This window comes from Arcicella rosea (assembly GCF_040543805.1).
Lineage (GTDB): Bacteria > Bacteroidota > Bacteroidia > Cytophagales > Spirosomataceae > Arcicella > Arcicella rosea.
This window is the reverse complement of sequence record NZ_JBEUMS010000023.1, coordinates 1-57,671: the sequence shown is the minus strand read 5'-3', so window position 1 is coordinate 57,671 and position 57,671 is coordinate 1. Positions and strand designations below refer to the sequence as shown.

Here is a 57,671-nt window from a genome sequence, read left to right as displayed (position 1 = left end):
CGATTCAGTGTTAATTGATGATGCTCGTACTCCTTTAATCATCAGTGGACCAATGGCTCGTGGTGATGAACAAGAATTTGATGCTTTCAATCCTTTGGTGGCTCGCATGGTTGAGCAACAAAAGAAATTGGTGCAAGACTTTTTGGTAGAAGCTAAAAAATTGATTGCGGCTGGTAACAAAAAAGATGGTGGGTTAGCGCTTTTCCGTGCATTCAGAGGTTTACCAAAAGCAAGACCAGTAATTAAATACTTGTCGGAAACAGGTATCAAACAGATTTTACAAGAAACGGAAAATATCTATTTGGCTGATAATCAAAAATTAATGCCAGAAGCTGATGCACCGTTGATGTTTACGATTGAAGAAAAAAACAACCAAGTAGAGATGACAGAAAAAGGTCTGAACTTTATGACTCGCATGGTTGAAAATCCAGATTTCTTCGTTATTCCTGACCTTTCTGTTGATTTGAATCAAATCGAACAAGCAGTTGGCATCACAGAACAAGAACGTTTAATCAAGAAAGAAGCTTTAATTCGTGATTATTCTGCCAAAACACAACGCATTCATACGGTTAGCCAATTGTTGAAAGCTTTTACTTTATTTGAGAAAAACGTTGAGTATATCGTTGACGAAACAGATGGTAAAGTAAAAATCGTTGATGAATCAACAGGTCGTATCATGGAAGGTCGTCGTTATTCTGACGGTTTGCACCAAGCGATTGAAGCAAAAGAAGGCGTAAATATCGAAGATGCTACGCAAACTTATGCAACGATTACTTTGCAAAACTTCTTTAGAATGTATCACAAACTTTGTGGTATGACAGGAACAGCTGAAACTGAAGCAGGTGAATTCTGGACGATTTATAAATTAGATGTTGTTACGATTCCGACAAACCGTAAAATTTCTCGTTTTGACCACGAAGATAAAGTTTACAAAACAGTTCGTGAAAAGTACAATGCCGTAGCCGACGAAATTCAAGAATTAGTTAATGCAGGTCGCCCAGTATTGGTGGGTACTACTTCGGTTGATAACTCTGAATTATTAAGCCGTATGCTTACGATTCGTAAAATTCAACACAATGTATTGAATGCCAAACAACACGCTCGTGAAGCTGACATCGTTGCAGAAGCTGGTCAAGCAGGAAAAGTAACAATTGCTACTAACATGGCGGGTCGTGGTACAGATATTAAATTATCGCCAGAAGCTCGTTCATCAGGCGGTTTAGCAATTGTTGGTACAGAAAGACACGAATCACGAAGAGTTGACAGACAGTTGAGAGGTCGTGCGGGTCGTCAAGGTGATGTTGGTTCTTCTCAATTCTTCCTTTCATTAGAAGATGACTTAATGCGTAAATTCGGTTCAGACCGTATCGCTAAAGTAATGGACAGAATGGGTATGGAAGAAGGCGAAGTAATTCAACATTCTATGATTACTTCTTCGGTAGAAAGAGCTCAGAAAAAAGTAGAAGAAAATAACTTTGGTATTCGTAAACGTCTTTTGGAATACGATGACGTAATGAACTATCAACGTAATGCTATTTATAAGCGTCGTCAGAATGCCCTTTTCGGAGAACGTTTGGCTTTAGATATTGCTAATAATACATATGATGTTTGTTCTGAAATCATCCAAAATAACGTAAGTTATGATGAGTTAGAATTACGTTGTATTGAAATTTTAGGCATCGAACCTCCGTTTACTCGTGAAGAAATTGGCAAATTAAATACACAACAACGCACTACTCGTTTATATGATGCTGCCGAAAAGCAATATCATATCAAAAACAAAGGCTTGGCTGAAAAAGTAGTTGCTTTTGCAAAAGAAGCCATTACTCACGGATATGCGGGTATGCAAGTGCCATTAGTAAGTGGAACAATGGTATCTCAATTATTTGCTGATGCACAAGAAACTCTTGATACTAACGGACGTAAATTGATTCAGGAAATGGAAAAATCAATCGCTTTGAGTTTGATTGACCAAGAATGGAAAGAACATTTACGTGATATGGACGACTTGAAACAATCGGTTCAAAACGCAAGTTACGAGCAGAAAGACCCATTGTTAGTCTATAAATTTGAAGCTGTAAAATTATTTGAACGTTTCTTGAGCAGAATCAATTTAGATACAGTAAGTTTCTTGATGAAAGCTGATATGCCAGAAATTCAAGAAGCATCTACTCCTGTGGCTCCGACACGCCAAGCACAACAGCCAAAACTGCAAGTACAAAAAGATGAAGCGATTTCATCATTATTGGGCGGTTTGGCTGGCGGCAGAGGTGACGAAAATGACTATCATGACCCGAGTGCTCAAGTAGTTGAAAAAATTGCTCCACGACAAGCAATCAAAATTGCCGACCGTAATCAAAGAGTAACTGTTCAATATCGTGATGGTTCTATCAAAGAAAACATCAAGTATAAAACAGTTGAACAAGATGTAGAAAAAGGTATTGCAGTAGTAATTGCCTAAATAAATATTTATTCTGAACATCCGTTTAATTCATGATTAATTATCTGAATTGAACGGATGTTTTTTTGTTTAAATGTAATATTCCAAAAAGTGCATAAAAAAAGCCTCAAATCCTGAAAGATTGAGGCTTTTTTTATGTAAAGAATATCTTAATGAATCCAACTAAATTTATATTCTAGTTCAGGAACTTTGATTCTGTCTGTTAAACGAGTTAAACGTTCTGGTAAACGCATTAAATAATCTTGTGCTTTTGCCGCTGGTCCACTCAAACCTGTCATTGTTGAGATATTCCAATCTTTCAATAACAAATCTGTAATTTCGATATAATCTTTCCCTGTATAAACGCCAAGTCTTTGTGCTGCATCAGAAAAATGCCCATATACACCGCTTTTCTCGCCATTCATTTCACGTAAAAAGTGAGCAGGCATTACAATTTTTTGTTTCATCATGTCTGCAAAAGCAATCATCATTTCCGAAGGGTCAATTTCAAAAATACTAGTGATAAAACTTTTATAAGCTTTATGATGACGCATTTCATCAGCCGCAATCATTGCACACATTTTTGACAATGAATTATTACCATGTTTTTTAGCCAATGAAGCAGTACGACGATGCGAAATATTGGTTGCTAATTCTTGAAATGAAGTATATACAAAAGTTTTGTATGGGTCGTCATCTGTTTTAATATCAAAACCATCAGCAATTAAGTATTGCGTTGAGATTTCAACAGCTTTCATATTAACACGACCAGAAAGATATACATACTTATTTAATAAGTCTCCATGACGATTTTCTTCAGCCGTCCAAGCACGAGTCCATCTAGCCCAACCTTGTGGTTCATTAATCATATCTACACCTTCAACCACCATGATAGAAGATTCATAAGTAGGTAAAGCTTCCTCAGTAATCATATCACCAATAAGAACCGCCCAATAATCATAAGGTAGTTCACGAGCAGCTTGTTGAAGTTCTTTTACTTCATCAAAAAATGTTTCCTTACTAGCATCTGGTAAAAAATCAGAAGGTTGCCAGTTAGTATCTATCGGAATGAGGTATTTGTTCACGATGTCGTCCATATTAACGGCAAGGTGATTCATTACTTCAATTCTTTCATTTCGCTTTTCCATTTAATTGTTGTGGTTTGGGGGACAAAGAGTATCGGTCAAAAGTTTATTATCATCACAAAAACTATCCTATTTTCGCTACCGAATTTTACAAAGGTACTGAATATTATATAAATGGTAGAATGATAATTATCATTATTACGACATAGAATTAAATATTATTCAGATTAGTCAATAAATCTTTTCGTAATTGGATGATAACTATCCACTCGGCGGTCTCTGAGATATGGCCAAGTAGAACGATAATACTCAGTTTTAGCTAAATCTACTTCCTGAACATGCACTTCTTCTTGTTCGTGCGAACCCAAATAAAGTAATGTACCAAAAGGATTTGCTACAAAACTTCCACCCCAAAATTGTTGGTCAGCCTCACGTCCTACTCTATTCACAGAAACCACATGAACCCCATTTGCTACTGCATGCGAGCGTTGAATGGTTTGCCAAGCATTATATTGTTCACGGTTGATATTCGGATCAGTTTCGTTAGTGTCCCAACCAATAGCGGTTGGATAAAACAATACTTCTGCTCCCATCAAAGCTGTAATTCTTGATGCTTCTGGATACCATTGATCCCAACAAATCAGCACGCCAATTTTAGCAAATTTCGTCTGAAATACTTTATAACCTGAATCTTCTGGCGAAGCATCACCAGGAGTAAAATAAAATTTCTCGTAATAACCTGGATCGTCGGGAATGTGCATTTTTCTGTACTTTCCTAAATACGAACCATCTGCATCCAAAACTGCCGTAGTGTTGTGATATAAACCTGCGGCACGTTTTTCAAACAAAGAAGCAATAATCACCACACCCAACTCTTTGGCAACTACCGAAAGTGTATCAGTAGATGGGCCAGGAATGGCTTCTGCTAAATTGAAATTAGCGTGATCTTCTACATCACAAAAGTATAACGAAGTAAATAATTCTTGTAAACAAACAATATTTGCGCCTTTTTGAGCCGCTTCACGAATTCCTTGAATCGCTTTTTGCATATTTTCTTGTACGTTTTCTGTACAAGACATTTGGACAAGTCCGATGTTAATTTTTTTTGACATTTACTTATTCTCGTAGTTTGTGGACAAATCTTGAATTTCTCCAATAATTTCCACCATGTTTGGATTATCAATTCGCATAATCAGTGAAGTAAAATATTTTTCAAAATTTGTCCCAAAAACAAAATCAATTTTCATTAAACTCAACTTATTATACTGCTCAAACCATTGGCTAAATTTTCTGTTGCGAGCAGTAGCTTTGCTATCTGAATTATCACAGATATATACAACAATTGTTTCTTTTAAAGTGAAAAAATCTTGGAAGATTAAAGCTATAGTTAGTGGAATTCTTGAATCAAGTGAAGGCTTTTTATGAGTTAAATTCTCTGCTACTTCAATTACAAACTCATAAGTATATTGATTATAACTTGAATTCTCTGCAAAAATATAGTTACTCTGCTTGAATTTAACTTCATAAACAATACCCTGCTCTGTTACAAAAGCATATGTATTGTTTTCATCTTTGAAAGCAATATATTCATAAGCCTCTTTCCTATTAGTTTGCATTACGTTTTTTTAGCTCTTCAATAGCGTTTTTTATTAATGGATTTTTCAAATCCTCACGAATTTCTTTTTGTAAAGCTTTCTTATTTGCCAGCATCTTCTGAGCAATAGAGACCATTCTTTCTTGAATGGCTTGATGTTTTGCAAATTCCTCTTGTGTCGTCATAGCTTTTGTTTTTAACAATACAAATTTACTCAAATTTGATTTCATTCATGCACTTAAAATGTCCCAACGGACATTTGTCATAACCAATTTTAGAACATGGGCGACAAGCTAAGTGCTTCACTTCGAGGGCTACAAAATTAGTTTGATATGGGTACATTCCAAACTCAGGCACTGTATTTCCCCAAATAGAAATTACTTTTTTCTTGAAAGCTGCCGCTACGTGCATCATGCCTGTATCATGTGTATAAACAATCATCGCTTCTTTAATCAACGAGGCAGACTGGTTTAAAGTGCATTTTCCACAGGTATTTAAAATGTATTTCTCTGTTTCATTTTTAAATGCTGAAATTAGGTTTTCAGCTTGCTCTGCATCTTCCTTTCCTCCTACCAAAACAAGTGGTAATTGAATAGTTTTACAAAATTCAATCATTTTGTTTAAGGGTAATTTCTTGGTTTCGTGTTGTCCGCCAATGGCATAAACTGCATAAGTATTTCTGAAATTTTCGGGTAACCAATCAGCAGTTAGTTCGTCTTTTTCAGGAATAAAATAATCTAAACCTTGATTATCATTTTTTATTCCTAAATGCTCAAGCGTTTTTAAATTCCTATCTACAATATGTACTTGTGGCATAATGTTCTTTTTGAACTTTACCAAAAGCCATTTCTGAAAATTCAACTTATCAAAACTATACGATTTTACGCCCAATCTAAACTTAATAATTCTTGTTCTGAGATTATTATGCAAATCTATCACATAGTCGTACTGTTCTACTTTTAGTTGTTTTATCAAATCATTAAGACTGTCCTCCAACAAAAAGTACTTATCAATGTACGGATTATTTTCTACTAAAGTTTTATAAGATTTCTTCGTTACAAAATGTACTTCTGCATCAGGATACTGTTTTTTCAAACAACGAACTACTGGCGTAGTAAGGATAATATCCCCAATCGAAGAAAAACGAAGAATTAAGAATTTGGTCATGTAAATTGGGTAATTTTCAGAGAAGAATGTTCAGCGATTAAGTCGAAATCAGAATCTTGATGACAAATTTCAACCTTAAAATGAATGGCATAAGCCGCAATCAAACAATCATTGGCTTTACGAATAGTAACGCCTTTTTGACGTAGTGAACGATATAAATTGGCTGATTCGATGGCAGTTTCAATAGGATTCAACACTAAACATTTAAAACTTAGTAAGGACGTTTTTAACCTTTCAAATTCTTGAAGACTTTTTGTTCCTTGAAGAATTTCTTGCAAAATTGTTGGTGTCAGCCACAAGGGTTGATTTTCAGCAATGTACTCTCGTAGTAACAAAGCTTGTGGTGTTGATTTATGTTGAATAAGCTGAATCCAAACCGAAGTATCAAAAATAATAGCTGGTTTCATTGGCTTCTCCATTGCTCTAAATCACCTTCCCATTCAATTCCTTGGTCTATTAATGCTAATAAATCCACTCGTTTTAAATACATCAAGTACTCCTTCAAAGCGATATTTACAATTTCTTTTTTAGAAGAAGCTGGTTTTAATAGATTTATCTCTCTTAAGATTTCATCATTTATTTCAATATTCGTTCTCATAATCATCTGAGTTTTATACACAAAAATAACAAATTTTATACACATAGATTTCATTTTGAGAGAATTTGAATATTTATGACAAGCAAGTTGATGAATTATTCCAAAATTCCCCCAGAAAAGCAATAACTTTGTATGATTGCGAAACAGAAGTAATTTTACCTTTCTGAAGAGTAATGTTTGATTAAGAAAATTAAAATCATGGCTGAACAAAAACAACAAGATACTGCTTCCACGCTAAAAGAAATCATTTCGCACGCCAAAGAATATGGCTTTGTGTTTCCTTCTTCTGAAATTTATGATGGTCTTCAAGCCGTTTATGATTATGGTCAAAACGGAGTTGAGTTGAAAAACAATCTTAAAACTTTGTGGTGGAAAGCCATGACGATGTTGAACGACAACGTTGTTGGGATTGATGCTTCAATCTTTATGCACCCGCTTACTTGGAAAGCTTCTGGTCATGTTGATTCGTTCAATGACCCAATGATTGATAACAAAGATTCTAAAAAGCGTTATCGTGCCGACCAATTATTGGAAGCGAAAGCCGAACAATACGAAGCAGAAGGCAATCCTGAAAAAGGAAAAGCTTTGTTGCAAGAAATGGCAAGATTATTAGATGCTGGTGAATTGGATGGCGTTCGTCAATTGATTATTGATGAAAATATCAAATGCCCAATTTCAGGTACTGGCAACTGGACAGAAGTACGTCAGTTCAATTTGATGTTCTCTACCCAAGTTGGTGCGGTTTCTGAAGATGCTTCTTTGATTTACTTACGTCCAGAAACAGCACAAGGTATTTTTGTAAATTTCTTGAACGTTCAGAAGTCTGGCCGTATGAAAATTCCTTTTGGAATTGCTCAAATCGGTAAAGCTTTCCGTAACGAAATTGTAGCTCGTAACTTCATTTTCCGTATGCGTGAATTTGAACAAATGGAAATGCAATTTTTCTGCCGCCCCGGTACTGAAATGGAATGGTATAATGCTTGGAAAGAAACTCGTTTGAAATTCCATAAAGCCATTGGTTTACCTGCTGAAAAATTAAAATTCCACGACCACGAAAAATTGGCTCACTATGCCAATGCAGCGGTGGATATTGAATACCAATTCCCATTCGGTTTCAAAGAAATGGAAGGTATTCACTCAAGAACTGCTTTCGATTTAACTGCGCACCAAACGCTTTCAAAGAAAAAACAACAATATTTTGATGCCGACCTTGACGAAAATGGTAAACCTTATGGAAACTACATTCCTTATGTAGTTGAAACTTCAGTAGGTGCTGACCGTCTGTTCTTAGCAGTACTTTGCAACGCTTATACCGAAGAAACTGTTGGTGAAGGCGAATCTGAAAAACAACGTACTTATTTGAAATTCCATCCATCGGTTGCTCCTATCAAAGCTGCCGTTTTACCTTTGGTTAAAAAAGATGGTTTAGCCGAAAAAGCACAAGATATTTTCCATTCATTGAAACGCTCGTTCAATACAACTTATGATGACGGCGGAGCAATCGGAAAACGCTATACTCGTCAGGATTTAATTGGTACTCCTTACTGTATTGTAGTTGATTATCAAACGATGGAAGATGAAACAGTAACAATTCGTCACCGTGATACAATGGAACAAGAAAGAGTAAAAATCTCTGAATTGCGTGAAAAAATCGGCTATGCAATCAGCATGGAAAGAGTATTTGAACAATTATAAATTGACATAATTTATTCTAAATAAAAGGCTTCTGAGAAATCGGAAGCCTTTTATTTTGTTTAAGCACAATAAAACATACCTCTATACGTTATACCTGTACATTTCTATTGAAAAACTGGTTAAAGCTCTCCTTGCTTCAATTCCTGAATTCATTTCTTGTAGTTCCTTTTGGCACTAAACATCCAAATTACATTAGTAATAATTGATGTCAAGTAGTTTGATTTATTAGTTTTTTTGTATTTTCATAAGCACAATAAGCTCATTAAACCCCTAATATTATGACAAAACACATTCTACAAAATTCTTCGCAACAAAGTAATTTAGTACTTCAATATGGCAAAGATGCTTTATTGGTTATCGTTGGTGTACTTTCTGCAAGCTTCGGGCTTAAGGGTTTCTTACTTCCAAATGACTTTTTAGATGGAGGCGTTACTGGTATTTCACTGTTGATTAATATATTAACAGACATCAATTTACCTGTATTAATTATCATTGTAAACCTACCTTTCATTTGGTTGGCATACACTCAAGTATCAAAAGTTTTCGCAATAAAAACATTAATAGCAATTGGACTTTTGGCACTGAGCTTGACATTTATTTCTTTCCCAATTGTTACTACGGATAAACTACTAATTGCTGTTTTTGGAGGTTTCTTTCTTGGTGCAGGAATCGGACTTTCCATTCGTGGTGGCTGTGTGCTAGACGGAACAGAAGTACTTGCCCTATTTATTAGCCGTAAAACAGTATTGAGTGTTGGTGACGTTATCATTGTTATCAACGTAATTATATTCTCGGCTGCAGCAATTTTAATAAACATCGAAACGGCAATGTATGCGATGCTTACTTATTTGGGAGCGTCTAAAACCATCGACTTTTTAATTCATGGTCTTGAAGAATTTACGGGAGTAACAATCATCACAGAACATAGCGAAGCTGTCAGAAAAGTAATTATTGAAAAATTAGGACGTGGAGTAACCATTTTCAATGGAAAAAGAGGCTTTGGAAAAAGAGGACAGCTCAATGAAGATTTAGAAATAATCTATACCGTAGTTACTCGTCTGGAAATTCAGAAACTCACAGATGAAATAGAAAACATTGATAAATCAGCTTTCATTATACAACAAAGTATTAATGATGTAAAAGGTGGAATGATTAAAAAATTACCTTTACATTAAAATTATTTTACTCAAAACGGGCTGATTTCATTAAGAAACCAGCCCGTTTTTCTTTGAAATCATCATAAATAAAGAACTTCCGAAAAAGCCTTTTTTAAGTATCTTTTCCTCAATTTTTACTAAGTGATAGAAAAATGAGTTAATGAAATTGGAAGGTACTTCAACATCTGAAACTACATTTTTTGTATCAATTAATTTTAATGCAATTCCCAATCGTTGGCTTAATCTTACAGCTAAGACTAAAGGAGATAAAAACCATGTCCAATAAGAGTAATAATCAATCGTCAGCAATTCTTTTGGTAATAAAGTCTCAATGTCATGAAATGTAAATCTTTGTTTTCCACCAACAGCAATATCGTGTGTTCCCCAAAAAATATTAAAAGCATTATTATTAGAAATAAAAATGGCATCATCTTTTAGCAAACCATGTATCGCATGAAAAATATTGACAATTTGGGCATTCTCTAAACAGTAAAAAACATCATTACAGATAATCACATCAAACTTATTTGAGTTTGTAAATTCATCCAAGAAGTTAATATCAAATCTTCGAACATTCAAATTTCGTTCCTTACAAAAAGAAATAGCTGCTTCAGAATAATCTATTCCTTGAATATTTTGAAATCCTTTTTTGATTAAAAAGCTCATCAATCCACCCGTTCCACAACCTATATCTAAGATATTTAATTGATAATTTTCAGGATACTTTTGAGTAATTTCTGCCAAAACTTTTTCGTGTAAAATACGATACCACCAAAGCTTTTCTTCAGCCTCAAACATCACTTTGTATTCCTCAATATTACTATTCAGCATGACTCAAAACTTTATATTTCACAGAATATTGTGGGTAATTATTTTGGGTTAAGAACATCCTTCCCATGTATTCACCAATAATACCAAGTGACATTAACTGTACTCCACCAAAAAACATAAAAACTGTAATTGAGTATTGAGACATTACTCCCCAAATATCTAAGCCAAAAAGTAATAAAGAAAGTAAAATCAAGAAAAAGCCAGAAAGTAAAATAAACCTTGCAGGAAGAATAGAATAGCCAAAAATAATTGTGAGAAAAAGTACTGACAATTTACTAAAAGTATAATTTGAGCGTCCTTCTTCTCTTTCTGAATGTTCCACATGAACGCTTCCAACATTAGATACCACACTAAAAATTATTCCATCAATATATGGAAATGGTCCTTTATAGTGACAAATTTCGTTGACAATATCTTTGCTAATCAGCTTAAAACTAGACAAATAAAGTCCTTTTGGCTTATTTAGCAACCTTGTAGCAAGTTGATTGACCAACCAACTGCCAAAATTCCTAAAAATACTATGTTTTTTATCTGAGTAATAAGTATAAATTACTTCATGTCCAGTTTTCTCAGCTTCTTCTAACAATTTAATAATTTCAGATGGAGGGTTTTGGAAGTCATCGTCAATCATTACTGCATAATCACCACGAACATGATTTAATCCACACATTACAGCATTAAATTCACCAAAGTTTTTTCGTAATGAAACAAAGGTAATATTTTTGTATTTTTTTGATAATGCTAAACAAACTTGTTCTGAATCATCTGGGCTTCCGTCATTAACCAATACAATTTCAAAACTATACTGATTCAGTTCTTCGTGAAGTTTCTCAACCAGTTTCCCAATAGTTTTTGCACCTCTATAAACTGGAATGACAACTGATAATAACATAAAATAAAATGGTTTAGTATGAATTTATCGTTTCTACGATATAATTAATTTCGTTTTCAGTCAAAGCTGTATTTAGTGGGATACTAACTACTTCATTATGGATTTTTTCTGTAATGGGTAATGATTTATCATTCCACTCTTCAAAGGCTTTTTGTTTGTGAGGAGGGATTGGATAGTGAATATCAGTGCCAATTCCTTTTGAATTCAAAAATTTTATCAAATTATCTCTATACTCAGTTCTTAATATAAATAAATGCCAAACATCGTCATTAATTGTATCAATATTAGGCAAAATAACTTTATCATTTTTAATCTGATTTAGATAAGTACAAGCAATCTCTCGCCTATATTGATTATCCAAATTAAGTTGCTGAAGCTTAAGATTCAGTATTGCTGCTTGGATTTCATCCAATCTACTATTTAAGCCTTGATAATCAAATACATACTTTTTACTTGAACCATAATTCCTTAAAGCTAAGATTTTTTCAGCCAATTCATCATTATTAGTCGTAATTGCCCCAGCATCACCTAATGCTCCTAAATTTTTAGAAGGGTAAAAACTAAAGCCCGCTGCATCAGACAAATTTCCCGCTATTTTTCCTTCATATCTGGCACCATGAGCCTGAGCAGCATCTTCAAAAACATGAAGATTGTATTTTTGGGCAATATGAGAAATACTATTCATATCACAACATTTGCCATAGAGATGGGTAACTAAAATTGCTTTAGTCTTTGAATTGATTACTTTTTCAATGTTATCAGAATCAATTAAGTATGTTTCTAAAGAAGGTTCAACCAAAACTGGAATATACCCAGCTTGTTTAATTGCTAGAATCGTAGCAATATAAGTATTCGCTGCTACAATAATCTCAGAGGATGGAGGGAAATTACATGCTTTTAAAATGATAATTAAAGCATCTAAACCATTAGCAACACCAAAACAGTGTTTAACGCCACAAAATTTTGCAAAGTTCTGTTCAAATTCTTTACCTTTCTCACCAAGGATATACCATCCTTTTTCAACAACTTCTTTTACAATATTTTGAATTTCTACTTCAAACGGCTTATTTATTAATTTTAAACTAAGAAATGGTATCTGCATTTTTCATTGTTTTTAATTCATAAGGTTCATCAATATAATCACTAGGATCATATAATTCATTTGCTAATACTAAAAGAATGCAGGATTTTGAGAAAGAGTCCATAATATGCCAATCTTCTGGCTGAAGAATAATACATTGATTAGGTGAAAACAAGAAGTATTCTTGTTCATGTTGTCCGTTATTTATATAAATTCTACAACTACCCGTCAAACAAGTAATTGCTTGCCACGTTTTTTTATGACGATGTCCACCCCTCACCTTTCCTTCTTCACAATGAATATAAAAAACTCTTTTTATACTTCCCGGAAGGTGTTTTTCAAAGACTGTTAGAGAACCTGATTCAGAATCAAAACATTGTAATTCAAGAAATTTACTCATTGAAAATTTTGTTTTTTCCATACGAAAGCTATGAAGCTTAAGTAGAATTAAGCTAAATAACATTGATGGTTTAATTAATAATACTCTGAATTGGATAAAAACGGAATGCTCATGAGCATCGTTTATTTAGATAAAGTAAACAGCTAAATCTGTCTAATTACTAAATAGTTTTTTAAGATTGTGCAAAGCTTAAATACTTTACACTTAAAAGTAGCTATTTCAAAGATAGGCTACATAATTCTATTTTCCAAAAGGTTTAGAAATTGGTATTTGATTTTACTCAAACCTAACACCTTTTAAACAAATAAGGCAGTAACTATTTTTAATAGATTACTGCCTAGCAATTGTAAGAGATAGATTTAGAGATTAATATTCATTCGAGGGTATTTCCCAACAATTTTACGAATTGACGAGACTCTTATCATACTTTTTTTTCTTCTTGCAACAGGTGCAAATAAATTATTTTCAAGTACTATTTTACTTTCTTTACTAACATAATCCAGTACATATTTAGGATTTATAATGTAAGATTTGTGTACACGCAAAAAACCGTATTTTGCCAACTCTTCGTCAAAAGCATTAATACACCTTGCATACAAGCAACTATTTCCATCTTTTGTATGGATTAAAGTGTAATTACTTTCTGCTTCTAACATGATTATTTGTTCTATTATTAATGCTAAACTTTTTTTTGAATCTACAATTAATTCAAAATTGGAACGAACTATCAATGATGACATATACTCAGTTTTTGTGGTTAGTGGTAATGCTAAAGTTTCTGAAGTATTAGTCGTAAATACGAAACGGGAGGGAAACAAAACTTTATCTTTTTTTTATTCTCAATACAGTTTTGCTTCAACCTTCGTTTAAAATGAATTAATCAAAAGATAAATACTAATTTTGTATACCTGTGTAAAACATAAACACCTTTTGAGATTCTAATCACAATTGAAGTCAAGAGAAGGAAAATTCTTTAGAAATTAAATGAAAAATAAAAGCGTTCAGTTTATCATCATTTTTGTAGCAATACTGGGAGTAAATCTCTTGGCTAGTCGTTTATTTTTTAGACTAGATTTAACCCAAGAAAAGCGTTATACTATTTCAGAAGCAAGTAAAAATTTATTACAAAATCTAGATGACGAAGTATATGTAAAAGTATATCTCACAGGAAAAGGTATTCCTGCTGGTTTCAAACGTTTAGAAAATGCTGTAAAGGAAACTCTTGATGAATTTCAAATCTACGGTGGAACAAATATTAAATATACTTTTATCGACCTGAACTCTGAATATAAAGATGAAAAAACAAGAAATGAGAAAATAGCTGCTATCGCCAAAAAAGGTATTACTCCAACTAATGTTTACAATAATGAAGATGGTAAAAGAACACAAAGTCTAATTTTACCGGGTGCCGTTATTACTTATAAAGACAAAGAAATTGCTACTTTACTATTAAAAGGCAATAAGCTATCGTCTCCTCAAGAAATACTGAATCAATCTTACGAAGGAGTAGAATACCAATTGGCTTCTGCCATTAAAAGAGTAACGGCTACAGAAAAAAAGAAGATTGGCTTTTTTATCAATTATACCAATTTGCCTGCTGTGAATCAATTGGATTTAATTGGAGCTTTAAAACCCAATTACGAACTTTATCCAGTTGATTTAAGAAATTCACCTACCTTAGACGGTTTAGATGCCATTTTCGTTTTGAAACCTGAACAAGTTTTTAATGATGAGGATAAATACAAAATAGATCAATTTATCATGAATGGTGGCAAAGCAATTTTCTTTGTCGATGCTGTAAAAGTAGATTCTGTAGCTCGTGAAGGAAACATGGCGCAAGTTCAAAGTGTTGGGCTAGAAGATTTATTATTCAAATATGGTGTTCGCTTAAACCCAAATCTTATCAAGGATGCACAGATGAGTGCTGCGATTCCTTTAGACGTCGGAAATTTTGGAGATCGTTCTAATATTCAACTTACACAATGGCAATATTTCCCTTTGATAAATACTTTTGGGAAATCGCCAATTGTTAGAAATTTAGATGCTATTTATACAAAATATGTCGGTACTCTTGACACTGTACGTGCAAATGGAATCTCGAAAACTCCACTATTGATGACGTCTCAATATACGCAGCTACTAAAGGCTCCAGCAATTATGAGCTACAATTTTGCCAGTAAAGATTTAAACGCAAGCCAATATAATGCAGGAGTACAAACTGTAGGGCTGTTATTAGAAGGAAAATTTGAGTCTTTATACAAAAATAGAATTCTGCCAAGTGATTCACGTTTTAATACTTTTAAAGCTGATGGAAAGGCTTCCAAAATAATTGTTTGTTCAGACGGAGACATTCCTGCGAATGATTTTGACAAAAAAAACAATACTCCTCTCCCACTTGGTTTTGATAAATATTCAGGCAATACATTTGCCAACAAGGATTTTGTACTGAACGCAATTGACTATTTATTGGATGATAACGGGGTAATTGTAGCCAGAAATAAAGAAATCAAATTAAGACCTTTAGATAAAGCAGCTCTGCAAGATGATAGAACCTATTGGCAATCAATCAATTTAATTATTCCTGTAATTATTTTAGCGGTTTTGGGAGTAATTAGAAATTTCTGGAGACAAAGAAAATATACTCGCTGAGTATTTAATTCATTTTCTCATAATCGTTGAGTGAATAAAATTAAGTTTCAAAAAAACTTTTTCTTGCTGGCGAAATTTGCCTAAAAACAATTAAAAGTCAGGGCTTATTTGTACTTTTGTTGAACTTTTTAAAATACAGTGCTTTATATCAAAACTTAAATCGTTTTGGTAATTTAATAGTCATTCCCAACTAAAAATATTCTTTCAAGATAATGAAATTCGTCGTATCCTCATCAGTTTTATTGAAACAACTCTCGACAGTTAATGGCGTTATTGCCAACAACCCGATTGTACCTATTTTGGAAAATTTCTTGTTCCAAATTGATCAAACTCAACTGACAGTTACTGCCTCTGATTTACAGACTGTAATGATTACGACATTGGCAATAGAATCTTCAGACTCTGGAGCAATCGCTATTCCTGCTCGTTTATTATTGGATACTCTTAGAGGCTTGCCAGACCAACCAATTACTTTTAAAGTTGACAGAGATACTTTTGGGACTGAAATAATCACTGAAAATGGTCGTTATAAGCTTTCAGGTGAAAACCCAATTGATTTCCCTAAAGTACCACAAGTAACAAAAAGTTTATCAGTACAAATTTCTGCTGATATATTAGGGGCAGCAATTGCTAATACAATTTTTGCTGTTTCAAATGACGATTTGCGTCCTGCGATGACAGGTGTTTATGTTCAATTGTCTCCTGAATATACCAATTTTGTCGCTACTGACGGACATAGATTGATTCGCTATAAAAGAAGTGATGTAAAATCAGAATATGATTCTACGATGATTATTCCTCGTAAAGCATTGAATTTATTGAAATCTTCATTGCCATCTGATGATACAACTGTTACTTCTGATTTCAGTTCTTCAAATGCGTTTTTCAGTTTCAATAACATCAGAATGATTTGCCGATTAATCGACGAACGTTTCCCTGATTACGAAAATGCTATTCCTCAAAACAATCCAAATGTTCTAACAATTAATCGTTCAGAATTTTTAGGTTCTTTGAAACGCATTTCTATTTATTCAAATAAAACGACTCATCAAATTCGTTTAAAATTATTGAAAAACGATTTAGTGATTTCAGCAGAAGATTTAGATTATTCTAACGAAGCGAATGAAAGATTAATGTGCGACTATGATGGAGATGAAATGGAAATTGGTTTCAATGCTAAATTCATGATTGAAATGTTGAGTAATCTTACATCAAACATGATTTCTTTAGAAATGTCTCAACCTAATCGTGCTGGTCTAATTATTCCAGCTGATAAAAAAGCTGACGAAGATATTTTAATGCTTGTAATGCCAGTAATGCTAAATACTTATGCGTAATTGACATTTAACATATCTATATTGGGGCGTAAGAGTATTTATTCTTACGCCTTTTTAATTTAAAGTGTTAATGATTGTTAATCTAAAACTTTAGTATTAGTTTAATCGTTTAAAATTTACTCGTCAATTAAACGTTTTGTATCAAACTTAATCAATCTTAGAAAATGTTAAAAACTAGAATTTTATCTGCTTTATTAATCCTTTTTACTATCAGTGTAAATGCTAAAACTGAACCTGCCAAAAATACAAACGCAACAGGCATTCAGTTTTTTAAAGGTACTTTTCAACAAGCTTTAGCAAAAGCTAAAAAAGAAAACAAAATGATAATGATGGATTGTTACACTACTTGGTGTGGTCCATGCAAAATCTTGAAAAATCAAGTATTCACAGATAAAGCCTTGGGAGATTACATGAACCAAAAATACGTTTGTGTAGCAATGGATTATGAAAACGGTGAAGGTCCTGCGGTAGCTCAAAAATATCCAGTAGATGCTTATCCATCTATTTACTTTATGGATAACAATGGTAAAGTAAAAACGATTATGGTTGGTGTTCCAAACCCTATTCCAAATGCGGCTAATGTTATTTTAGCACAAGCGAAAAAGTTTGTAAAGTAATTTTATTTTATTCCTTAAAAAAAGCCGTGAATTTGTGTTGAACAAGTTCACGGCTTTTTTACTTTCTATCAAACAAAAGCGAGTGATTAAATCGCCTACTTCATAAATACTACTTAGCACTCTCTTGTTTAGTTCTCATTTTAATATTAAGTACTTCAACTAATAAAGAGAAGGCAATCGCAAAATATAAATAGCCTTTTGGTACTTCACCCACACCAGAACCAAAAAGAGAAACATGTGCGTCGTGTGCAGATTGTGCAATAAGCATAAAACCAATCATAATCAAGAATGCCATTCCTAGCATTTGAATAGAAGGGTGACGATTTACAAAATCGCCAACTGGTCCTGAAAAACCCATCATAATCACAATCGACAATACAACTGAAATAATCATAATCGGTAAATTATGTGTTAAGCCAATCGCAGTAAGAATAGAATCAATCGAGAATACAATATTAATCAACGCAATTTGAAGCACCACAGCCGTTAATTTATCAGCCGCTGAACCTTTAGGGACAGTAACTTCATGTTCGCCTCCAACCTCTAGCTTTTCATGAATCTCAGAAGTAGCTTTATACAATAAGAATAAACCTCCGATAAATAAGATTAAACTTTGTCCAGAAATTCCCGCATTAAGCCATCCTAAATTAATATGAGTAAAAGGTTCTTGTAAAGAGATGATAAATGAAATACCAAACAGTAAAGTAATTCTGAAAACCATTGCTAATAGCAATCCTATGTTCCTTGCTTTTGCTTGATCTTTCTTGGCTAATTTATTGGCAGCAATTGAAATAAAAATGATGTTATCTATTCCAAGAACAATTTCTAAAAAGGTAAGAGTAAGTAAACTTATAATACCACCAGCTGTAAATAATTCTGACATTTTAATTTTGGTTTAAATATTTTGATTTCACAAATTTATCCAGTTTAACCAATAATCAAAACTTCAATTGTTATGAAAGGTTAAAAACATCTACAGTCATTCCAAAAATAGCATGAACGTTTTTGAAGTATTTTATCTTGAAATGCACGTTTCTTTTCATTCTTAATAATTATCAATACACCGTGATAGATAGAATAAAAAACATCAAAAATTTATCACATTTTAACTTATTGATAATAAAACACTTATAATTTTATTTAAAAAAGATTCATTTTTTTCTTTGTTGATGTTTGGAGTGTAAGCAAATAAAGCGTAATTTTGCACCACCTTAAAAGAAAGGGATTTGGTTTCATAGCTCAGCTGGTTCAGAGCACCTGCCTTACAAGCAGGGGGTCCTAGGTTCGAATCCTAGTGGGACCACCAAATTACAATAACAATCTCGGTTTCATAGCTCAGCTGGTTCAGAGCACCTGCCTTACAAGCAGGGGGTCCTAGGTTCGAATCCTAGTGGGACCACCACCAAAGCCTTAACATTTCAAAATGTTAAGGCTTTTTTATTGGCTTTATATTCATATTAAATAAAAAGGGTTAACAAGATAAAATCTTCTTAACCCTTTTCTATTACTAAAGCTCAAAGCAGAGTGCTATTTACGCATCATATTTGCCATATTAGGCATTTTCATTTTACCGTCTTGAACATTGTTCATCATACGCATCATTTTACGCATTCCGTCGAACTGTTTCAAGAGATTATTGATTTCTGTAACAGAAGTTCCCGAACCAGTTGCAATACGTTTCTTACGAGACATATCCAACAATTCTGGTTTTTGGCGTTCTTTCGGAGTCATCGACTGGATGATTGCTTCAATTGATTTGAAAGCATCGTCTGGAATATCCACATCTTTCACTGCTTGCGACATTCCCGGCACCATTCCCATCAAATCCTTCAAATTACCCATTTTCTTGATTTGCTGTAACTGCGAGTAGAAATCTTCAAAACTGAACTGGTTTTGGCGGATTTTCTTATTGATACGCTCCGATTCTTCTTCATCAAAAGCACTTTGTGCTCTTTCTACCAAAGAAAGTACGTCACCCATACCCAAAATACGGCTTGCCATACGGTCGGGATAGAATTGGTCGAGGGCATCCATTTTTTCGCCTGTTGAGATAAACTTAATTGGTTTATCTACAATATGACGAATAGAAAGTGCCGCACCACCACGAGCATCACCATCTAATTTGGTTAATACAACGCCATCAAAATTCAAACGTTCGTTGAAAGTTTTAGCAGTATTTACAGCATCTTGTCCTGTCATCGAATCCACTACAAAAAGGATTTCTGAAGGTTTAATGGCATTTTTAACCGCTGCAATTTCATTCATCATCGCCTCATCTACTGCCAAACGACCAGCAGTATCGACAATGATTACTCTTTTACCCATTTTACGTCCGTAAGAAATAGCATTTTGAGCAATCTCAACAGCGTTTTTGTTTTCAGGTTCAGCATAAACATCTACGCCTACTTGTTCACCTAAAACTTTCAATTGGTCGATAGCCGCAGGACGATAAATATCACAGGCAACCAACAACACATTTCTACCACTTTTTTTGAGGTATTGAGCTAATTTTCCAGAAAAAGTAGTTTTACCAGAACCTTGCAAACCTGCAATCAAGATAATCGCTGGGTCTGGTTTAAGGTTGATAGCTTGTACCGACGAACCCATCAATTTAACGAGCTCTTCATGGACAATCTTCACCAACATTTGACCAGGGTCAACCGCAATAAGGATTTTTTGTCCCATTGCTTCTTCCTTGATACGGTCAGTGATTTCTTTGGCAACTTTATAGTTAACATCGGCATCCATCAAAGCCTTACGGATTTCCTTGACAGTACTTGCTACATTGACATCCGTGATACGTCCCTTACCTTTCAGGGTACGCATTGCGGTGGTTATTTTACTGCTTAAATTCTCAAACATTTTTATCTATTGCTTCTAATTTTTCTTGTATAATTTTTAATATTTCTGGACGATACTCAAATGAAATAAATTCATTACTTATCCACGTAAACCTATTTGGACTAAACTGCTCTTTCTTAGAAAGAAAAAGCTTTTTTTTCACTTCTCCTGCATAAACCAATGAACCAATCTGACTTTTATACTTAATATTAGCTTTCAAAGACTGAATGGAAATAACTTCAAAATACTGTCTTTTAATTCTGACAATTCCACCCAAAGTATTTACCTCACTCCATTTTATGATTATCTCTTGAACCCAAGATTTATATTCAATACCTTCGTGAGTCAATTTTATTTCAGCAAAAACTAAATTTAATTGCCAAAACAGTATTACCAACAAAGGAATTACCACGAACCAATGAATATGAAAAATAAAAAATACCGATACAAACCAGAGTAAAATAAATACGAATCCAACAACTAACTCCCAATCTTTTATGATATTAACTTTAAAAGTAATGGGAAAATTTGTTTCCATCTCTTCGGTTTTATTGGCAAAAACAATATTTAAAAAGCTATTCTCTCGAACAAATTTCTATAATTCAAAGCTTAACGCACAAAGGTACAAAATTCTTAATAAAACAGGAGATAATGATTTGAGGAAGCACTCTTTCTATTTAATTTTGGTTTTTACTTTTCTAAACCTCAACATAAAATGGTTACTGCACTTATCACTCTGTCACTCATTGCATTCGGTCTAATCATAATCGTTTATACTGCCTCAAAAGAATATTCTGATTTACATGGATTACAATCTATGCTGAAAGTACCTCGAAGCTATAAAATCAGATATGATATTTTCTCCTGTGTTTTTGCTCTTTTTTTTATAATTATGGGTTTCATAATGCTTTTCACAATTTTGAAATTGAAACATCAGGAGTTTATCCCTATCATCTTAATAATAATTTTAGGTTTACTACTAATTACATTAGGAGTAATAATCAGCTCTCTAGAAATACAAGTTTTCAAAATAAATGGAAAAAGAACTTATACTTTTAATCCTCTTGAAAAGAAAGTAAGTATTTCAGGCATAGAAAATACTTCATTCTATTTGAGCGAAATTCAAGAAATTATAAGATTTCAGCCTAACAACCATAAAATTGCATTCCCATACTATAAAATCATTTTGAAAGACCAAAGCTCAATTATTCTTACTTCACGGCTGCCTTGTTATTATAATTTCGACGATTTCTTCAAAAATATTCCAATAACTATAGTATATAAAGGTATTTGGAAGATTGAATAAAATAATAAACGCCACAAGCATCTTAAATCCTTGTGGCGTTTGCGTTGGGAATCTATCCAAATTATTTTCTAATCACTGCTCCGATTTCTTTTTCAAAAGCTGCCATTAGTTTTTCCATTGTTTTGTCGATTACTTTGTCCGTCAAGGTTTGTTCGTAATCTTGAAGAATGAAACTTACTGAATAAGATTTTTTATCTGCTCCTAAGTTTTCACCTTGATACACATCAAAAACATTGATTTGACGCAACAAGTTTTTCTCATAATTACGTGCCAATTTCTGGATTTGGTCGAAAGTAACGGTTTTGTCAATCACCAAAGAAAGGTCACGACGTACTTCTGGGAATTTCGGTAATTCTACAAAAACAGCTTTGTCATTATATTGTTTGAACAAGTAATCCCAATCAAAATCAGCAAAGAAAACGTGCTGTTTTACTTCTGCTTTTTTCGCTACGCTTGGTTTCACTAAACCTACTTTTGCTACTTCTTTTTTGTTCAATACATAACTTATGCCGTATTCAAAAGTTGCCGTTCCTTCTAAAGGTTTGGTATCTAAATTCTTGAAACCTAAACTTCCCAGTACTTTATTTACAGCACTTGCCAACGCATGGAAAGCTACTTTTTGTGATTTCAATTGCCATGTTTCATTTTCAGTATTTCCCGTCACATACAAAGCTAAATGGCGTTTTTCAACGTATTTGTCATTGATTTTGTGATATGTTTTACCGAAATCAAACATTTTCAAATCTTTCTGACGACGGTTGATATTGTGTGCCAATACTTCTAAACCAGAAAATACCATTGACTGACGCATTACGCCTAAATCTTCTGATAATTTATTTAAAATCTCAACGTCGTCGTTCGGTAAATCTGCTTTAATCAAAGCGGAATAAGCTGGTTTTGTTAAAGAATTGGTAATAATTTCGTTGAAACCATTCGCCGCCAATACTTGTGAAATTTTTAATTGTAATTGTTCTCTGTCTTTCTGTGGGAAACCAGATAAAAATTCTGTTCCAAGGTTTTCAGACAATTCTACGTTTTCAAAGCCGTAAATTCTAAGCACTTCTTCGATTACGTCGGCTTCACGAGTAACGTCCACACGGTAAGGCGGCACGATTGCCGTAAAACCGTTTTCATCTTCGTTCTGAATCGTAATGTCTAAAGATTCAAGAATTGATTTTACTAAAGCTTTATCCAAGGTTTTACCAATCAAACGATTTACGTTTTTGTATAAAACTGGAATACTGAAATCTGCTATCGGATTCGGATAAAAATCTGATACTTCCGAAGCAATTACGCCGCCCGCCAATTCTTGAATCAACAGAGCTGCATATTTCAAAGCGTATAATTTGGCGTTTGGATCTGTTCCACGCTCAAAACGGAATGAAGCATCCGTTTTTAAACCATGACGTTGAGCCGTTTTTCTTACAGAAGCAGGGTCGAAATAGGCTACTTCTAAATAGACACGAGTCGTTTCTGGCTTGATTCCTGATTTAGTTCCACCAAAAACCCCAGCAATTCCCATCGGTTCATCGCCGTTACAAATCATTAAATCTGTTTCGCCTAAAGTACGTTCTATTTCATCAAGTGTTGTAAATTTTGTGCCTGCTGGAAGCGTTTTTACAATTACTTTTTGCCCAGCAATGGCATTCCAGTCATACGCATGCATTGGCTGGCCAAGTCCATGACAGATATAATTGGTAATATCTACAATATTGTTAATTGAACGTAAGCCAATTGTTTCTAATGATTTACGCAACCATTCTGGAGATTCCTGCACTTTTACACCATCGATAGTTACACCACAAAAACGTGGACAAGCAACGGCATCTTCAACAATAAGTTCTATCGGAAAATTATTATTATCAACTTTGAAAGCTTCAACCGAAGGCAAAGTAATAGAACGACTCGTTTTTGCTTTAATATCACGAGCAACTCCCCAATGCGAAGCAGCGTCTGCACGGTTGGGTGTTAATCCGATTTCGATTAATAAATCTGCTTCTAAATTAAAGTACTGAGCCGCAGGCGTTCCGTTTGGTAAATCAGTATCCAACACCAAAATACCAGCGTGTGAAGTACCAAGACCGATTTCGTCTTCGGCACAAATCATTCCTTCCGAAAGATGTCCGTAAGTTTTTTTACTGGTGATTTTAAAAATCTCAACACCTTTTGAATGGTCGTAAAGCGTAGTTCCGATAGTAGCAACAATTACTTTTTGTCCAGCTTCAACGTTGGCAGCACCACAAACAATTTGTGAAGGCGTTTCTCCGCCCACATCAACAGTAGTTAAGCTCAACTGTTTTTCTTTGATCATAAATCGTTCACAAGTAAGTACTTCACCTACTACAAAACCTTGTAAACCGCCCAAAATTGCTTCGTGACGCTCGATGGATTCTACTTCTAAGCCCGTTCCAGTTAAGAGACTATCTAATTCTTGAGCCGACTCTGTTATTTCTACAAATTGTTTAAGCCAATTAAGGGAGATTTTCATTCTAAATGCAATGTAAGATTTCGTGATTGAGAAATTAATTTCTTTTAAAATTTCTCGGAAAGACAAAGTTAATCAAAAAATAGAAGACAAAAATAAACCCCACAAGATTGCTTGCATCTTGTAGGGTAAAGAATTTTATTCTGATAGCTTAAAACAACCTTATAATCTTACTTTTTAGGTAAATCATAAACTGTTAATTTTAATCGCTCTTTGGTTATTTTAGTATTCAATTGCTCTATTTCAGCACTTATTCTAGCTGTTTGAGTTGTTGATTGTAGGATGCCCGTTCTATAATATTCTAAGGCAGATTTCAGACAAGCTTCATTCTCATCTCCTAAATCTTTGGTAAAATCATCCGTCTGAACTTTATCCACAGAAAACCCTTCATAAAAATCACCTGTTCCTGCTGAATTAACATTTCTGAAAGCTACAGGAAAAGCATAGTAATCCATTGTTGGTATGGCATAATAACCTACTGGTTTACCATGAGTAGTACTTCCTATCAATTTTACGGTCATCACGGGTTTTAAAGCATTTATTAATTCTTCACTTGCCGATGCTGTTCCTTTGTTTACAATGATTACGATTTTGCTTAATTTCAATCCATTAGTGGCTGTGGCAAAATAATCAGTGCTGTTGTATTTAGTATAAACAGTATTGTGTTCTGTCTTTGCAAATATTTTCCCAATAGCAGCTGTTGGAGCAATTAAATTGCCTAAATAATTAGCAACTAAGCCATAACCTCCACCATTATAACGTAAATCAAGGATTAACTCTGTTACATTTTTTGATTTGAAATCAGCAAATGTTTGATCTAATACATTTAGCGTTGTCTGAGCAGTTTTGCCATTAATAGCATCTCCTAAAAATGAATCAAAATTAAAATAACCTACATTTACTCCATTTACAGAAAATACTTTAGGGTTGATTACATAGTCAGCTTTATATGCCCCAGCAGTAAGAGTAAGTGTTTGTTGCGTACCATCGGGTTTAACAAACACAATAGTCTGAGACGTTTTCCCTAATTCTATATTTAATTGGCTGATATTAGCATTAGTGGCATCAATTCCATTGATTTTTAGTACTTGCCAACCACGTTTTACACCCAACAAACCCGCTGGAGATTGTGAATAAACTAATTTCACCCTTAAATCTATAGCACTTACAAAGCCATATTGTACTCCCGCATCGGAACTATTTCCACTTACATAATTATCCCAGACAGATTTTTCAATGGCAAAACTCCACCTATCCTGATATTTCCCATTTACAAAAGGGCTATAAGTTCTTACTTTTTTCATCACCGAGTCTGCTGTTGGATAACCTGTCGGTTTAAATAAAGTAGCCGTTGGTAAACTCGTATTCCAGAGATATAAGGATTGCGAAATAGCATAAACACTATCTCTTACGTCTTTTGTTGCATTACTGACAACATCATCCTCTGTTTTCTTGCAAGATGAAAACCAAGTAAGTGTAAAAAGCAATCCAACAATTGCCATGTATTTAGTTTTGTGAAGCATAATCATTTGTTTTGATTTGGAATAAATACTTAACGTTCACAAACTAAAATTATTGAGCGTCCGTAATTTGACATAAATTCCCAAAAACTCTCCCTCTTAAAGCTTCAAAACCACTTGTGTTCTATCTGCTTTGCTTACTTTTTTGTAATATTCTATGAGTTCTGCATAGCTTTCTGGTGGAAATTTGCCTTGATTTCTCACTAATTTTCTGATATACAATAAACTTCCATCTTTTATTTGGAATTCTGATTGATAAGTTCCGAAGCGGTTTTCAAACTTAATTCCTTCTGGCTTGAACTCTAAGGTAGCATTTTTAGGTAATTGATAAGTAACTGAATCCGTTTCTGTTAAAGCCATTTTTAACACTACTTCTGTTTGACGAGGCTTATCCAACGCTGGCGGAACAGTATTAATAGCCGACATTAAATTGGGCGTTAAAAACAGCCTCGTTCCACTTTTTGATGCGCATTTCCTTACATTCAAATCTAATTTTACGGTAGCAGTCGGAATCCTTTTCTTTTCATCTTGAATAGAAAAATTACTTACTTCAAAACTGGGAATATTGATTCTTTTGTAAAGATGTTTTTGCTGCTCCTCTCTACTCGACAAGTTTTTAATATCAGAATAATCGTCCGATAAAAGTCCTGTATATTCCGTTACAGCAACTACTGTGGCATTTCCATCTTCTGCTAAAGCTACTTTAATATTCCTATTTTGCTGATTGTCTTTGGCTTTGTAAACTGGCGTGCGGACTAACTTCCCTCCTTCTGGAGTTGATAAAAGTGCGTAACGGTCGCTTGTAAAATCAGACAAATAACCAAAGGCATTATCTTGCGAAGTACATTCCAACCAAATGGTATCACTTTTCATCGGCACGCACACAATTACGTGATTAAATTGTTGAGAAGGGAAATCTGGATGAATATCTCGTTCATTACTTCCTCCTCTAATCGAAGCATAAAATGATTCAATTCCAACACTCTTCAACAAAGCTTTTGTGTAATTCGACAATGCTTTACAATCGCCATAACCTTTTTCAGCCACATAACTGGCTTCAAAAGGTTGCCAACCACCAATGCCTAATTGAATAGAAATATAACGGGTTTTAGATTGTAAGTACTCATAGATTTTCTTTACTTTCAGGCTTGGATCTGAAATATTAGCCACCAATTGTTTTACTTCTTGTTGTACATTTTCGGGTAAAACGTCTCTTCCTTTTCCTAAAATATTATCAAATTCCCCCAAATCTTTCCACGTTTTCATGCTTCCTTTGAAGCCTTCTACTTCAAACTCATTCGGAGCAGTCAATACTCCTTTTCCGTAGCGTGTCCATTTCGGTGAATAAAGTTCGTTTTCATACACCTGTAAATTCTTTACTTGCCAAGTATAACTTTTAGATTCTGCGATGTTTTCCAAGGTAGGTTCTGCTAATCCGTTAATTGATTTATAACGAAGTGGCAAATTAGCTGGCATTTGTATTTTTAAAGATGATTGTTCTACAGCTACGTTTTCTTCGTCTTCTTGTGGAAACCACATCGGATAAAAAAGTAAATTCTTATTCGTTGTTTCTGTCGTGAACTCTACGGTAAAAGGAAAAATCGCATATTTGAATTCCGCATATTTGTAACGGTTATCGCCAAAAAGTGTTCCGTTTCCAACGGCACTTCCATCGTGAATATCGTCTTTTTTTACCTTTTTTACTTTCTCACCATTACTGTCATACAATACACCTTCAAAATTATTTACTTTTTCAAGCTTACTATAGAAAAGCGTCATAGAGGCATATTGTAAACCTTGTTCATCCAAAATAGTGATTACTCTATGATTCTTTTCAGTAGCTTCTCCTAAGTTTTTAACCGTAAAAATGGTTTCGCTTTTACGAATTACGGCATGAGCTTTTTCCTTTAATTCTGCTGGAATGCTAGCCACATTCCAAGTATTCTGAGCAAAGGAATTACTCAAAATACTTGTCAATAGTAGTGAACTGATGATAAATGCTTTCATTATTTATTGGGCTTTCTTTAAAACTATTTGTTCTGCGTGTTTTTGAATAATTTGGTCGTAAAACCTTTTTAACAATTCATACTCTTCGGCAAAATACATGGTTTTTTTCAACATAATTTTGCTAGAAATAGTAATTAAATCTTCTGATTTTGCCACCATAAAAGCAAATCTACCAGCATCTTCAGGCAAATTCACTCGCATACTTTTAGGTATTTCTTCAACCACATAACCTTTGGGAATGGTATAAGTAGCGATAAAACTTTCTTCAATCAAAGTACCGAAATCAACGGGGTATTTTCTTTCTAATGTTGTGAAAGGGTTTTTACTTTCACCTTCACCAATCATCGGATTAAAATAAATTCTATCTCCAGCTACTCCTACTCCTTCATTGATATTCAAATCTAGTTTTACTTGTAGTGGTCTTTCAATTTCGTTTTCATCTTCAAATTCAACTTTTCTTACTTCCCAGTTATTATGCGATTTTTTAAGATTATCAATGTATTTTGCTTTGGTATCTTTCTTGATTTGCATGCGTTCGTCGTGTGCTGCATAACTGATATGATTGATACTTAATTGTCCTTTTATTTGTCCTTCTGGAACAATTTCAAAGTTAGCAATCAATGTTTTCGCTAGTTTTTCATTGGTTTTCAGTTCAACCCAATCGCCTGATTCTCCATGAATCCATCTTCCTTTTCCATTCAAACAACGAATTGGCAAAGTACCTAAGGGCATCGACGGTTCAGTAGCATCTATCAATAACCATTGCCCTTTTACATCTACCGCCGCAATTACATAATTGAATTTTCGTTCAAGTACATAATAATCCAATACTCGTCCATTATCTCTGGTACTCAACACAACTGGGTCGGCTTCAATATCCAATTCTCTGAGCAAAGCAATCAACATTAAATTCAAATCTGCCGAATTTCCCGTTTTTGCTTCAAAAGCTTTCTTTAAATTTCCACTCGCCAAGAAACTCCTTTGCTGATTCCAAGTCATATTCTTAGAAACATAATTATAGGCTGCTTGAATTTTAGACAAACTATCTTTGGCAGTTGCTTTGATAGTGGCGGCTACTTCTTTCAGAAAACCACCTTTGTTGAGTAACCTTCCGAAATTATCATAATTGGTCAAGGATTTTGAAAAATCATTCCAAGTAGAAGAAAAATGTTTTGGAATACCACCTGTTGGCACATAAGCAGAAATTTCAAACTCAACTTGCGAACGATAGTCTTCAATCGTAGTAATGTATGGTTCTACTTTTAAAGCAGGTACATCTTTCTGAACAAATCTGTAATAAGTAGCAGCAATGTTTTCAAACCCAGCCCCTAAATTCAGTGCTTCTTTGGTAATGCTAGAAACCACAAAAGGCTCGTATCCTTGTGTAATTAATTGGAATTGATAAAATTCAGGCACTTTTACTTGATATTCACTCCAAAGTGTTGGAATACTTCTTTGGAATTCCCAAGAACGAACTTCGGTATCAAAGTCTGATTCAATTCTGTATGAATATTCTATGACTGAGCCTTCTTGTACATTGGGCAATGTAATTTTTTGAATCATCAGATTCTCACTTTTCTTTTCTAGAAAGATTGAGCTTTTTTCTAATTTGGTCGTTACGATTTTTCCATCTACCAAATTATAAGTAGCTCCCTTGATATTAGAAGCATATTCTTTAGCTGTTCCTGTTCTGGAATTACTCAATCCAAAAGAATAAGTAGCCCATTCATAGCCAGATTTCTTAAGGATTTTGATTCTTCTGTGTCTTTCGTAAGCAACTTTTAAACCCTGTCCATCACGATAGGTGTAATTGTGAGTTCCGAAGTCGCAAAGTACTATTGCTTCGGCAGCAGTATCTTTGTCATAGGCTTTCATTTGTAAATCAGCCATGTCCACTTTACCATACTTGATAGGACTGTTTTGGGCATTGATTGAAAATGTTACTAGGAGTAATAAAAAGCAACTAAGGCTACTTTTTAAAAAGGCATTTTTTTTCATTTATATGTGTATTATTAATGTATGTAGTGAGTTTATAAGTATTAAATCAAACCTATAAGGATTTTATATTTAACTAATAATAAGAGCTTTAATCTCAAATCCTTATAGGTTTATATTCTCAATTAATTTATTTTCAGGAAGTGAACAGACTCCACTACAAAGCAAGATTTCTTAGTTGCAAAGCTTGCTACTTCTTCTTCAAAATAATCTGCTCTGCATGTTTTACAACAATTCTGTTAAACAGTTCTCGTAATGCACCATACTCTTCACTGCTATAAAGTGCTTTCTTTAAACTTACTTTGCTGTCGATTTTAACTTCTCCATCTAATAATGTTACTCTGAAATCAAAACGTCCACCATTACTGGGTAAAGTAACACTTTCTCCTTTAGGCATTTCTTCTACTACATAGTCAGCAGGAATTTTGAAAACAGCACTAAAAGTTTCCTCTTGCGGTACACCAAATTCAACGGGGTAGTTTCTAATTGGCGATTTGAATGGATTGGTTTCTTCTCCCAAATCTAGCATTGGTGTAAAATAGATGCGATCGCCTGCGATGGTATAGGCTTCATTATAAACAGTTTGTATTTTCATCTCTGGCATTTGCCCCAAGGAATCAACTGCTAATAAATCTATTTTGCTGATGTTTTGGTTAGGTTTGTTTTTCTTGAAATTACTGATATAATCCTCTTTCCCTTTACTTAATACCGCTGATCTAAAAAAGACAGCATCATGCCCAACATAAGAAATATTTACGTTTCCTTTCATCTGTTGGTCAGGCAAAATATCCATGTTAATCAGACTTACTTTTCTACTGACTGGGCGAGCAGGAATCGGTATCCAACGACTATTTTTTCTGACAATCAATCTCCCTTTTTCATTCAAACAATGTAGCGGAAGCATATCTACTTGGGCATATTTGCTTGTTGCATCTAGTAAAATATCTTTGCCATTCAAGGAAACATGGGCAATGGTAAAATCAAATCTATCCAACAAAACCAAATCAGTAGGCAAACCATTTTCACGAGTACTCAATATCATCGGGTTGGCATCAAAACCACATTCACGAAGTAAACGCACCAACATCAAATTGATTTCTGCTGAATTACCTAAACCTTTTTCTGCTACTTTATTCAAATTAGCACTTGAGGTAAATACTTCGTTTTCGCCATCCCATTGCATATTATTTTGAATATACTGATAGGCTGCCGTCAGTAAAACCAATGAATCTTTGGTTTGTGTTTTTAGGAGCTTGGCAATGTTTTGAGCTTCATCATATTTCTTGATTTGCTTTCCGAAATAATCACTCATCAATAAAGTTTCATTGAGTGCCTCCCAAGTTTGAGAATAATCTATTTTACCTTGATTCGGCAAATATGTTACCGCTAATTCAAAACTAAGTTTAGAACGATAATTTTCAAGCGTTGTCAAAAAAGGTTCTTCTTTCAATGCTGGAATATCTTCAATGGCAAATCTATAAGCAAGATATGGGTCACGAATATTGCTACGCATAAAATTCTGACTGCCTTGTTTTGTTTCCTGAACCTTCAAAGGCAAAAGACTATTCATGGTAATTTTATAGTCAAAATAAGCGGGGATTTCAGCACGCAATTCACTCCAAAGTGTAGGAATACTTGTTTGGAAATTCCAATTGCGTAAACGATACCACAAGCCCGACTCTATTTCATAAGAATATTCTAGCACAGAGCCTTCTCTAACTTGTGGGAAAGTAAATTTTTTATAGTAAAGTGTATTTGTTCCTTTTTCCTCAAAAAATTCATCGTCCGACATCGTGTAGCTTGCTGGGCTTCCGTTTTCTACATTCCAAGTTATTGCTTGCAGATTACTGATTGTTTCTGCTTTATCGACATCACTTGTTACATAAAAAGGAATTTTCTGACTGGCATATCCAAAACCAGATTTCTTTAGAATTTTGATACGGATGTGCCTGCGATAAGTAACTTTAGGCATGTCTTTACCAAAGTAATAAGAGTATTCGCCATAGTCGCAAAGTACAACCGCTTCAGCAGCAGTGTCTTTAGGATAGCTTTTCATTTGAAGGTCTTTCAAATCGACTTTACCGAAAGTAATCGGAGCGGGAGTTTGAGCTTGGGTATAAAAACCTAACAGCACACAAGTAATCAGTAGAATACACTTGCGTAAAGTACATCTAGGTGTCATTGATATTAAATTAGTTAATTATGGTTTAATAAATTATCGCATAATTACTCATAAAATTAGAACTCTCAAAAAAATATTTAAAAACTTTATTTTTTAAAACACCAACAGTTTAACCGCTTGGATAAAAGCCACTAAAATAAAAGTCCAACCCATGACTTTATCGAACATTTTAGGAGATAAAAATTCAAAAACCAATCCCCTTTTACGATTAGCCACATAAGCACATAAATAGTTTAGGAAGAACGCACCAATACTTGCACCTAACACAAAAGCGATTTTATCAATGGAACTTTCAATGCTTAAAATTTTATAGTTTTGATAATTAATCAGAATTACCAACCAAAAAGGTAACAATTGTGGATTGAGCAATGACAATAAAAAGCCACTCAAAACATCACCGCCCAATGATAACACCTTTATTTCTGCCTGTACTTCTGTTGTTTTCAGCAAGGCTTCTTGCTTTTTCTTAGGTTTTAAATAATTCCATCCGACCAATAATAAAATAGGCAAAACAGCCCATTGCATAATTTCAAAAACAAGAGGATACTGTTCAAATATTTTTAAACCTTCAACCGCAAAATATCCATAAATCATTTCGGGAATAACTCCTCCCAAAGTCATCCACAAACCAGCACTAAGGTTTTTTACTAGTGTTTTTTGAATCACCGACATATTCAGAGGTCCAGGATGAAACGAACCCGCAAAACTGATTAGGAAGGTGATGAGGAAGATGATAAAGCTTTTCATAAAATTTTTCTGAGGGTTTAGATTCCACAAATTGCCATCAAACAAAACTACTACATTTCTTAGCTTCCTACTTGTCGGCTATATTACCAAACCATTATTTCATGTAAATTGCAATATTCTCGACCAAATCGAGCATTTAATTAGAATCTCTTTCATTTCTGTACTATTTACAGAAATTGTTAACCAAGCAAATGCAATCTTCAGAACATACTCAAGCGTCTTTATATACAGAAGAAATCACCCTTTTTGCCGATGTAATCGTACCCGTTGCTGTACCGAATACTTTTACGTATCGTGTTCCACGTGAGTATGCTGCCAGTATCACTGCTGGTTTAAGAGTGATTGTGCAATTCGGGAAAACGAAGGTTGTTACCGCTGTGATTGCACGAATTCACAACAAACCGCCAGAAAAATATCAAGCCAAATATATTTTAGAAGTATTAGACGACGCTCCTTTAGTAAACGCTAAACAAATTGAGCTTTTCTATTGGATTGCCGATTATTATATGTGTACGGTCGGCGAAGTACTGAACATTGCTTTGCCTTCGGGTTTGAAGATTTCGAGTTTATCGAAAGTACAGTTTAATCCCGAATTCGACCAGCCTGCTTTATTGACAGAACGTGAAACGGAAATCATCGAAGAACTGAAAAAACATCAGTCTTTGAATTATGATGAACTCGCACGTTTTGCCGAAGTAAAGAATGTTTATCATATTATTAAGTCTTTAATTCAGAAAAAGGCTGTCATTGTTTTTGAAGAAGTACGTGAAAAATATACGCCAAAGATTCTTAAAAAAATCAGACTAAATCCTTTTTATGAAGATGCACTTTACTTAACGGCTTTGATTGGTGAATTAGAAAAATCGCCCAAACAATTGGATGTAATTTTGAATTATTTAAAATTCGTTCCAGTACTCCGCACGCCCGAATTGAATAAAAAAGGTTTAGAAAAAAGTGCTTTAACCAAAGCCAATGTTTCGGAAAGTTCGATGAGTACTTTATTGAAAAATGGTATTCTTGAACAATTTGAAGTAATCGTTAGTCGCTTTGAAGAAGACCTTGACTTTGTGGAAGCTCCCACGCCTGTACTTTCTGAATCTCAAGAAAAAGCGTTCTCAGAAATCATGCAAAGTTTTCAGACAAAAGACACAACACTTTTACATGGCATTACAGGCAGTGGCAAAACAGAAGTATATATTAAACTAATTGAACAAGTATTAGAAAGTGGCTCGCAAGTATTGTATTTATTGCCAGAAATTGCCTTGACTACCCAAATTGTGGTGCGATTACGCAAAGTTTTTGGCGATAAAATGGGCATTTACCATTCTCGATTTTCTGATAATGAACGGGTAGAAGTATGGAAAGGTGTTGTTTCTGGCAAATTTCAATTTGTGGTGGGCGTGCGTTCTGCGGTGTTTTTGCCTTTTGATAATCTTGGACTCATCATTGTTGATGAAGAACATGAAACTTCTTATAAACAATTCGACCCAGCACCTCGCTATCATGCCAGAGATGTGGCAGTGGTGATTGCTCATCGACAAAAAGCTAAAGTACTCTTGGGTTCTGCTACGCCTTCTATCGAAAGTTTTTACAATGCCAAAACCGAAAGATATGGCTTTGTGGAAATGAAAGAACGTTTTGGCAATACGCAATTGCCCGACATTGAACTTATCGACATCAAAGTAGCTCGAAAACAAAAACTAACCAAAGGTGATTTTTCAAACCTGATGTTGGACACGATGGGCCTGAATCTGGAGAAAAAACAGCAGACAATTTTATTTCAAAATCGTAGAGGTTATTCGCCTTATATTCAGTGCGAAGATTGCGATACCATTGCGGCTTGTCCCAATTGTGATGTGAGCCTTACTTATCATTATAGCAATCAGGAATTGCGTTGCCATTATTGCGGACACCACGAACCGATGTCAAAAACTTGTCAGGCTTGTGGTTCTACCAAGTTGAAAACAAGAGGTTATGGCACAGAAAAATTGGAAGAAGAATTACAAACCTTTTTGCCAAATGCCAAAATTGCTCGAATGGATTTAGATACTACCAGAACCAAAACGGCTTTCCAAACCTTGATTAATGAAGTAGAAAGCGGTGCAGTAGATATTTTGGTGGGAACGCAAATGGTTTCTAAAGGATTGGATTTTGAAAAAGTGAGTCTTGTCTGCATTTTTGATGCGGATAGAATGATTCATTTTCCAGATTTTCGTTCTTCGGAAAGAGCTTTTCAAATGCTGACACAAGTAGCAGGACGAGCAGGACGAAGAGGAACGCAAGGAAAAGTATTGATTCAGACCAATAATCCAAAGCAAAAAATATTACAACAGATTATCGAAAATGATTATGAAGGTTTGTATCAAGACGAAATCAAAGAGCGAGAAGACTTTCAATATCCACCTTTTACCAGAATCATCAAGATTACTTTAAGGCATATCGACCAACCCAATGCCGAAAAAGCAGCCCAAGCATTAGCCCAAAAGCTTATCGAAAAACTGGGAACACCAAGAGTATTAGGCCCAGAAAAACCATTGGTAGAAAGAGTACGCAATCAGTATTTATTTGAAATCATGATAAAACTCGAAAAAACCATCAACCTAAAAGGAGCAAAAGCCTTTATTGCCGAACAAGTACAAAACATAGAACTATCAAAAGACTTTAAAGGCGTTGGAATTGTAGTGGATGTGGATTGTGGGTAGTTTGAGTTTATTCCATTTTCATGGTTTGCTAGCTTATTTAGTCAGAGTAATGCTTTGCTTTACACTTAAACTAGGTAAAAATTATTTATTGGAATGGCAAAAATATATTTGGATTCATCAGGGAGAGTAAAGGTTTTGCTGAGCGATAAAGTGAGATTCGCTTTATCCATTTTTCTCCTCATAAGAAAAAACGTAAATTTGTGCATATTTGAATGTTGGCTGTCAAGCTACAAAACATCACAACAAATACTTTAGAAAAAGAAAATATGTCGATAACAAAAGAGTCAGAATTAGTTGGAATGCAAAAAATTAGTGAAGCGGTTGCTTACACGTTGAAAGAAATGAGAAAATTTGCCCAACCAGGTATCACAACAAAGGAATTGGATAACTATGGTGGACAAATTCTGAACGACTTGGGAGCTAAATCTGCACCATATCTAACTTATGGTTTTCCTGGTTGGACTTGTATCAGTACTAATAATGAATTTTGTCATGGCATTCCTTCAAGTAGAAAAGTGTTAAAAGAAGGAGATTTAATTAATATTGATGTTTCAGCAGAATTAGATGGCTTTTGGTCGGACAATGGTGCTTCGTTTGTGATAGGAACTGATGTAAACCAACACCAAAAATTGGTTGAAGCGTCAAAGCAAATTTTACATAAAGCTATTTATAATATTAAGGGCGGCGTTCGCATTTCTGACATTGGACTTTTGATTGAGACCGAAGCGAAGAAAAGAGGTTATAAGGTCATCAAAAATCTGACTGGTCACGGAGTAGGAAGAAGTCTTCATGAAGAACCAAGTGAAATAGCGAATTTCAGAGATAAATATAATACAACAAGGTTTAAGAAAAATTCTGTGGTAGCTATTGAAACATTTATTTCAACTACTTCTACTTATGCTGAAACATTGCAAGATGGCTGGACAATGGTTGGAAACAGGGGCGGTTTTATGGCTCAACACGAACATACAATTGTAGTTACCGACGGAAAACCAATTGTATTGACAGAAATGAATGAGATTTGGAATTAAGAAAAACCATTATTTCTTGAGAAGTTCGTGGAGACACGAGCTTCTTTTTTTGAATACGAAAGAGTTAATTCTAAATTCCATGAGTTGGAAACTCAAGCTACGGTTTTGGTTTTTGCTGTTTTAACTGAAAGACATTTCCTTCTGGGTCTTCTCCATCACATAAAAAGTAATCGTAGTTATCGAAAGTCTTTACTTCTCCTAATGTTACTTGTTGGGCTATTAGTTGCTCTCTCAGTATATAAAGGTCTTCATCTACTTCAAAAACAATCTTGGTATTGTTATCAAATTTGAAAGCTTCTTGATTTCCCTCTAAATATTGTTCTCCTATTTTATGCAATCCGATTTGAAAATCCCCTGCTTTCAAGAGTAACCAATTATTACCATATTCTTCAATGATTTCCAATGCCAAAATACCTACATAAAAGTCTTTCATTACTTCTATGCTTTGAACAAAAATGATGATGGAAATTAGTTTTAGTTTCATGGAAAATGATTTATACTATTTCTTAATCTTTATAGTTTTTGCTGACTATCTAGTGATTTCACTAACAATGATGACACTTAGAATAGACCATATTACAGCACCAATTGCAATAGATAACACATACTTTTTATACCGTTTATGTTTTTCTTCATCAAATTGATTATCGAAATAGACAAAATATTGTTGCAGTTTTTTCTTCTTTCTTCTATAAATAAAAAAAGATAATATTGACAGGATTATTATTATTACACCTATCGCAAATCTTCTTTCTAAAAAAAATAAATTATTATCCCAATATTTTGACAACCCAAACTCTGATGTGCAATAAATCATAACTGGAGAAAAATATAGAAATCCAACTATTGATAATGCAGAAAATGTATGAATTTTTGCGTCATCCAAATCCTTATTATCTTTTGAATAATACCTGTAGGTGAAATAGATAATGTAAATTAAAAATTCTTTTATTCTTCTCATTTGCTATAAATTCTTTTCTTGAATCAGTTTTTTCATCAATGACTATTGATTAAACCTGTCTCAATATTTCCTAAAACACATTACTCTTAACTTAATGAAACTAATCATTACTTAAAAGATTGATGGCTAATGACTAGGTAGGACAATTATCAAGGTATCTGAAGTAATGTCTTTTTCGGTAAATGACCTTACTTTTTTAACAATTTATTTTTCACGATATTTTTATCTGAAAAACTATTTAAGTCTGTAGCTTTAACAATAAATATATTGACTTTACCATCATATTCAATATTTATTCGTTGCTTCATCGAAATAGCATTCATTACTCCATCAAGACTGCTAGACTTAAATATTTCTTTTATTGATTGTCGTTTAACTCTAAAGGGGAACATTTGATTTTCTCTTGAAATTATAGAGTCCTCTTTATATGCGTAAATTACAGATGGTCTTTTTCCAATCACGACATCAGTAGTATCCGGTCTTATCGATTTGATAAGTGTTGTATCTCTAATAATATCATCTTTAGATAAAAAATAATATATATCCTCATTAGTGTTATTAGTCAGATAAATATATTCATAATCTCCTTCATTCTTAATACAAGAAGAAATCAATATGATTAAAAGCAAAGCTAGTTTTTTATTCATCGCTTTAAACGTTGATTAGTTTATGTAGAAGTCATCTATGGCAAGTATGATGACTGTTCAGTAATAGAAGTACTCTATACAGGGATATGTTATAACAAGCATAGTCATTCCAATTTCACATCCTCATCACGAATATTCTTTTCCCAAAAAGAGACATACTCACTTTTACTCATATAACAGTAAACTTTTTCTTTTCTAACATCAATCACCGTGTACTTTCTCTTATTGATAGGAATGCTATCTTGACTACAGGATATAGAGTCTGTCGATACGACACAAATAAAGTCATCATTAAACTTACAGTCTGTTACTGGTTCTATCCAATTACATGATGAGTTTAAGTTTATAGATAAGCGATTGGTACACGACCCCTCAATTATATAATGATGCCCTCCTGGTAAGTCTATCACATCATCTGACATATTACAACCGAGACAAACAAAAGACCAGACAATGGCTAAAATATTCCTTTTCATTTTATACTCGTTTTAGATTGTAGAAACCTCCATTAGATTTCGAATAAAATCCCTTTTCCTATTTTTATTATTAATGACATTTTCAATAAACATCCCCCAATTAAAATCTTCTTCGTCAATATATTCAAAGGGTGCAATATTCAAAAGCTCAGTAGATGGTGGTGCATAAGAAAATTGAAAGACTAATACTTCATCATTAAAAATTTTAACTAATTTTTCAGTACCATTACTACCATTTACAATCTTCACGTTGAAAGTATCATCTACGGGTTTTATTTCATCACCCAAGATGAAATAAAGTTTATAATCTGATACAAATAATGCAGATAGTTCATTATTGATTAATTTATATAATCCATTACAACTAGATATTGAACTATCTTGTATGTTCCTTTTCAATTCTAAATTGATAAATATATTTGCGTCATCAAAATTTCTTAAGATTGTCATGTCATTCTTTATTTAAAACTTTAAATCAAACTAAGCCATTCACAACATTTCCTAATACCCAAAAAAGAATTCGCCTTTCCTTTTAATTTCACAAACTAAGGGAAAGGGCACTCGAATAATCTTACAGAAACATCTAATGATGACTCTTTTGTGGATTTTCTCCATAGTTTGGTAACTATAAAACTATCACCTATTATTAAATAAAATCATTCTTTATTTCACGAGTTGGAAACTCGTGCTACTGATGTGATGATTTTTTCCTTGTTAAAAATAGCTCCTGCACTCACGGGATAAGTGACTGCACTGATACTATTAGCTCCTGCACTGACGGGATAAGCGACTGCACTGATACTATTTGCTCCTGCACTCACGGGATAAACGACTGCATTTATACTATTTGCTCCTGCACTCACGGGATAAGCAACTGCACTCATACTATTAGCTCCTGCACTCACGGGATAGACGACTGCATTGATAATATTAGCTCCTGCATTCACGGGATAGGCGACTGCATTCATACTATTAGCTCCTGCACTCACTGGAGAAGCAACTGCATTTATAATATTTGCTCCTGCACCGACGGGATAAGCGACTGCATTCATACTATTAGCTCCTGCACTCACGGCATAAGCGACTGCATTTATACTATTAGCTCCTGCACTGACGGGATAGGCGACTGCATTCATACTATTAGCTCCTGCACCGACGGGATAGACGACTGCACTGATACTATTAGCTCCTGCATTGACGGGATAGGCGACTGCACTCATACTATTTGCTCCTGCACAAACGGGATGAGCAATCGCACTCACAAAATTGGCTATCGCAAGTACTCATTAAGTGATTTGTCTTTTAAAATAAGTAGTCTATATAAAATGAATGACGGTATCTTTTTCAATTTAAAACATTGCATATCAATATCTTAAATTCACAACTCATCATTCACAATTCACAACTCTTATTTGCTTCACTCCATGTTACTTAAACAATAGCCAATTGATTCTACGCTCTGTATATTCCCTATTAATCAGGAATGCTTATAAGTTTTTCTCGATAAAGTTGGTCATCATTGTGTAAAGATGGAAACGTGTGTTTCCTCCATAAATACCATGATTCTTGTTTGGATAATAAAACGATTGAAATTGTTTATTTGCCTTAATCAATGCCTCTTCTAAAGCGATTGAATTCTGAAAATGAACGTTGTCATCGCCTGTGCCGTGTACTAATAAGAAATTACCTTTTAAGTTTTTGGCATAAGTAACGGGCGAGTTTTCATCATAGCCTTTTGCATTTTCTTGGGGTGTTCTCAAGAAGCGTTCAGTATAAATACTATCATAAAAACGCCAGTTGGTTACGGGTGCAACGGCAATGGCAGTTTTGAAATAATCGGCTCCTTGAAACAAACAGTTGGATGACATATAACCACCATAACTCCATCCTTGAATACCAATTCTTGTTTTATCGACATACGGTAAATTACCCCAGTATTTGGCGGCTTCTATTTGGTCTTTTACTTCTAATTTCCCTAAATTCAAGTAGGTACATTTCTTAAAGTCTGCTCCTTTTCCGCCTGTACCACGGTTATCTACACATGCCACGATGTATCCTTTTTGAGCCAAATGTTGATACCAAAAAGCATTAAAGCTATCGAATTGATTCAATACTTGCTGACTGCCTGGTCCACCGTATAAGAACATAAAGACTGGATATTTCTTTTTAGGATCAAAATCAGTTGGTTTAATCATCCATGCGTTTAGCTCAATGTTCTCTGAGGTTCTGATAGTCATGAATTCTTTCTTGGCAATATCGAAAGTTTCAAGGGTTTTTCTGAGCGCAGCATTATCTTCCAATATTTTTACTAATTGCCCCGATGGTGCTTTGTGTAAACTTACTTTTAGCGGACTATTGGAAGCAGAATGTTGAAGAATATAATATTTGAAATCATTGCTAAAGCTTGCGGTATTCATGCCATGCTCTTGCGAAAGCTGCTTTTTCAGTTTTCCTTCTAAAGAAATACTAAATAATTGACGTTCAGTATTTGATAATTCGGTAGAAGTAAAATAAAGTGTCTTAGTATTTTCGTCGATACCATAAAAATTATCTACTTCCCACTTACCAGTCGTGATTTGGCGAATTAATTTACCTGCTATATCATAGTGAAAAAGGTGTTTAAACCCATCTTTTTCAGAAGACATGATAAATGATTTTCCATCTGACAAATAAGTCAAATCATCTCCAAAGTTTTCAACATCTACATAAGTATTGCTTGTTTCTGTAAGCACAATATTACCTGTTCCAGTTTGAGCATCCGCATGAATAATGTCCAAACGGTTTTGTAAACGGTTTAATCTTTCTATAGAAAGTAAGTTAGCATCTTGTGTCCAGCGAATTCTTGGAATATACATATCTGTTTCAGAACCAATATCCATTTTAATGGTTTTTGCTTCTGATAAATGATGTACTGAAATGCTTACAGTAGAATTTGCTTCGCCAGCTTTTGGATATTTATAGCGATAATCTGTAGGATAAAGCTTGCCCCACATTTGCATATTGTATTCAGGAACGTTGGTTTCGTCGAAAGTATAGAAAGCAATCTTTTTACTATCTGGTGACCATTGAAAAGCACGAGCAAAAGAGAATTCTTCTTCATAAACCCAGTCGCAAGCACCGTTAATGATATAATTCCACTTACCATCATTGGTAATTTTTTGTTCTGTCATGGTAGCTAAATCAACCACAAATAAATTATTCTGACGAACAAAGGCGACTTTCGCACCATCAGGCGAAAAAGTAGCAAACATTTGTTTTCCACCGCTTGATAATTGTACTAATTTCTTGGTCTTTAAGTCATACACGAAGTTTTCTTCTTTAGAACTACGACGATAAATTGGTTCAGACTCAGTACTTATCAATAATTTTTGTTCATCAGCAGAAAGAGCATAATCATCTACCGTGATTTTCTTTCCTAAGTTTTCAACACTTACGGCTTCGTTGAAAAGAGTAGCCACCGCTGCACCATCTGTTACTTGGTGTTTGATTACTTTGCCATTATCAAGGGCAGTATAGAATGCACCATCTTTCATCCAGTTGATGTTTTGTACTTGTTTCTGTACAAAAGTGTATTTAGACCAGATGTCTTCTAAAGTAATGGCTTTTTTGTTTTGTGCCAATGCGGAATAATTGCTGGCAGAGAAGATTACTAAGGCAAAAAAGAGTAGTTTTTTCACGAATATTATGGGTATTGGTTGTTGATTGATTATTTGATGAATAGCTTTTCGGTTTGGATGAAAAGTAATTGTAAAATATATCATCAAAGTTAAAAGAAATAGCGGAGAAAAGGCTGTTGCAAAGCTGGAATCGCCCAAAACAAAATTGGCATGACCGAAGTCATGCCAATTTTTTAGAAGATATTAAGAATAAAGCTATTTAAAAATCACAAACTCAGGAGTTTCTGTGGTATTACTTACGTTGAGGGCTCTATCCTTGATAGTTATGCCTAATTTAATTGTATCTTGTTTTCCTGTTATCTTAAAACCACTGTATAAATTATAATAAAAGTCTATAGAATAATCTATAACTCCTTCAATGGGACCCGGCTTTGTTCCTTCTTTTAGATGAAATTTAATATTTCCGCCAATAATATCATCTGGAACTATTTTTTCAAACTTACCATTTTTCTTGAAGTAAAAATCAACCATGTAATTTTGAAAACCATCGCCTTGCGTTTTAAAGACATTTTTTAATTCTTCTTCAGTATGACCTATGTCACCGTCACCATCCTGATAATTGATAGAGATAATTACTGAATCTTTTTTGGCAATACCTAACTGACCTGGCACTTGAGTTGTAATTATACGAACATTATTATAAGAAATGCTTGGAGTATTACTAAAATCTGGTAGTCCAGTACAAGAGACAATCAATGTTAAAAATCCAAATATGTATAAAATCTTCTTCATAGTATTAAAAAAAACATTTTGACGATATAACGTTTTATCCTTCTTGCTTGTTGCTTTATTGTTCTGCATTTTAATGAATTGCTTAATTTTGCAAAACGATTTAGAGGAATTTGAAGTATAGACCCCAAAAATGATAACATCAGCACAACTAAAAGCAAGCGTTTTAACAGTAAATTCAGAGAATTTTGATGCTTTGGCTTTGGATATTTTCCGTTTTCAAGCACAAAATAATATTACTTACGCAAAATACTTAAAAAATCTTCAAGTTGATGTATCAACATTGCAGTCAATTCAAGACATTCCCTTTTTACCAATAGAATTTTTCAAGACTCAAAGTATTTTAACTGGCGATATTGAGCCTAAAGTAATCTTTGAAAGTAGCGGAACGACTGGACAAAATACTTCAAGACATTTAGTAGCCGACCCAGCTTTTTACTTACAGATTGCGGAACAAATCTTTGAAAAGTTTTATGGAAAGCTTTCGGATTTCACCATTTTGGCTCTACTTCCCTCCTATCTTGAACGTAACAATTCTTCTTTGGTTTACATGGTTCAGCATTTTATTCAGCAAAGTAAATCAACAAATTCTGGCTTCTACTTGAATAATTATCAGGAATTAGGTGCAACCATGAAGCGCATTTCGACCGAAAATCCTGATAAAAAAATCCTTTTAATCGGTGTTACTTTTGGTTTATTAGATTTTGCCGAAGCAGGTTTGGATTTATCTTTTTTACAAGATTTTAACAACCTAATTGTGATGGAAACGGGCGGCATGAAAGGCAGAAGAAAAGAATTATTGCGAGAAGAAGTACACGAAATCTTGACGAAAGCCTTTGCAGTCGATAAAATTCATTCAGAATATGGTATGACAGAATTACTTTCGCAAGGATATTCTTTTGGTGAAGGCATTTTTGATTTGCCCGCTTCGATGAAGATTTTATTGCGAGACGTAAACGACCCTTTTAATGTTAAAAACCAAAGTAGAGGAGGCATCAACGTAATTGATTTAGCCAATATAGATTCCTGTTCTTTTATAGAAACCAAAGATTTAGGTTCTTTTGTTACAGAAAATCAACAATTTAGAGTATTGGGTAGATTCGACAATTCGGATATTCGTGGCTGTAATTTGATGATTATGTGATTAAGGATGGGCTTCCAACCATTCTTCTCCATTTTCATAAACTTCTCTTTTCCAGATAGGAACAACTTGCTTTAAAGTATCAATCAACCATTGACAAGCCTCAAAAGAAGCCACACGATGAGCAGTAGCAACGGCAATTACTACGGCAACATCCCCGATTTCTAATACTCCTTTTCGGTGAACCATCACGATTTTTTCAATCTCCCATTTTTCACGGGCTTGGTCGGCAAGCTCCTGCATTTTTTTGACAGCCATCGTATCATAAGTTTCAAAAATGAGTCTTACAACTTCTTTTTGTTTATTATGATTTCTGACTGTTCCGATAAATACATCCACAGCTCCCGCACGGTCAGACTGTGCGGCATCAATGCAGGCTTGAATATCAATGGCTTTGTCGGCTATTTGTATCATTTAAAACATTCGTTTAGTTTAAAATCGTTTAAGTAACTCTTTCCGTACACTTCTTACTTTTCTTGCCTTGATGCAAGAAAAGTAACAAAAGAAAATCAAGAAATTCCGAAACTCGCTCCGCTCAAACAGCGGAATTTCAATAAATGCTAACGCACGAAAACTTAAATCTTAATCTTCAAATCTGCACACCTTCAAATTTTCAAATCATTTTTCCAATTCCACAAAAGAGTATTTGTATAAATGTTTTTCGTCTGTGGCGTGGTCAATTCGGTTTACTTCTTCCCAAATGTCTTTATCAATTGCTGGGAAAAAAGTATCGCCTTCAAAGCTATGATGTACTTCTGTCAGATAGATTTTATCCGCAAAAGGTAAAGACAAACGGTAAATTTCTGCTCCGCCAATGATAAAAGCCTCGTTTTCTTCAATTTCATTAGCTGCTTCAATGGCATCTTCCAAAGAATGAACCGTAATACAACCTTCAATTTGAAATTCAGGATTTTTAGTAATAATAATAGAAGTACGATTAGGCAAAGGTTTACCGATAGATTCAAAGGTTTTACGACCCATGATAATCGGATGTCCCGAAGTAAGTCTTTTAAACATTTTTAAATCTTCTGGCAAATGCCAAATCAACTGATTATTATGTCCGATAACGCCATTTTCTGCAACAGCGACGATGATTGATAATTTCAATTAAGTATGAATGCTGAATTGTGAGTTGTGAATTTAAAATTCTGTATATCAATAAATAACCAAGATAGTTTCTTATGAACACTTGGTTTTATTTAATTTTTATTCAAAAATAATTGTCTTATTTCCATGAATAAACACTCTATCTTCAAAGACTAATTTTAGGGCTTTTGCCAACACGATTTTCTCTACGTCACGTCCTGCCTGAGCCATTTCTAAAGCATTTTTGGTATGATTGACACGAGTAATATCTTGGAAAATAATTGGTCCTTCATCCAAATCATCCGTCACAAAATGTGCTGTTGCACCAATGATTTTCACGCCTCTTAAATACGCCTGTTTATAAGGATTTGCTCCAATAAACGCTGGCAAGAACGAATGGTGAATATTGACAACTTTCTTTCTAAATTTCTCGGTAAACTCATGCGTAAGTATTCGCATAAATTTGGCAAGAATCAGATAATCTGGCGAATAACTTCTTACCAATTCTTCAATTTGCTTTTCATGTTCGGCACGAGTAATGCCTTCGGCTGGTATGTAATGAAAAGGAATATTAAACTTTTCAGTAAGCGGACGCAAGACTTCGTGATTTCCGATGACTGCTAAAATATTGAAAGGTAAATCTTTAAATTCATTACGAATCAATAAATCTGAAAGACAGTGATGTTCTTTTGTTACCAACACAACAACGTCTTTTACTTGCTTGGTCGAAAGGTCGATATTGGCAGTATTGGGTAAAATTCCTCTTAAACCATCTTCAATTCTTTCAGGTTCACAATCGCCTGAAAAGGCTACACGCATGAAAAATAGATTGTTATCTACATCTACAAACTCGTCGGTACGTTCAATATTGAGATTGTTGAAAAAAAGTACTCCTGTAATTTTATGAACAAGCCCTTTTTCGTCAGGACAATCAATTCTTAATATATAATCAGTCATTTTTAATGAATATTAAATCTGGGTTTTCAGTGTTTTGCACAAACTATAAACGTTTGATGTGGGTTCGATTCCCACTGGTGTCGTAAAGGTTAAAGTGTTTTACTCATCTTCACAAACTCGATTCCATCTTTTGTCCAAGTTTCTGACACGATTTCAAAACCAAATTTTTGATAAAAAGGATAAGCAGTTGTTCTGGCATTACACCAAAGAGTTTTTATATGTTGTTTTTCACATGCTTGAATCAGGAAGTTAAGTAAAGCCGAACCATGTCCTTTGCCTTGATGAATTACTTGTGTGGCAAATTTTCTGAATTGTGCATTTTCACTTTCTATAAATAAGGATACAACTGAAAGCAATTCGGCGTTTTCGAATACTCCATAATGTAAACCATTTTCATCTTCGGCTAATTGTACATAAGTAAGTGGTTTGTCGGGCCACATTACGCTTTGTCGGATTGACCAAGTATCGCTAGGACTTATTTTTTTGATTTCCACAAATAAAATTGATTAAAATCATTTTTGGGTAAACACTTCATTTTTAGCATTATTCTCCTTCAAACAAAATACAAAGTAAGTAGATTAATTCTTATTATTTTCAAAGCATTTGTTACTATTTTGGTTAAAATGGCATTTTCAGTTAAAAATCAAATATTCGGTTCTTATCAAGCCTGATTTTCAATATTTTTATTTTTAGGTGCTAAAAATTGTATTTTTCTCAAGCACAAGTGAATCAATATAGAATTTAGATAAACAAAACACATTCCGTATTAATTCATTGATTACCTTTGCCCCAAAATAATTCTTTAATAAAAAGAAATTTGAATTAATTCAATCAATTAAAGTTCAAAATTCCCAATTAGCATATTTCACAATGGAAAAAATTAAAGTTGCGAACCCTGTCGTTGAATTAGATGGCGACGAAATGACTCGAATTATCTGGAAATTCATCAAGGATAAATTGATTACTCCTTACTTAGATGTAGATATTAAATACTACGATTTAGGAATGGAATACCGTGACGAAACTAACGACCAAGTAACGATTGATGCTGCAAATGCTATCAAACAATACGGCGTTGGTATCAAATGTGCTACAATCACGCCAGACGAACAACGTGTTGAAGAGTTCGGCTTGAAACAAATGTGGAAATCGCCAAACGGAACAATCCGTAACATCTTGGATGGTACTGTTTTCCGTGAGCCAATCGTTTGTTCTAATGTTCCAAGATTAGTACCAAACTGGACTGCACCAATCATGATTGGTCGTCACGCTTTTGGTGACCAATATAGAGCTACTGACTTCTTAACAAAAGGAAAAGGTAAATTAACAGTTACTTTCACACCTGAAGATGGTTCTGAACCACAAACTTTTGAAGTATTTAACTTCAAAAACGATGGTGTAGCGTTAACAATGTATAACACTGACGAGTCTATCCGTGGATTTGCTCACTCATGTTTCAACATGGCGTTAAGCAAAGGATGGCCTTTATATTTATCTACTAAAAACACCATCTTGAAAAAATACGATGGTCGTTTCAAAGATATTTTCGAAGAAATCTACCAAGCAGATTACAAAGCGAAATTCGTAGAAGCAGGTATTGTTTACGAACACCGTTTGATTGATGACATGGTAGCTTCAGCATTGAAATGGAATGGTAATTTCGTTTGGGCTTGTAAAAACTATGATGGAGACGTTCAGTCTGATACAGTTGCTCAAGGTTTCGGTTCATTAGGTTTGATGACTTCAGTATTGATTACTCCAGACGGACAAACAATGGAAGCTGAAGCAGCACATGGTACTGTTACTCGTCACTACCGTGACCACCAAAAAGGAAAACCAACTTCAACTAACCCAATCGCTTCTATCTTCGCTTGGACTCGTGGTTTGGAATTCCGTGGTAAATTAGATGACAACCAAGAGTTAATCAACTTCTGCCAAACTTTAGAAAAAGTTTGTGTTGAAACAGTTGAATCTGGTAAAATGACTAAAGACTTAGCTGTTTGTATTCATGGAAATAAAGTGAATCATGGCGAGCATTATTTATATACTGAAGAATTCTTAGCTGCATTAGATGAAAATCTTAAAGCTGCTTTGGCGAAATAATTTTCGTTTTCTTCAATATTACAAGAGGTCAAAATCATTATGGTTTTGACCTCTTGTGTTTATATATCTTTATAGAGAATGAGCGAAATTTCTTTTGTTTTTTCCACTCAGCACAAAATATTTCCTTTAGTAAGACCTTACTTTTCTTTCCTTGATGAAAGAAAAGTAACAAAAAAATCAAGAATTCCTAAACTCGCTCCGCTCAAACAGTAGGAATTCGGGAAACATCAATCACAAAAAAGCGGTCTAAACTAGTTTTAGACCGCTTTTTTATGATTTTAAAGTGTTACAAATGATATTCAATTACAAATGCTGTCCAACCGTCGGGTTTTGTTTCTAAAGAAAAATTAAATCCATGATTGTTTAAAATTTCTCTACATAGCATTAATCCTATGCCTTGTCCTTCGGGTTTATCACTAAAAAATGGCGTAAATAATTGTTGTTCAATCGCTTTTGGAATGGGCTTTCCATTATTACTGATAAGTATTTGCGTATTTGTAACACTTACTCCTATTATTTTTTCTGTATTTCCATCACAAGCTTCAATGGCATTTTTCAGGACATTCACCAAAACTTGTTCCATTTGTCCAACATCAACCGCTACTTGTTTAGGGTTTTCTTGATAAGTCTCTTGCAAGGAAATACCTTTTTGTTCCATCTGTAAACGCATCAATGCAACTGCATTGTTGACGATAGCACTCATACTTTTCATTTCTTTATTGGGCAAAGGCAAACGTACAATATCAGCAAAACGTCGCATGAAAAGATTCAATCTATCATTGCGTTCAGTGGCTACGTTCAAGGCATTTTGTAAATCAGGTTCTTCAATATATATTTTTGTAACATCTAAAATAGAATTCACTGCTCCAATCGAATTATTTACTTCATGAGCCATCATTCTAATTACTTTGCCATAGGCTTTCTTTTCTGTCGCCAGAATTTCTGTGGTGAGTTCTTCAATCAGTAAAAAAGGACGAGCGAAACCTCTGTCCATAAAAAAAGAACGCTGAATTTTATAAGTCGCTAAACCATTTAATTGTATAGTCTGGGCTTCTTTGTTTTCTAATAAAAGTAAATGGGGAATAATTGGATGCTGAATTTGGCTCAATGGAAAAATAGTAGTAAAGTGTTCGGGCAAAATAAAAAGCTCTTGTGCTTTAGGATTAGCTTTAGTAATATTTCCATCAAAATCTAAAATCATAATGGCAATCGGTGAAGCCTGAATCAGTTTTTCCAGAAAGAAATGTTGTTCCATTACTTGCAGGCGTTCGTTGCGAAGTTGATCAATCATGGCATTATATACCGCAATCAATTCATCCATTTCGTACTTGCCAACAGGTTTGAATTTCACCGCAAAATCTTGGTCTTTTATCGCCTCCGCTCCCATTAATAAGAATTTTAAAGGCTGAATAAAATCTTGATACAATTGTATAGCAATCACAATCGAAGCCAAAACCAAGATTTCGGAAAGGATAAAATAGAGTTTGTTCTCATTCAAAAGCCGAAAAGTCAAAAAGATAATCACGGCATGAATGAGCGTAACAAAAAGGATATATTTAGCTTTTAGAGACAAGTGAGTAATTGTGATTGAGTGAGTTGTGAATTGTGAGTTAGGTAGTTGTGAATTAGTGAATTTTGAGTTGGTAGTTTCAGTTAATTACTAATTTAATAAAATCATTAACTCACTAATTCACAATTCACTAACTCACTCATTCACAATTACTCCACAAAAGGTATATTAAACTTCTCCAACCGTCGATACAAAGCAAAGCGAGTGATGCCGAGTGAACGGGAGACTTTTGAAATTTTGTTTTGATGAAAAGCCATCGCTCGTTGAATCATCAATAATTCCATTTCATCCAAAGTCATCGCTCCAACTTCTGGCAAAGTATTTTTGTTGCTGGGCGAAGCATTGATGGAGATATTTTTCTGAAAATCTTCAATCGTCAATTCATCTTTGGGTGTTAGCAAAATAGTTTTTTCTACTAAATTTTTCAGTTGTCTGATATTTCCCGGCAATGGCAATGTTTTTAACCAATTGATTGCTTTCGGACTAATGCTTAAATTCGGACGCTCGTAAATAGTTTTCAAATTGTTGGCAAAGTAAATTGCCAAGGCTGCAATATCTTCAGGTCTTTCACGCAAAGCGGGCAATTTTACTGAGATAAGATTGATTCTGTAAAACAAATCTTCCCTGAAAGTATTGTTCGCTACCATTTCTTCTAAATTACGATTGGTTGCACAAATTACTCTTACGTCCACAGTTTTACTTTTGCTACTTCCCAAAGGTTCAAAAGTTCTGTCTTGCAAAACTCTGAGTAATTTCACTTGACTCGACAAATCTAAATCTCCGATTTCATCCAAAAAGATAGTGCCTTTATTTGCCAATTCAAAACGCCCAATTCTATCCGATTTAGCATCTGTAAAAGCTCCACGAGTATGCCCAAACAATTCGCTTTCAAACAAAGTAGCCGAAACACCTCCTAAATTTACTTTGACAAAAGGCTTATGTCGTCGTTTGCTATTTTGATGAATAGCTTCGGCAATGAGTTCTTTTCCTGTGCCACTTTCGCCTGTAATTAAAACAGGTGCATCGGTAATCGCTACTCTGCCAATTGTTTCAAGAATTTCCAAAAGCTTTGGGTCGTTACCAACGATGTGTTCAAATTGGTATTGTTGATCTAATTTTTTTCGATTGGGAGATTGTATTTTTTGTTGAGAAAGATTCAGAATTGTGTTAATAGATTGAATAATATATCCGTTCTGCCACGGTTTTGTCACAAAATCTTTTGCTCCTAATTTCATCCCTTCTACTGCCAAATTAATTGTTCCCCAACCCGTTAGCAAAATCAAAGCAATATTTGGGAAAGTATGACGAATGATTTTCAAGGCTTTCATTCCTTCATCTCCAGAAGTTTCGATAGAAAAATTGAGGTCAAGTATGATTAACTGTGGCTGAAATTCTTCGATAACATCCATCGCCAAAACAGGTGAAGAGCAAGTCTTCACCTGAAAGCCTTCTTGTCGAAGCATCAATGAAAGTGATGTCTGCACAGCAAAATCATCGTCTATGATTAATATTTTGTTCATGTTTTTTAGCTGTGAGCTGTGAGCCTTGAGCTATGAGCCTTGAGCTTTTTTGATTTTAGCTTTCTTTGAGCAATAAGCTGTGAGAAATACTATGAGCCATGAGCGTTAAACCATTGAATTCTCATGGCTCAAAGCTCATGGCTCACTGCTCACAGCTAAAAGCTACCTCACTGCTCATGCAAAGCCATTGCTGGTTGAATTTTGGCGGCTTGTCTGCTTGGATGATAAGCACAAAGCGTAACGATGCCGTATAAAATTACGATAGAAAGCCCAATTGCCATCCAATAAATACTGGCTTCTAAATTAAATACATTCATCAATGGAAATTGTACGGCAAAGAGCACCCCAATAAGTATTCCAAAAGTAGCAATTACCCACATTTCTCCCACAAATTGAATTTTGATATTTCCTGCGGTTGCTCCCATCGCTCTACGAACACCAATTTCTTCACGACGCTTAGCAATGTTTAAATTCAAAATGCCAAATAAACCCATTGCTACATTGACCAATAAAAATACTGTAATAATCATAAAAATAATGACAGGCACTAAAGCTAAATTATGCTGATTTTGTCGTTGGTCAGTTAAATAACTTACTTCAGTTGTCCACTCTTTGGCAATAGCGGCAATATCTTTGGTTAGTTTTGCTTCAAAATTAGCATCAGTAACTTTTTTAACTTTAACCAGAACTTTATTATAATCATATTTATCGTCCGCAAGGTTAAAAATACAAGGATTGTTATTGCTAAATTCTCCTTTTGCTTTGAAGTTTTCTATTACTCCTACTATTTTTTGATTATCTCCAATAATTTTTCCAATAGGATTCACTTCTCCAAACAAAGCTTCTTGAGCTTTTTTATTTATCACCACAGGTTTGAATTTCGCCACGACATCAGCCTTTTTAAACCAATTTCCAAGCATTGACTTCATGCCTAAAGTGTGTATAAAATCTTCATCTGCGGTATAATAATCCCCAAGAATAGATGTCTTTTTATAACTAATATTTCCATTACTGTGAGTAAATGAAAAAGGCGAATTACTGGACATCCTCGTAGCTACTTCTACTTCAGGATATGTTCTGATTTTCTGATAAATTGTATTTAGTTTTTCTATGATGGCTGTGGTATCTTGATTTTTATTCAAGTCTAAAGCCCAAACGTTTTCATATTCAAAACCGATGGGCTCTAAATAGTTTTTGAAGTTGTAACTAATCAGCGACATTACGCCAAAAAGTACTAAAAAGGAAATCCAAATCTCTACCATCAATAAAGTATGATGGCGTTTTTTGTTCCAGATGAGTTTAAATAAATGCGTTAACATGGGCAGTTGTGATTTAGTGAATGAGTGATTGCTTCAATTGTGAATTAGTGAGTGAGTGATTTAGTGATTATTTTTATTTGTACTAATCAAAAAAATCTCAAAGCTCATGGCTCATAGCTCATAGCTCAAAGCTCACGGCTCATAGCTCACAGCTAAAAAACCTACGAACTTTTCAGTGCATCAATTACTTTCATTTTTGACATCCTGATGGCGGGGACTACACCTGAAAGCAAACCAAAAATCAAACAAACCAATAAACTCACGCCAAATACACTAAAATTGATACTCAAATCAGCATGAAGAATTAAACCACTGTCATTGAAAATACTGATGATGATGAATGTAAGAATTAAAGCAAACGAACCGCCAATCATCGTAATAAAAATATTTTCAATAATAAATTGCCAAGCTAAAGAACTGGAAGGTGCGCCAAAAGCTTTGCGAATCCCAATTTCTGAAGCCCTTTCCATGATTCTACTCACATTCAAATTCACTAAATTGATAGCAGGCAAACCCATCAACATCAATACAATAAAGAAGATAGCGATGTATAGAAAAATCTCCTGTCCATCTCTGGTAAAACTATACAAAAAAGTATCCAAATAAGGTTGAGCTTTAACATCTATAATATCATATCTATTTCCCCAATTCATAATAGGCAAAGGTATTCTTCCGACAGATGCATCAAATTCATCTTGAATTGCTTTGAAATCACTTTTGTTTTTTGCCAAAATAATTGCGGTAAAACTGCCCTGCAAACCTTTGGATTGGTAATTACTTTTGGGCAAATTATAAGGAAAAAACACATCCGAAAAAGTCATAATACGAGTGACAGGTGCAGACTTTACTACGCCAATTACTTTAAATTTCTCGTTATCTACTTCTATACTTTTGCCAATGGCTGAAGCTGTTGCATCTTCAAAATACTGTTTTTTCATGGCATCCGTAATCACCACTACGTGTTCGCCATTGGCAATATTTTGTTCATTAAAAGGCTTTCCTTCTAAAAATTCATAGTCGGTTACTTCCCAAAAAGTAGCATCACAAAACTTCGTACTTACTTTGATTCTTTTACCATTCAAATACGAATTAGCCGAGTTAATCATCGTTGAGAAACCTACTTTTTCAGGTGTCTTCAAGGTTTTTAAATGTTCTTTAATAAAATTATAAGAAACGGGGCCGCCATTCATAGAAGTTCTGGCTGAATCTCGCAAGGCAATATTCATGATATATAACGACCTATCTCTTTTGTATTCTGGATAGTGACTTCCCACTAAATGGTCGAGGAAAGAAGTAATCACCATCAGCACCGTGAGCGTCAACGTAATACCGAAGAGTGTAATAAAAGTATAGAATGGATGCCGTAGTAGGACTTTCCACGCTATTTTGATGTAATTGAATAACATGATTTATTTTGTTTAGAGCTTAAATTAAGATACTTGTGTGCCATCAAAAAGGCGAATCAAACGATGTGTTTTCTTTGCCATGTTTTCATCGTGTGTTACCATCACAATGGTACTTCCTGCTGCATTGAGTTGTAAAAGAATGTTCAAAATTTCATTGCCCATTGCACTATCTAAATTCCCTGTTGGTTCATCGGCTAAAATGATTTCAGGATTTCCAACAATGGCTCTGGCAATGGCAACACGCTGTTTTTGTCCGCCCGAAAGTTGATTTGGAAAATGTTTCATTCTATTACTTAATCCAACTTTCTCTAAAGCTTCTTTGGCGGCTTCTCTTCTACTTTTGTTCGTTGAAGCACGATAAAGCAAGGGGATTTCAACATTATCTAAAATTGATAAATCATTAATCAAGTGAAAGCTTTGGAAAATAAAACCGATTTTCTGGTTTCTTAAATACGCCAAATCTTTATCGGTAAACTTTTCAACGGGCTTATTATCAATGGCAATTGTTCCCGTTGATGGTTCATCCAACAGTCCCATAATGTTTAAAAGCGTACTTTTACCACAGCCCGAAGGTCCCATGATGGATACAAATTCTCCTTTTTTGATGTCGATATTGATATTGTTCAATGCCAATGTTTCAATATTGCTGGTCTGATAGACCTTTTCGATGTTGCTTAATTTAATCATGATTATTTTCTAAGATTTAAAGATTCATTTTGTTCAAAATCGTATAAAGTATAATATCGTAAAGTATAATAAGCTCGCCAGTAATCTCTGAGGGCAACGATATAATCTCGTTTAGCTCGGTCTTTTTCTTGCAAAGCAATGCCCAAATCTGTAATACTCAAATCAGCTAAAATGTACCTGTCTTGTGCTATTTGGTAACGTTTGGTAGCAATTTCATCAGTTTCTGCGGTGAGTTTTACTTGCTTTTGTAGCATTTCAAAAAGTGTTACTTGTGTATAAATCTGTTGTTCGAATGTCAGCTTGTCTTGTTCTACACTTTGCTGTGTAAGTTGTAGATTCGCTTTTGCTGTTTCTGTTCGAGCTTTCGACCTTCCCCAATCCATAATGGGCAAAGTAAATTGAATCTCTACAAATTCACGGTCTTGGGCATTTTTGTAAATATCCAAAGGTTTTGCTCCTCGATTCGACAAACCAAAAGCTACATTCAAATTGGCATTTAAACCATTTTCTGCTTTAGCTTTATTCAAATCTCTTTCTGCTTCAAGGATTCTTCTTCTAAAAGCAATCGCATCTGAACGACTGTTCAGCGCTGCTTGAATGGCTTTTTGTGCATCAATTTCAAAGTTTTTAATCTGAAAAGGAATCGCCAAATCAAACTTATTTTCTTCTCTATAACCAATATAGGCTTTCAATTGCAAAGTCGCTACTTCGGCTTGTTGTTTGGCAGAAGCTAAATCTTTTTGGGCATTTAGCACCGACAAACGCAATTGTAAAATATCATTTTCTGAAATCTTACCCAATTCCAACCTTTTTGAAGCAATTTTATACAGCGTGTCGTTATTACTTCGGTTCTTTTCGGCAATCTGTAAATTCACCTGAGCAATCAATAAATCAAAATAATAATCACTCACATTCAAAGACACTTTTTCCAAAGATTCCAGAAAGACTTGCTGACTTTCTGAATACTTCAAAGGCTCTATTTGCTTATCCCACTTCATTTGATTGTATCGAAAAAGTGGTTGACTCAATCCAAAAGCCACAGGCACGCCATTGTACAAAGTAGAGTTTCGTTCAAAATCATCAAAGCGTTGCAATTGCTTTTGTATGAAAATCGTTCCGCCTGTTTTGGCTATACTTTGGCTTAAAGCAAGCGTTAAAGTAGAGTTATTGTTGGAAACCGACTGAAAAGCCACCGTTCCATCAGGTTGCAGTACTTGAATAAAGGAACGAGTAAAACTTGGCAAAGCACCGCTCAAACTTAATTGCGGTTTGAAATCCGCTTGAAAAGATTTGAACCGCCAAAAATCCGTTTCCTTTTGGGTAGAAGCCTGTTTGGCGGCGATAGATTTATCTTTTGCCATTTGTACGGCTTCATCTAAACTTAATTGTGTTTGTTGTGCGAAGGATATATTGCCCATGAACAACAAGCCGAGTAAAATCTTTTTCATCGTTGTTCAATTTTAATTTCCTTCAAATGTTCGTATTGGCTCAAATCAGTAATAATTACTTTTTCGCCTGCTTGAATGCCACTTTTGATTTCTACAAAATCAAAATTCGATAAACCAATTTCTACTTCTCTTCTTTTGGCAATGCCATTTTCTAAGACAAACACTGATGTTTTTCTTTTACCATTAAAAGCAGGACCATTGGCTACACGCACGGCATTGGCGATGCGATTGGTGACGATAAAAACTTCTACTTTCATATTGGGGCGAAGTGAAGCATGTTTATTGTCATCTAATGCAATCGAAAATTGTACAATGCCATTGGCTACCGAAGGTTTTATTTGTACTACTATGCCACGCAAACTGATTTCATTGACTTTTACAATAACAGGAATGCCCACTTTCAATTGGTCGGAATAGGTATCTGAGCAAGAGCCTTCTACCCGAAAACTACCCAAATCAGCCAATTTAGCCAACATTTCACCTTCGTTGACGGCAGAACCAATTTTATCATTCACCCAAGTAAGCACGCCAGCACGGTCGGCAACAATATCCGCCATCGTGATTTTATGCTGTAATTCTTTTAAATTCTTACTTTCAATTTGGGCATTCAATTCCGACTCACGCACATTTGCCCCCACTGATTTGCGATGATAATTCAATTCATTTTCTAATTGAGCCTTTTCCAGTTCGGCAATTTTCAAGATGTTTTCGGCTTTGGTGACATCTTCTTGTGTACGTCCGCCTACTTTTTGAAGGCGTTTGGTATCTTCCAAATCAGCTCTGAGACGATTGATAGTGAGCGATTTTATTTTGTCACTGATGTCGGAATCGTAGATTTTTTTATCCAAATCCATCTTGAGTTTTCCGATGCTATTTTGTTTCAAAGCCAATTGGTCTTTGAGCTTTTCCAGTTCGATAAGCGTCAGCGATTTATCCAAATCCATAATCGGCTGACCAGCCTTTACAGCAGCACCCGTGCTAAAAAACACCTTTTTGATACTGGCTTTTATCGGACTGGTTATGCTTTGTTCAAAAGCAGGAATTACTTCGCCCGAAGCCGTGAGCGTATTTTCGATACTGCCCATTTCAGCCACCGCCGTTCTGATTTTAGAAGCTTCCAAAGAAGATTGAAGTGAATTTCTAAAAAAGTACAACAACACAAGCAAGGCAAACACAAGCGACAAACCGATAAACCATTTTTTTGATTTCCGTTGATTAATAAGGTTTTGAGAGATTTCTTTGTCCATAATATGATTAGATTTGCTATTAGTATTCCAAAGACAATGCCAAACAATAACACATTGAATATCAACAAATTAAACAAAATAAGAAATACAATAAATGTGCGATTTAGCACAGTTTGTGCGAGAAAGAACAGAGCAGATTTAAGAAGAAAATTTGATGATAAATAGAGGAATATTAGAGCTTACAAACACTTCTCTGCAAGTCAACAAAGGAGTTTTGCAATGATACTTTAAGATTTTGTTTGTTTACAATGAAATTTTGCAACCATACAAAAAAGTTTTGTTGACTTACAATGAAATTTTGTAACCATGCAAAAAAGTTTTGTTGACTTACAATGAAA

General features: G+C 34.4%; 50 protein-coding genes and 2 tRNA genes (1 of these 52 running past the window's edge). 13 read left to right on the top strand and 39 right to left on the bottom strand.

The window, feature by feature from the left end; all coding sequences use genetic code 11:
• On the top strand, nt 1–2,461 hold the 3' portion of the coding sequence (secA, locus tag ABID42_RS22765) for a preprotein translocase subunit SecA (protein WP_323255898.1). 914 nt of this gene lie to the left of the window's left edge; the window shows 2,461 of its 3,375 coding nt (coding positions 915–3,375); its start codon lies off the left edge, out of view; the stop codon is at nt 2,459–2,461.
• Nucleotides 2,462–2,610: 149 nt separating this feature from the next.
• Here the strand turns inward: secA and ABID42_RS22760 are convergent, their stop codons facing one another.
• From ABID42_RS22760 to ABID42_RS22730, 7 genes are all read right to left on the bottom strand, one after another.
• A complete protein-coding gene (locus ABID42_RS22760; protein WP_323255900.1) occupies nt 2,611–3,588 on the bottom strand; it encodes an acyl-ACP desaturase in 978 nt (325 codons plus the stop codon).
• A 164-nt stretch (nt 3,589–3,752) separates the two neighbouring features.
• Nucleotides 3,753–4,637 carry a carbon-nitrogen hydrolase gene (locus tag ABID42_RS22755; RefSeq protein ID WP_367285619.1) on the bottom strand — a complete coding sequence of 295 codons (885 nt, stop codon included), beginning with the start codon at nt 4,635–4,637 and terminating at the stop codon, nt 3,753–3,755.
• A complete protein-coding gene (locus tag ABID42_RS22750) occupies nt 4,638–5,141 on the bottom strand; it encodes a DUF6169 family protein (protein WP_323255904.1) in 504 nt (167 codons plus the stop codon). It abuts the gene before it with no gap.
• The gene (locus tag ABID42_RS22745) at nt 5,131–5,337 is read right to left on the bottom strand and encodes a hypothetical protein (RefSeq protein ID WP_367285618.1); all 207 of its coding nucleotides are present in this window, start codon (nt 5,335–5,337) and stop codon (nt 5,131–5,133) included. Before ABID42_RS22745 ends, ABID42_RS22750 begins: the two co-directional genes overlap by 11 nt.
• Entirely contained in the window at nt 5,330–6,286 is a 957-nt protein-coding gene (locus tag ABID42_RS22740; protein ID WP_367285617.1) for a glycosyltransferase family 9 protein, read from the bottom strand. The genes ABID42_RS22745 and ABID42_RS22740 overlap by 8 nt, the downstream gene beginning before the upstream one ends.
• The gene (gene vapC, locus ABID42_RS22735; protein ID WP_367285616.1) at nt 6,283–6,693 is read right to left on the bottom strand and encodes a type II toxin-antitoxin system VapC family toxin; all 411 of its coding nucleotides are present in this window, start codon (nt 6,691–6,693) and stop codon (nt 6,283–6,285) included. Before vapC ends, ABID42_RS22740 begins: the two co-directional genes overlap by 4 nt.
• Nucleotides 6,690–6,884 carry a type II toxin-antitoxin system VapB family antitoxin gene (locus ABID42_RS22730; RefSeq protein WP_367285615.1) on the bottom strand — a complete coding sequence of 65 codons (195 nt, stop codon included), beginning with the start codon at nt 6,882–6,884 and terminating at the stop codon, nt 6,690–6,692. The genes vapC and ABID42_RS22730 overlap by 4 nt, the downstream gene beginning before the upstream one ends.
• A 198-nt stretch (nt 6,885–7,082) precedes the next feature.
• Between ABID42_RS22730 and ABID42_RS22725 the strand changes: the two genes are divergently transcribed.
• Both ABID42_RS22725 and ABID42_RS22720 read left to right on the top strand, forming a co-directional pair.
• A complete protein-coding gene (locus ABID42_RS22725) occupies nt 7,083–8,579 on the top strand; it encodes a glycine--tRNA ligase (protein WP_367285614.1) in 1,497 nt (498 codons plus the stop codon).
• A gap of 278 nt (nt 8,580–8,857) precedes the next feature.
• The gene (locus tag ABID42_RS22720; RefSeq protein WP_367285613.1) at nt 8,858–9,754 is read left to right on the top strand and encodes a YitT family protein; all 897 of its coding nucleotides are present in this window, start codon (nt 8,858–8,860) and stop codon (nt 9,752–9,754) included.
• Between the two features lie 30 nt (nt 9,755–9,784).
• Here the strand turns inward: ABID42_RS22720 and ABID42_RS22715 are convergent, their stop codons facing one another.
• From ABID42_RS22715 to ABID42_RS22695, 5 genes are all read right to left on the bottom strand, one after another.
• The gene (locus tag ABID42_RS22715; protein WP_367285612.1) at nt 9,785–10,567 is read right to left on the bottom strand and encodes a class I SAM-dependent DNA methyltransferase; all 783 of its coding nucleotides are present in this window, start codon (nt 10,565–10,567) and stop codon (nt 9,785–9,787) included.
• A complete protein-coding gene (locus tag ABID42_RS22710; protein ID WP_323255920.1) occupies nt 10,557–11,459 on the bottom strand; it encodes a glycosyltransferase family 2 protein in 903 nt (300 codons plus the stop codon). Before ABID42_RS22710 ends, ABID42_RS22715 begins: the two co-directional genes overlap by 11 nt.
• Before the next feature lie 13 nt (nt 11,460–11,472).
• Nucleotides 11,473–12,561, bottom strand: coding sequence for a DegT/DnrJ/EryC1/StrS family aminotransferase (locus tag ABID42_RS22705; protein ID WP_367285611.1), 1,089 nt, complete (start codon nt 12,559–12,561; stop codon nt 11,473–11,475).
• Nucleotides 12,542–12,940: a sugar 3,4-ketoisomerase gene (locus ABID42_RS22700; protein WP_323255925.1), complete on the bottom strand. Its 399-nt coding sequence runs from the start codon at nt 12,938–12,940 to the stop codon at nt 12,542–12,544. The genes ABID42_RS22705 and ABID42_RS22700 overlap by 20 nt, the downstream gene beginning before the upstream one ends.
• A gap of 359 nt (nt 12,941–13,299) precedes the next feature.
• A complete protein-coding gene (locus ABID42_RS22695; protein WP_367285610.1) occupies nt 13,300–13,680 on the bottom strand; it encodes a LytR/AlgR family response regulator transcription factor in 381 nt (126 codons plus the stop codon).
• Between the two features lie 244 nt (nt 13,681–13,924).
• Between ABID42_RS22695 and gldG the strand changes: the two genes are divergently transcribed.
• The 3 genes from gldG to ABID42_RS22680 all read left to right on the top strand — a co-directional run bounded on the left by gldG (nt 13,925) and on the right by ABID42_RS22680 (nt 17,543).
• Nucleotides 13,925–15,589, top strand: coding sequence for a gliding motility-associated ABC transporter substrate-binding protein GldG (gene gldG / locus ABID42_RS22690; RefSeq protein ID WP_367285609.1), 1,665 nt, complete (start codon nt 13,925–13,927; stop codon nt 15,587–15,589).
• A 212-nt stretch (nt 15,590–15,801) separates the two neighbouring features.
• Entirely contained in the window at nt 15,802–16,926 is a 1,125-nt protein-coding gene (gene dnaN, locus ABID42_RS22685; RefSeq protein WP_323255931.1) for a DNA polymerase III subunit beta, read from the top strand.
• A 164-nt stretch (nt 16,927–17,090) separates the two neighbouring features.
• Nucleotides 17,091–17,543, top strand: coding sequence for a thioredoxin family protein (locus tag ABID42_RS22680; RefSeq protein ID WP_323255933.1), 453 nt, complete (start codon nt 17,091–17,093; stop codon nt 17,541–17,543).
• Between the two features lie 109 nt (nt 17,544–17,652).
• On the opposite strand, the gene ABID42_RS22675 is transcribed toward ABID42_RS22680, so the two are convergent.
• The gene (locus tag ABID42_RS22675; protein WP_323255935.1) at nt 17,653–18,426 is read right to left on the bottom strand and encodes a TerC family protein; all 774 of its coding nucleotides are present in this window, start codon (nt 18,424–18,426) and stop codon (nt 17,653–17,655) included.
• 345 nt (nt 18,427–18,771) lie between these two features.
• On the opposite strand from ABID42_RS22675, the gene ABID42_RS22670 reads away from it, so the two are divergent.
• Together ABID42_RS22670 and ABID42_RS22665 are read left to right on the top strand one after the other, a co-directional pair.
• Nucleotides 18,772–18,849: transfer RNA gene (locus ABID42_RS22670), tRNA-Val, on the top strand.
• Between the two features lie 18 nt (nt 18,850–18,867).
• Nucleotides 18,868–18,945 (top strand) — tRNA-Val (locus tag ABID42_RS22665).
• Nucleotides 18,946–19,070: 125 nt separating this feature from the next.
• Here ABID42_RS22665 and ffh read toward each other — a convergent pair.
• Nucleotides 19,071–20,405 (bottom strand): signal recognition particle protein, encoded by a 1,335-nt coding sequence (gene ffh, locus ABID42_RS22660; RefSeq protein ID WP_323255937.1) that lies wholly within the window; start codon nt 20,403–20,405, stop codon nt 19,071–19,073.
• Nucleotides 20,398–20,922: a hypothetical protein gene (locus ABID42_RS22655; protein ID WP_367285608.1), complete on the bottom strand. Its 525-nt coding sequence runs from the start codon at nt 20,920–20,922 to the stop codon at nt 20,398–20,400. The genes ffh and ABID42_RS22655 overlap by 8 nt, the downstream gene beginning before the upstream one ends.
• 177 nt (nt 20,923–21,099) lie before the next feature.
• Between ABID42_RS22655 and ABID42_RS22650 the strand changes: the two genes are divergently transcribed.
• Complete coding sequence (locus tag ABID42_RS22650; protein WP_367285607.1) at nt 21,100–21,690, top strand: PH domain-containing protein; 591 nt, start codon at nt 21,100–21,102, stop codon at nt 21,688–21,690.
• 61 nt (nt 21,691–21,751) lie between these two features.
• On the opposite strand, the gene pheT is transcribed toward ABID42_RS22650, so the two are convergent.
• The 6 genes from pheT to ABID42_RS22620 form a co-directional block, all read right to left on the bottom strand.
• Nucleotides 21,752–24,178: a phenylalanine--tRNA ligase subunit beta gene (gene pheT / locus ABID42_RS22645; RefSeq protein ID WP_367285606.1), complete on the bottom strand. Its 2,427-nt coding sequence runs from the start codon at nt 24,176–24,178 to the stop codon at nt 21,752–21,754.
• 167 nt (nt 24,179–24,345) lie between these two features.
• Nucleotides 24,346–25,698 (bottom strand): S41 family peptidase, encoded by a 1,353-nt coding sequence (locus ABID42_RS22640; protein ID WP_367285605.1) that lies wholly within the window; start codon nt 25,696–25,698, stop codon nt 24,346–24,348.
• Between the two features lie 96 nt (nt 25,699–25,794).
• Nucleotides 25,795–27,702, bottom strand: coding sequence for a DUF3857 domain-containing protein (locus tag ABID42_RS22635; RefSeq protein WP_367285604.1), 1,908 nt, complete (start codon nt 27,700–27,702; stop codon nt 25,795–25,797).
• A 3-nt stretch (nt 27,703–27,705) separates the two neighbouring features.
• Complete coding sequence (locus tag ABID42_RS22630) at nt 27,706–29,700, bottom strand: transglutaminase family protein (RefSeq protein WP_367285603.1); 1,995 nt, start codon at nt 29,698–29,700, stop codon at nt 27,706–27,708.
• A 187-nt stretch (nt 29,701–29,887) separates the two neighbouring features.
• On the bottom strand, nt 29,888–31,879 hold the full coding sequence (locus ABID42_RS22625) for a DUF3858 domain-containing protein (RefSeq protein WP_367285602.1): 1,992 nt from the start codon (nt 31,877–31,879) through the stop codon (nt 29,888–29,890).
• Between the two features lie 93 nt (nt 31,880–31,972).
• A complete protein-coding gene (locus ABID42_RS22620; protein ID WP_367285601.1) occupies nt 31,973–32,626 on the bottom strand; it encodes a LysE family translocator in 654 nt (217 codons plus the stop codon).
• A 191-nt stretch (nt 32,627–32,817) separates the two neighbouring features.
• On the opposite strand from ABID42_RS22620, the gene priA reads away from it, so the two are divergent.
• Both priA and map read left to right on the top strand, forming a co-directional pair.
• Nucleotides 32,818–35,328 (top strand): replication restart helicase PriA, encoded by a 2,511-nt coding sequence (priA, locus tag ABID42_RS22615; protein WP_367285600.1) that lies wholly within the window; start codon nt 32,818–32,820, stop codon nt 35,326–35,328.
• Nucleotides 35,329–35,594: 266 nt separating this feature from the next.
• A complete protein-coding gene (gene map / locus ABID42_RS22610; protein ID WP_367285599.1) occupies nt 35,595–36,359 on the top strand; it encodes a type I methionyl aminopeptidase in 765 nt (254 codons plus the stop codon).
• Between the two features lie 97 nt (nt 36,360–36,456).
• Here the strand turns inward: map and ABID42_RS22605 are convergent, their stop codons facing one another.
• The 7 genes from ABID42_RS22605 to ABID42_RS22575 all read right to left on the bottom strand — a co-directional run bounded on the left by ABID42_RS22605 (nt 36,457) and on the right by ABID42_RS22575 (nt 42,921).
• Nucleotides 36,457–36,843, bottom strand: a complete 387-nt coding sequence (locus ABID42_RS22605; RefSeq protein WP_367285598.1) for a VOC family protein — start codon at nt 36,841–36,843, stop codon at nt 36,457–36,459.
• Between the two features lie 45 nt (nt 36,844–36,888).
• On the bottom strand, nt 36,889–37,320 hold the full coding sequence (locus ABID42_RS22600; protein WP_367285597.1) for a hypothetical protein: 432 nt from the start codon (nt 37,318–37,320) through the stop codon (nt 36,889–36,891).
• 188 nt (nt 37,321–37,508) lie between these two features.
• On the bottom strand, nt 37,509–37,967 hold the full coding sequence (locus ABID42_RS22595; protein ID WP_367285596.1) for a hypothetical protein: 459 nt from the start codon (nt 37,965–37,967) through the stop codon (nt 37,509–37,511).
• Nucleotides 37,968–38,455: 488 nt separating this feature from the next.
• Complete coding sequence (locus ABID42_RS22590) at nt 38,456–38,893, bottom strand: hypothetical protein (protein ID WP_367285595.1); 438 nt, start codon at nt 38,891–38,893, stop codon at nt 38,456–38,458.
• Nucleotides 38,894–39,111: 218 nt separating this feature from the next.
• Complete coding sequence (locus ABID42_RS22585) at nt 39,112–39,705, bottom strand: ribosomal eL19 family protein (protein WP_367285594.1); 594 nt, start codon at nt 39,703–39,705, stop codon at nt 39,112–39,114.
• Nucleotides 39,706–39,930: 225 nt separating this feature from the next.
• Nucleotides 39,931–42,120 carry a S9 family peptidase gene (locus ABID42_RS22580; protein ID WP_367285593.1) on the bottom strand — a complete coding sequence of 730 codons (2,190 nt, stop codon included), beginning with the start codon at nt 42,118–42,120 and terminating at the stop codon, nt 39,931–39,933.
• A 195-nt stretch (nt 42,121–42,315) separates the two neighbouring features.
• The gene (locus ABID42_RS22575; RefSeq protein ID WP_367285592.1) at nt 42,316–42,921 is read right to left on the bottom strand and encodes a hypothetical protein; all 606 of its coding nucleotides are present in this window, start codon (nt 42,919–42,921) and stop codon (nt 42,316–42,318) included.
• Nucleotides 42,922–42,982: 61 nt separating this feature from the next.
• Here ABID42_RS22575 and ABID42_RS22570 point away from each other — a divergent pair, with 61 nt between their 5' ends.
• Nucleotides 42,983–43,993 carry a LuxE/PaaK family acyltransferase gene (locus ABID42_RS22570; RefSeq protein WP_367285591.1) on the top strand — a complete coding sequence of 337 codons (1,011 nt, stop codon included), beginning with the start codon at nt 42,983–42,985 and terminating at the stop codon, nt 43,991–43,993.
• Here ABID42_RS22570 and ABID42_RS22565 read toward each other — a convergent pair whose 3' ends face one another.
• From ABID42_RS22565 to ABID42_RS22550, 4 genes are all read right to left on the bottom strand, one after another.
• Nucleotides 43,994–44,404, bottom strand: coding sequence for a molybdenum cofactor biosynthesis protein MoaE (locus ABID42_RS22565; protein WP_323255971.1), 411 nt, complete (start codon nt 44,402–44,404; stop codon nt 43,994–43,996).
• Between the two features lie 204 nt (nt 44,405–44,608).
• Nucleotides 44,609–45,097, bottom strand: a complete 489-nt coding sequence (locus ABID42_RS22560; protein ID WP_367285590.1) for a dihydrofolate reductase — start codon at nt 45,095–45,097, stop codon at nt 44,609–44,611.
• A gap of 99 nt (nt 45,098–45,196) precedes the next feature.
• On the bottom strand, nt 45,197–46,033 hold the full coding sequence (gene purU, locus ABID42_RS22555) for a formyltetrahydrofolate deformylase (protein ID WP_367285589.1): 837 nt from the start codon (nt 46,031–46,033) through the stop codon (nt 45,197–45,199).
• A gap of 89 nt (nt 46,034–46,122) precedes the next feature.
• On the bottom strand, nt 46,123–46,527 hold the full coding sequence (locus ABID42_RS22550) for a GNAT family N-acetyltransferase (RefSeq protein ID WP_367285588.1): 405 nt from the start codon (nt 46,525–46,527) through the stop codon (nt 46,123–46,125).
• Nucleotides 46,528–46,903: 376 nt separating this feature from the next.
• On the opposite strand from ABID42_RS22550, the gene ABID42_RS22545 reads away from it, so the two are divergent.
• Entirely contained in the window at nt 46,904–48,136 is a 1,233-nt protein-coding gene (locus ABID42_RS22545) for an isocitrate dehydrogenase (NADP(+)) (RefSeq protein ID WP_323255980.1), read from the top strand.
• A gap of 286 nt (nt 48,137–48,422) precedes the next feature.
• Here ABID42_RS22545 and ABID42_RS22540 read toward each other — a convergent pair whose 3' ends face one another.
• The 7 genes from ABID42_RS22540 to ABID42_RS22510 form a co-directional block, all read right to left on the bottom strand.
• Complete coding sequence (locus tag ABID42_RS22540) at nt 48,423–49,709, bottom strand: sensor histidine kinase (RefSeq protein ID WP_367285587.1); 1,287 nt, start codon at nt 49,707–49,709, stop codon at nt 48,423–48,425.
• A 146-nt stretch (nt 49,710–49,855) separates the two neighbouring features.
• Nucleotides 49,856–51,226, bottom strand: coding sequence for a sigma-54-dependent transcriptional regulator (locus ABID42_RS22535; RefSeq protein ID WP_367285586.1), 1,371 nt, complete (start codon nt 51,224–51,226; stop codon nt 49,856–49,858).
• 167 nt (nt 51,227–51,393) lie between these two features.
• The gene (locus ABID42_RS22530) at nt 51,394–52,545 is read right to left on the bottom strand and encodes an ABC transporter permease (protein WP_367285585.1); all 1,152 of its coding nucleotides are present in this window, start codon (nt 52,543–52,545) and stop codon (nt 51,394–51,396) included.
• A 161-nt stretch (nt 52,546–52,706) separates the two neighbouring features.
• Nucleotides 52,707–53,951, bottom strand: a complete 1,245-nt coding sequence (locus tag ABID42_RS22525; protein ID WP_367285584.1) for an ABC transporter permease — start codon at nt 53,949–53,951, stop codon at nt 52,707–52,709.
• Between the two features lie 24 nt (nt 53,952–53,975).
• A complete protein-coding gene (locus tag ABID42_RS22520) occupies nt 53,976–54,638 on the bottom strand; it encodes an ABC transporter ATP-binding protein (protein ID WP_323255990.1) in 663 nt (220 codons plus the stop codon).
• 2 nt (nt 54,639–54,640) lie between these two features.
• The gene (locus tag ABID42_RS22515) at nt 54,641–56,086 is read right to left on the bottom strand and encodes a TolC family protein (protein WP_367285583.1); all 1,446 of its coding nucleotides are present in this window, start codon (nt 56,084–56,086) and stop codon (nt 54,641–54,643) included.
• Nucleotides 56,083–57,333 carry an efflux RND transporter periplasmic adaptor subunit gene (locus tag ABID42_RS22510; RefSeq protein ID WP_367285582.1) on the bottom strand — a complete coding sequence of 417 codons (1,251 nt, stop codon included), beginning with the start codon at nt 57,331–57,333 and terminating at the stop codon, nt 56,083–56,085. The genes ABID42_RS22515 and ABID42_RS22510 overlap by 4 nt, the downstream gene beginning before the upstream one ends.
• Nucleotides 57,334–57,671: the final 338 nt, after the last annotated feature.

Excerpts from the sequence above, each read along its gene's own strand:
- ABID42_RS22705 (WP_367285611.1), bottom strand. The coding sequence starts at position 12,561 with ATGCAGATACCATTTCTTAGTTTAAAATTAATAAATAAGCCGTTTGAA.
- ABID42_RS22740 (WP_367285617.1), bottom strand. The coding sequence starts at position 6,286 with ATGACCAAATTCTTAATTCTTCGTTTTTCTTCGATTGGGGATATTATC.
- ABID42_RS22730 (WP_367285615.1), bottom strand. The coding sequence starts at position 6,884 with ATGAGAACGAATATTGAAATAAATGATGAAATCTTAAGAGAGATAAAT.
- ABID42_RS22590 (WP_367285595.1), bottom strand. The coding sequence starts at position 38,893 with ATGACAATCTTAAGAAATTTTGATGACGCAAATATATTTATCAATTTA.
- ABID42_RS22625 (WP_367285602.1), bottom strand. The coding sequence starts at position 31,879 with ATGACACCTAGATGTACTTTACGCAAGTGTATTCTACTGATTACTTGT.
- ABID42_RS22710 (WP_323255920.1), bottom strand. The coding sequence starts at position 11,459 with ATGTTATTATCAGTTGTCATTCCAGTTTATAGAGGTGCAAAAACTATT.
- ABID42_RS22695 (WP_367285610.1), bottom strand. The coding sequence starts at position 13,680 with ATGTCATCATTGATAGTTCGTTCCAATTTTGAATTAATTGTAGATTCA.
- ABID42_RS22725 (WP_367285614.1), top strand. The coding sequence starts at position 7,083 with ATGGCTGAACAAAAACAACAAGATACTGCTTCCACGCTAAAAGAAATC.
- dnaN (WP_323255931.1), top strand. The coding sequence starts at position 15,802 with ATGAAATTCGTCGTATCCTCATCAGTTTTATTGAAACAACTCTCGACA.
- ABID42_RS22635 (WP_367285604.1), bottom strand. The coding sequence starts at position 27,702 with ATGAAAGCATTTATCATCAGTTCACTACTATTGACAAGTATTTTGAGT.
- ABID42_RS22605 (WP_367285598.1), bottom strand. The coding sequence starts at position 36,843 with ATGAAACTAAAACTAATTTCCATCATCATTTTTGTTCAAAGCATAGAA.
- ABID42_RS22640 (WP_367285605.1), bottom strand. The coding sequence starts at position 25,698 with ATGCTTCACAAAACTAAATACATGGCAATTGTTGGATTGCTTTTTACA.
- ABID42_RS22755 (WP_367285619.1), bottom strand. The coding sequence starts at position 4,637 with ATGTCAAAAAAAATTAACATCGGACTTGTCCAAATGTCTTGTACAGAA.
- ABID42_RS22515 (WP_367285583.1), bottom strand. The coding sequence starts at position 56,086 with ATGAAAAAGATTTTACTCGGCTTGTTGTTCATGGGCAATATATCCTTC.
- ABID42_RS22530 (WP_367285585.1), bottom strand. The coding sequence starts at position 52,545 with ATGTTAACGCATTTATTTAAACTCATCTGGAACAAAAAACGCCATCAT.
- ABID42_RS22715 (WP_367285612.1), bottom strand. The coding sequence starts at position 10,567 with ATGCTGAATAGTAATATTGAGGAATACAAAGTGATGTTTGAGGCTGAA.
- ABID42_RS22565 (WP_323255971.1), bottom strand. The coding sequence starts at position 44,404 with ATGATACAAATAGCCGACAAAGCCATTGATATTCAAGCCTGCATTGAT.
- ABID42_RS22650 (WP_367285607.1), top strand. The coding sequence starts at position 21,100 with ATGGTTACTGCACTTATCACTCTGTCACTCATTGCATTCGGTCTAATC.
- ABID42_RS22675 (WP_323255935.1), bottom strand. The coding sequence starts at position 18,426 with ATGTCAGAATTATTTACAGCTGGTGGTATTATAAGTTTACTTACTCTT.
- ABID42_RS22700 (WP_323255925.1), bottom strand. The coding sequence starts at position 12,940 with ATGAGTAAATTTCTTGAATTACAATGTTTTGATTCTGAATCAGGTTCT.
- ABID42_RS22600 (WP_367285597.1), bottom strand. The coding sequence starts at position 37,320 with ATGAGAAGAATAAAAGAATTTTTAATTTACATTATCTATTTCACCTAC.
- pheT (WP_367285606.1), bottom strand. The coding sequence starts at position 24,178 with ATGAAAATCTCCCTTAATTGGCTTAAACAATTTGTAGAAATAACAGAG.
- ABID42_RS22750 (WP_323255904.1), bottom strand. The coding sequence starts at position 5,141 with ATGCAAACTAATAGGAAAGAGGCTTATGAATATATTGCTTTCAAAGAT.
- ABID42_RS22680 (WP_323255933.1), top strand. The coding sequence starts at position 17,091 with ATGTTAAAAACTAGAATTTTATCTGCTTTATTAATCCTTTTTACTATC.
- ABID42_RS22575 (WP_367285592.1), bottom strand. The coding sequence starts at position 42,921 with ATGCAGAACAATAAAGCAACAAGCAAGAAGGATAAAACGTTATATCGT.
- ABID42_RS22655 (WP_367285608.1), bottom strand. The coding sequence starts at position 20,922 with ATGGAAACAAATTTTCCCATTACTTTTAAAGTTAATATCATAAAAGAT.
- ABID42_RS22630 (WP_367285603.1), bottom strand. The coding sequence starts at position 29,700 with ATGAAAAAAAATGCCTTTTTAAAAAGTAGCCTTAGTTGCTTTTTATTA.
- map (WP_367285599.1), top strand. The coding sequence starts at position 35,595 with ATGTCGATAACAAAAGAGTCAGAATTAGTTGGAATGCAAAAAATTAGT.
- ABID42_RS22760 (WP_323255900.1), bottom strand. The coding sequence starts at position 3,588 with ATGGAAAAGCGAAATGAAAGAATTGAAGTAATGAATCACCTTGCCGTT.
- ABID42_RS22520 (WP_323255990.1), bottom strand. The coding sequence starts at position 54,638 with ATGATTAAATTAAGCAACATCGAAAAGGTCTATCAGACCAGCAATATT.
- ABID42_RS22595 (WP_367285596.1), bottom strand. The coding sequence starts at position 37,967 with ATGAATAAAAAACTAGCTTTGCTTTTAATCATATTGATTTCTTCTTGT.
- ABID42_RS22620 (WP_367285601.1), bottom strand. The coding sequence starts at position 32,626 with ATGAAAAGCTTTATCATCTTCCTCATCACCTTCCTAATCAGTTTTGCG.
- ABID42_RS22570 (WP_367285591.1), top strand. The coding sequence starts at position 42,983 with ATGATAACATCAGCACAACTAAAAGCAAGCGTTTTAACAGTAAATTCA.
- purU (WP_367285589.1), bottom strand. The coding sequence starts at position 46,033 with ATGACTGATTATATATTAAGAATTGATTGTCCTGACGAAAAAGGGCTT.
- priA (WP_367285600.1), top strand. The coding sequence starts at position 32,818 with ATGCAATCTTCAGAACATACTCAAGCGTCTTTATATACAGAAGAAATC.
- ABID42_RS22525 (WP_367285584.1), bottom strand. The coding sequence starts at position 53,951 with ATGTTATTCAATTACATCAAAATAGCGTGGAAAGTCCTACTACGGCAT.
- ffh (WP_323255937.1), bottom strand. The coding sequence starts at position 20,405 with ATGTTTGAGAATTTAAGCAGTAAAATAACCACCGCAATGCGTACCCTG.
- gldG (WP_367285609.1), top strand. The coding sequence starts at position 13,925 with ATGAAAAATAAAAGCGTTCAGTTTATCATCATTTTTGTAGCAATACTG.
- ABID42_RS22545 (WP_323255980.1), top strand. The coding sequence starts at position 46,904 with ATGGAAAAAATTAAAGTTGCGAACCCTGTCGTTGAATTAGATGGCGAC.
- ABID42_RS22535 (WP_367285586.1), bottom strand. The coding sequence starts at position 51,226 with ATGAACAAAATATTAATCATAGACGATGATTTTGCTGTGCAGACATCA.
- vapC (WP_367285616.1), bottom strand. The coding sequence starts at position 6,693 with ATGAAACCAGCTATTATTTTTGATACTTCGGTTTGGATTCAGCTTATT.
- ABID42_RS22510 (WP_367285582.1), bottom strand. The coding sequence starts at position 57,333 with ATGGACAAAGAAATCTCTCAAAACCTTATTAATCAACGGAAATCAAAA.
- ABID42_RS22720 (WP_367285613.1), top strand. The coding sequence starts at position 8,858 with ATGACAAAACACATTCTACAAAATTCTTCGCAACAAAGTAATTTAGTA.